Origin of the sequence: Methylobacterium carpenticola, assembly GCF_042748905.1 — a bacterium.
GTDB classification, from domain to species: Bacteria; Pseudomonadota; Alphaproteobacteria; order Rhizobiales; family Beijerinckiaceae; genus Methylobacterium; species Methylobacterium carpenticola.
On the sequence record NZ_JBHZEO010000001.1, the window covers coordinates 3,952,649 to 4,009,294 of the forward strand.

General features: G+C 72.7%; 49 protein-coding genes (1 of these 49 running past the window's edge). 18 read left to right on the forward strand and 31 right to left on the reverse strand.

What is annotated here, in order from left to right:
* Positions 1–45: 45 nt before the first annotated feature.
* Together ACE101_RS18510 and ACE101_RS18515 are read left to right on the forward strand one after the other, a co-directional pair.
* The gene (locus tag ACE101_RS18510) at positions 46–690 is read left to right on the forward strand and encodes a DUF1007 family protein (RefSeq protein WP_379132445.1); all 645 of its coding nucleotides are present in this window, start codon (positions 46–48) and stop codon (positions 688–690) included.
* The gene (locus ACE101_RS18515; protein ID WP_379132448.1) at positions 681–1,694 is read left to right on the forward strand and encodes a nickel/cobalt transporter; all 1,014 of its coding nucleotides are present in this window, start codon (positions 681–683) and stop codon (positions 1,692–1,694) included. The genes ACE101_RS18510 and ACE101_RS18515 overlap by 10 nt, the downstream gene beginning before the upstream one ends.
* A gap of 28 nt (positions 1,695–1,722) precedes the next feature.
* Here ACE101_RS18515 and ACE101_RS18520 read toward each other — a convergent pair whose 3' ends face one another.
* From ACE101_RS18520 to ACE101_RS18540, 5 genes are all read right to left on the reverse strand, one after another.
* On the reverse strand, positions 1,723–3,048 hold the full coding sequence (locus tag ACE101_RS18520) for a sulfatase-like hydrolase/transferase (protein WP_379132450.1): 1,326 nt from the start codon (positions 3,046–3,048) through the stop codon (positions 1,723–1,725).
* Positions 3,049–3,462: 414 nt separating this feature from the next.
* Positions 3,463–4,341 carry an MBL fold metallo-hydrolase gene (locus ACE101_RS18525; protein ID WP_379132453.1) on the reverse strand — a complete coding sequence of 293 codons (879 nt, stop codon included), beginning with the start codon at positions 4,339–4,341 and terminating at the stop codon, positions 3,463–3,465.
* A gap of 148 nt (positions 4,342–4,489) precedes the next feature.
* On the reverse strand, positions 4,490–7,213 hold the full coding sequence (locus ACE101_RS18530; protein WP_379132456.1) for an ABC transporter ATP-binding protein: 2,724 nt from the start codon (positions 7,211–7,213) through the stop codon (positions 4,490–4,492).
* A 154-nt stretch (positions 7,214–7,367) separates the two neighbouring features.
* Positions 7,368–8,309 carry a ferredoxin reductase domain-containing protein gene (locus ACE101_RS18535; RefSeq protein WP_379132458.1) on the reverse strand — a complete coding sequence of 314 codons (942 nt, stop codon included), beginning with the start codon at positions 8,307–8,309 and terminating at the stop codon, positions 7,368–7,370.
* Positions 8,310–8,336: 27 nt separating this feature from the next.
* Positions 8,337–8,681 carry a hypothetical protein gene (locus ACE101_RS18540; protein WP_379132461.1) on the reverse strand — a complete coding sequence of 115 codons (345 nt, stop codon included), beginning with the start codon at positions 8,679–8,681 and terminating at the stop codon, positions 8,337–8,339.
* A 266-nt stretch (positions 8,682–8,947) separates the two neighbouring features.
* Here ACE101_RS18540 and ACE101_RS18545 point away from each other — a divergent pair, with 266 nt between their 5' ends.
* Positions 8,948–9,331 (forward strand): response regulator, encoded by a 384-nt coding sequence (locus ACE101_RS18545; protein ID WP_379132463.1) that lies wholly within the window; start codon positions 8,948–8,950, stop codon positions 9,329–9,331.
* 20 nt (positions 9,332–9,351) lie between these two features.
* Here ACE101_RS18545 and ACE101_RS18550 read toward each other — a convergent pair whose 3' ends face one another.
* From ACE101_RS18550 to ACE101_RS18565, 4 genes are all read right to left on the reverse strand, one after another.
* Positions 9,352–12,231, reverse strand: coding sequence for an EAL domain-containing protein (locus ACE101_RS18550; protein WP_379138782.1), 2,880 nt, complete (start codon positions 12,229–12,231; stop codon positions 9,352–9,354).
* A 232-nt stretch (positions 12,232–12,463) separates the two neighbouring features.
* Positions 12,464–16,183, reverse strand: coding sequence for a glycosyltransferase (locus tag ACE101_RS18555; RefSeq protein ID WP_379132466.1), 3,720 nt, complete (start codon positions 16,181–16,183; stop codon positions 12,464–12,466).
* 126 nt (positions 16,184–16,309) lie between these two features.
* Positions 16,310–16,855: a sigma-70 family RNA polymerase sigma factor gene (locus ACE101_RS18560; RefSeq protein ID WP_379132468.1), complete on the reverse strand. Its 546-nt coding sequence runs from the start codon at positions 16,853–16,855 to the stop codon at positions 16,310–16,312.
* A complete protein-coding gene (locus ACE101_RS18565) occupies positions 16,852–17,127 on the reverse strand; it encodes a NepR family anti-sigma factor (protein WP_379132471.1) in 276 nt (91 codons plus the stop codon). Before ACE101_RS18565 ends, ACE101_RS18560 begins: the two co-directional genes overlap by 4 nt.
* 360 nt (positions 17,128–17,487) lie before the next feature.
* Between ACE101_RS18565 and ACE101_RS18570 the strand changes: the two genes are divergently transcribed.
* Positions 17,488–17,757 (forward strand): hypothetical protein, encoded by a 270-nt coding sequence (locus ACE101_RS18570; protein ID WP_379132473.1) that lies wholly within the window; start codon positions 17,488–17,490, stop codon positions 17,755–17,757.
* Positions 17,758–18,006: 249 nt separating this feature from the next.
* On the opposite strand, the gene ACE101_RS18575 is transcribed toward ACE101_RS18570, so the two are convergent.
* The 7 genes from ACE101_RS18575 to ACE101_RS18605 form a co-directional block, all read right to left on the reverse strand.
* On the reverse strand, positions 18,007–19,230 hold the full coding sequence (locus tag ACE101_RS18575; RefSeq protein ID WP_379132476.1) for a molybdopterin molybdotransferase MoeA: 1,224 nt from the start codon (positions 19,228–19,230) through the stop codon (positions 18,007–18,009).
* Positions 19,227–19,709, reverse strand: a complete 483-nt coding sequence (gene moaC / locus ACE101_RS18580) for a cyclic pyranopterin monophosphate synthase MoaC (RefSeq protein ID WP_379132479.1) — start codon at positions 19,707–19,709, stop codon at positions 19,227–19,229. The genes ACE101_RS18575 and moaC overlap by 4 nt, the downstream gene beginning before the upstream one ends.
* Before the next feature lie 198 nt (positions 19,710–19,907).
* On the reverse strand, positions 19,908–20,753 hold the full coding sequence (gene trpC, locus ACE101_RS18585; protein ID WP_379132482.1) for an indole-3-glycerol phosphate synthase TrpC: 846 nt from the start codon (positions 20,751–20,753) through the stop codon (positions 19,908–19,910).
* A gap of 23 nt (positions 20,754–20,776) precedes the next feature.
* Positions 20,777–21,790: an anthranilate phosphoribosyltransferase gene (gene trpD, locus ACE101_RS18590; RefSeq protein WP_379132485.1), complete on the reverse strand. Its 1,014-nt coding sequence runs from the start codon at positions 21,788–21,790 to the stop codon at positions 20,777–20,779.
* A 45-nt stretch (positions 21,791–21,835) separates the two neighbouring features.
* On the reverse strand, positions 21,836–22,456 hold the full coding sequence (locus ACE101_RS18595) for an anthranilate synthase component II (protein WP_379132487.1): 621 nt from the start codon (positions 22,454–22,456) through the stop codon (positions 21,836–21,838).
* A gap of 241 nt (positions 22,457–22,697) precedes the next feature.
* Positions 22,698–24,212 (reverse strand): anthranilate synthase component I, encoded by a 1,515-nt coding sequence (gene trpE, locus ACE101_RS18600; RefSeq protein ID WP_379132490.1) that lies wholly within the window; start codon positions 24,210–24,212, stop codon positions 22,698–22,700.
* A gap of 71 nt (positions 24,213–24,283) precedes the next feature.
* Complete coding sequence (locus tag ACE101_RS18605; protein WP_379132492.1) at positions 24,284–26,182, reverse strand: peptidylprolyl isomerase; 1,899 nt, start codon at positions 26,180–26,182, stop codon at positions 24,284–24,286.
* 215 nt (positions 26,183–26,397) lie between these two features.
* Here ACE101_RS18605 and tpiA point away from each other — a divergent pair, with 215 nt between their 5' ends.
* The gene (gene tpiA / locus ACE101_RS18610) at positions 26,398–27,159 is read left to right on the forward strand and encodes a triose-phosphate isomerase (RefSeq protein ID WP_379132495.1); all 762 of its coding nucleotides are present in this window, start codon (positions 26,398–26,400) and stop codon (positions 27,157–27,159) included.
* Positions 27,160–27,421: 262 nt separating this feature from the next.
* Here the strand turns inward: tpiA and ACE101_RS18615 are convergent, their stop codons facing one another.
* The 9 genes from ACE101_RS18615 to secG all read right to left on the reverse strand — a co-directional run bounded on the left by ACE101_RS18615 (position 27,422) and on the right by secG (position 37,408).
* The gene (locus ACE101_RS18615) at positions 27,422–28,573 is read right to left on the reverse strand and encodes a GNAT family N-acetyltransferase (RefSeq protein WP_379132498.1); all 1,152 of its coding nucleotides are present in this window, start codon (positions 28,571–28,573) and stop codon (positions 27,422–27,424) included.
* A complete protein-coding gene (locus tag ACE101_RS18620) occupies positions 28,570–29,898 on the reverse strand; it encodes a lipopolysaccharide biosynthesis protein (protein WP_379132500.1) in 1,329 nt (442 codons plus the stop codon). The genes ACE101_RS18615 and ACE101_RS18620 overlap by 4 nt, the downstream gene beginning before the upstream one ends.
* A 212-nt stretch (positions 29,899–30,110) precedes the next feature.
* On the reverse strand, positions 30,111–31,010 hold the full coding sequence (locus ACE101_RS18625; RefSeq protein WP_379132503.1) for an SGNH/GDSL hydrolase family protein: 900 nt from the start codon (positions 31,008–31,010) through the stop codon (positions 30,111–30,113).
* Positions 30,971–32,071, reverse strand: coding sequence for an OpgC family protein (locus tag ACE101_RS18630; RefSeq protein WP_379132505.1), 1,101 nt, complete (start codon positions 32,069–32,071; stop codon positions 30,971–30,973). The genes ACE101_RS18625 and ACE101_RS18630 overlap by 40 nt, the downstream gene beginning before the upstream one ends.
* A 123-nt stretch (positions 32,072–32,194) precedes the next feature.
* Complete coding sequence (locus tag ACE101_RS18635; protein WP_379132508.1) at positions 32,195–32,425, reverse strand: hypothetical protein; 231 nt, start codon at positions 32,423–32,425, stop codon at positions 32,195–32,197.
* Positions 32,426–32,549: 124 nt separating this feature from the next.
* Complete coding sequence (locus ACE101_RS18640) at positions 32,550–34,091, reverse strand: S10 family peptidase (RefSeq protein WP_379132511.1); 1,542 nt, start codon at positions 34,089–34,091, stop codon at positions 32,550–32,552.
* Positions 34,092–34,115: 24 nt separating this feature from the next.
* Positions 34,116–34,568: a DNA polymerase III subunit chi gene (locus tag ACE101_RS18645; protein WP_379132513.1), complete on the reverse strand. Its 453-nt coding sequence runs from the start codon at positions 34,566–34,568 to the stop codon at positions 34,116–34,118.
* A gap of 628 nt (positions 34,569–35,196) precedes the next feature.
* Entirely contained in the window at positions 35,197–36,825 is a 1,629-nt protein-coding gene (pyrG, locus tag ACE101_RS18650; RefSeq protein WP_379132515.1) for a CTP synthase, read from the reverse strand.
* Positions 36,826–36,982: 157 nt separating this feature from the next.
* Positions 36,983–37,408: a preprotein translocase subunit SecG gene (gene secG / locus ACE101_RS18655; RefSeq protein ID WP_379132518.1), complete on the reverse strand. Its 426-nt coding sequence runs from the start codon at positions 37,406–37,408 to the stop codon at positions 36,983–36,985.
* 256 nt (positions 37,409–37,664) lie between these two features.
* Between secG and ACE101_RS18660 the strand changes: the two genes are divergently transcribed.
* Positions 37,665–38,411 carry an FkbM family methyltransferase gene (locus ACE101_RS18660; protein WP_379132521.1) on the forward strand — a complete coding sequence of 249 codons (747 nt, stop codon included), beginning with the start codon at positions 37,665–37,667 and terminating at the stop codon, positions 38,409–38,411.
* A 23-nt stretch (positions 38,412–38,434) separates the two neighbouring features.
* Here ACE101_RS18660 and ACE101_RS18665 read toward each other — a convergent pair whose 3' ends face one another.
* From ACE101_RS18665 to ACE101_RS18680, 4 genes are all read right to left on the reverse strand, one after another.
* Positions 38,435–40,057, reverse strand: coding sequence for a methyl-accepting chemotaxis protein (locus ACE101_RS18665; protein ID WP_379132523.1), 1,623 nt, complete (start codon positions 40,055–40,057; stop codon positions 38,435–38,437).
* A gap of 399 nt (positions 40,058–40,456) precedes the next feature.
* Entirely contained in the window at positions 40,457–40,945 is a 489-nt protein-coding gene (tsaA, locus tag ACE101_RS18670; RefSeq protein ID WP_379132526.1) for a tRNA (N6-threonylcarbamoyladenosine(37)-N6)-methyltransferase TrmO, read from the reverse strand.
* Positions 40,942–43,236: an amylo-alpha-1,6-glucosidase gene (locus ACE101_RS18675; RefSeq protein WP_379132528.1), complete on the reverse strand. Its 2,295-nt coding sequence runs from the start codon at positions 43,234–43,236 to the stop codon at positions 40,942–40,944. The genes tsaA and ACE101_RS18675 overlap by 4 nt, the downstream gene beginning before the upstream one ends.
* Positions 43,237–43,424: 188 nt before the next feature.
* A complete protein-coding gene (locus ACE101_RS18680; RefSeq protein WP_379132530.1) occupies positions 43,425–44,564 on the reverse strand; it encodes a glycosyltransferase family 4 protein in 1,140 nt (379 codons plus the stop codon).
* Between the two features lie 347 nt (positions 44,565–44,911).
* Here ACE101_RS18680 and rpmI point away from each other — a divergent pair, with 347 nt between their 5' ends.
* The 8 genes from rpmI to ACE101_RS18720 all read left to right on the forward strand — a co-directional run bounded on the left by rpmI (position 44,912) and on the right by ACE101_RS18720 (position 51,765).
* Entirely contained in the window at positions 44,912–45,112 is a 201-nt protein-coding gene (rpmI, locus tag ACE101_RS18685) for a 50S ribosomal protein L35 (protein WP_379132532.1), read from the forward strand.
* Between the two features lie 50 nt (positions 45,113–45,162).
* The gene (gene rplT, locus ACE101_RS18690; RefSeq protein ID WP_379132534.1) at positions 45,163–45,540 is read left to right on the forward strand and encodes a 50S ribosomal protein L20; all 378 of its coding nucleotides are present in this window, start codon (positions 45,163–45,165) and stop codon (positions 45,538–45,540) included.
* A gap of 390 nt (positions 45,541–45,930) precedes the next feature.
* Positions 45,931–47,013, forward strand: coding sequence for a phenylalanine--tRNA ligase subunit alpha (gene pheS, locus ACE101_RS18695; protein WP_379132537.1), 1,083 nt, complete (start codon positions 45,931–45,933; stop codon positions 47,011–47,013).
* Between the two features lie 22 nt (positions 47,014–47,035).
* Complete coding sequence (locus ACE101_RS18700; RefSeq protein ID WP_379132539.1) at positions 47,036–47,359, forward strand: hypothetical protein; 324 nt, start codon at positions 47,036–47,038, stop codon at positions 47,357–47,359.
* Positions 47,356–47,751: a hypothetical protein gene (locus ACE101_RS18705; RefSeq protein ID WP_379132541.1), complete on the forward strand. Its 396-nt coding sequence runs from the start codon at positions 47,356–47,358 to the stop codon at positions 47,749–47,751. The genes ACE101_RS18700 and ACE101_RS18705 overlap by 4 nt, the downstream gene beginning before the upstream one ends.
* A 19-nt stretch (positions 47,752–47,770) precedes the next feature.
* Entirely contained in the window at positions 47,771–50,197 is a 2,427-nt protein-coding gene (gene pheT / locus ACE101_RS18710; protein WP_379132543.1) for a phenylalanine--tRNA ligase subunit beta, read from the forward strand.
* A gap of 39 nt (positions 50,198–50,236) precedes the next feature.
* Positions 50,237–51,127 (forward strand): DUF1186 domain-containing protein, encoded by an 891-nt coding sequence (locus ACE101_RS18715; protein WP_379132545.1) that lies wholly within the window; start codon positions 50,237–50,239, stop codon positions 51,125–51,127.
* Entirely contained in the window at positions 51,091–51,765 is a 675-nt protein-coding gene (locus tag ACE101_RS18720) for a VOC family protein (RefSeq protein WP_441005381.1), read from the forward strand. Before ACE101_RS18715 ends, ACE101_RS18720 begins: the two co-directional genes overlap by 37 nt.
* 64 nt (positions 51,766–51,829) lie before the next feature.
* Here ACE101_RS18720 and purN read toward each other — a convergent pair whose 3' ends face one another.
* Positions 51,830–52,492 carry a phosphoribosylglycinamide formyltransferase gene (gene purN / locus ACE101_RS18725; RefSeq protein ID WP_379132547.1) on the reverse strand — a complete coding sequence of 221 codons (663 nt, stop codon included), beginning with the start codon at positions 52,490–52,492 and terminating at the stop codon, positions 51,830–51,832.
* Entirely contained in the window at positions 52,489–53,556 is a 1,068-nt protein-coding gene (gene purM / locus ACE101_RS18730; RefSeq protein ID WP_379132550.1) for a phosphoribosylformylglycinamidine cyclo-ligase, read from the reverse strand. Before purM ends, purN begins: the two co-directional genes overlap by 4 nt.
* Before the next feature lie 159 nt (positions 53,557–53,715).
* Between purM and ACE101_RS18735 the strand changes: the two genes are divergently transcribed.
* The 4 genes from ACE101_RS18735 to ACE101_RS18750 form a co-directional block, all read left to right on the forward strand.
* Entirely contained in the window at positions 53,716–54,258 is a 543-nt protein-coding gene (locus ACE101_RS18735) for a CDP-alcohol phosphatidyltransferase family protein (protein ID WP_379132553.1), read from the forward strand.
* An 86-nt stretch (positions 54,259–54,344) separates the two neighbouring features.
* The gene (locus tag ACE101_RS18740; protein WP_379132555.1) at positions 54,345–55,469 is read left to right on the forward strand and encodes an AI-2E family transporter; all 1,125 of its coding nucleotides are present in this window, start codon (positions 54,345–54,347) and stop codon (positions 55,467–55,469) included.
* Positions 55,469–56,167 (forward strand): P-loop NTPase family protein, encoded by a 699-nt coding sequence (locus ACE101_RS18745; protein ID WP_379132558.1) that lies wholly within the window; start codon positions 55,469–55,471, stop codon positions 56,165–56,167. Before ACE101_RS18740 ends, ACE101_RS18745 begins: the two co-directional genes overlap by 1 nt.
* Positions 56,168–56,282: 115 nt before the next feature.
* On the forward strand, positions 56,283–56,646 hold the beginning of the coding sequence (locus ACE101_RS18750) for an RNA degradosome polyphosphate kinase (protein ID WP_379132560.1). The gene runs 1,895 nt beyond the window's last position; the window shows 364 of its 2,259 coding nt (coding positions 1–364); it begins with the start codon at positions 56,283–56,285; its stop codon lies off the right edge, out of view.

The window sequence follows — 56,646 nt, forward strand, 5'->3', positions numbered from 1 at the left end:
AGCACTGGCCCGCCCTTCACCGTCGCTTAACCATCGGGGGCGAGCGTGCCGGACGTGATCAAGCCGATTCGACTGCGCATCCCCGCCCTGGCCGGGATCCTCCTCGCCGCGACCACGCTCGCCGCCGAGGCCCATCCGCATGTCTGGGTCACGACCCGGGCGGAGTTCGTCTTCGCCGCCGACGGCCGGGTGACGGCGATCCGTCATGCCTGGACCTTCGACCCGTCCTACTCCGCCTTCACGGTCCAGGGGCTGGGCCAGGGCGGCCCGGGCGCCGAGGCGCTGGCCGCGCTCGCCCGCGACAACACCGACAACCTCGGCGAATCCGGCTACTTCACCAGCCTGAAGATCGACGGCCGCCGCCAGGATTTCGGCGGGCCGGAAGCCTCGGCCATGACCTACGCGGACGGCCAGCTCACCCTGCACTTCACGCTGCCGCTGAAGACGCCCGCCCGCGGCGCCCTCGCCCTCGAGGTCTACGACCCGACCTATTTCGTCGCCTTCAGCCTCGCGGAGGGCGACGGGGCGGCCGCGCTCACGGGGGCGCCCGCGACCTGCAAGGCCGCGGCGCATCGCCCCAAGGGCGGAGCGCCCAAGACCGGCATGTCGGAATCCTTCTTCGCCGCGCTCACCGATGCGGCGAATTACGGCGTGCAATTCGCCAACCGGATCACCGTCTCATGCTCGTGAGCAGCGCCGCGCTGCCGGATTCCCGGGGCCGCGCGGCCCTGCTGCGGCTGGGGCTCGCCCTGGCGGCTCTGGCCGCGGCGGCGCTCCTGCTCGCCGGGCTCGTCGCCCTGATCGCCCCCGGCTTCGCGCCGCCGCCGCGCTCGCCCTTCGGGATGGGCTTTCGCGAGGCGGCGCCGTCCGGGGCGGGGAGCCTCGGCGCGTGGCTGCTCGCGATGCAGGCCGGCTTCTCGCGCAGCCTCCAGGCCGCGGTCTCGGCGGTGCGGACGGGGCAGGAGGGCTACGGCCTACTCGCCGGCCTCGGCTTCGCCTACGGGGTCTTCCACGCGGCCGGGCCCGGTCACGGCAAGGCGGTGATCGCGGGCTACATCGTGGCGGGCGAGCGGGCGCTCGCCCGCGGGCTCGCCCTGAGCGCGGCGGCGGCCCTGCTCCAGGCCGGGGTCGCGCTCGCCCTGGTCGGCGGCGGCGCGGCGGTGCTGCGCCTCACGGCGGCCGGGCTGACGGAGGCCGGGCGCTGGGTCGAGACCGCGGGCTTCGCCTGCGTGGCGCTCCTCGGGCTCGCCGTGACCTGGCGCAAGGCCGGCGCGCTCGCCCGGCGCCTCCAGGGAGCGGATGCGGCCGCCTGCGGGCCGGATTGCGGCCACGCGGTGCTGGCGGATGGGGGGCGGATCGAGCGCCTCGACACCTGGCGGGAGCAGGCGGGCGTCGTCTTCGCGGCGGGCACGCGCCCCTGCGCCGGGGCGATCCTGGTCCTGGTCTTCGCCCTGTCCCAGGGGGTCTTCCTCGCCGGGGTGCTCGCCACGCTGGCGATGGCGTTGGGCACCGCCCTCACCACCGCGGCCCTCGCGACGCTCGCCGTCTTCGCCAAGGCTTTGGCCCTGCGCCTCGCGGGCGGGCGCGGGGAGGGGGGAGCCATCGCGATCGGCGCGCTCGAACTCCTCGCGGCGGCCTTCGTGCTCGTGCTCGGCGCCGCGCTGCTCGCCGGCTACGCGGCGGCGATCGTCTGAACCGCCCGGACCGGCGCGGCGGCCCGCCTCACGGACCCGCGGCGGTGGTGATCGGGCGGGGCGAGAGGCGGATCCATTGCACGCGGTCGGGCTCGAACAGCTCGCGCGACGACCGCCGCCACAGGGGCGGAGCGTGATCCCCCGCGAGCAGGATCTCCGCGTCCGGGTTGTCGCGGGCGATGCGCTTGATCGCGTCGAACAGGTCGAGCCAGATCTCCGCCATCGTGCAGACCTCGGCGTCGCCGAAGGGGCCGCCCGTCTCGCAGCCGAAGCGGCGGGTCGCCTGGCCGGGCTTGACCGGAACGTGCGAATTGAGGGTCAGCCAGTAGACGAAGAGGGGCTGCTCGGCCTCCGCCATCCGCGTCCGGATCGTCTCCGCGAGGTCGACGTCGCAGGGGCCCGCGAAGGTGCCGCCGCAGCGCCGGTAGGGCTTGCCGAGGTTCTCCTGGAACACGCTGCGCACGAAGCCGATGAGCGGATACCAGCGCTTGCGCTCGTAGAAGGTCTGGCTGAATCCGTGCACGGAGACCGTGCGGAAGCCGTGCGCCGCGAAGGCCTCCGGCAGGCAGCCGGGATGGCCGCCCGCCAGGACCGCGCGGTAGGGTTCCCGCGACTGGCAGAGTTCCCGCATCTCGCCATGGGCCGTGGCGCCGAAGAAGGTCGTGGTGCCGGTCCGCACCGTGAACTGGCGCGCGAGGGCGGGGTCGTCGAAGGGGGACAGCAGGAGCGCCTGCGCCTGCCGGTCGCGCAGGACCCCGAGGCTCTCCACGAGGACGAGGAGCACGTGCCGGCTGCGGCCGGGATTGCGCGCGACCGCGGCGAAGTCCGAGCGCTCCACCGCCGATTCGAAGGGCTGGGCGAGGCCGGCCCAGGGCGCCGCCGAGCCGGGTGAGCGATCGAGAAGGATGTCCGCTCCGAGGACTGCCAGCAGGGCGCCGATCAGGGCCGGGCGGCTGCCGGCGGCCATCGCCGCCGCGTGACGGCCCAGGAAGGCGAGATTCGCCGCCGCGAGGATCCCGATCGTCCCGATCATCACGCCGTAGAGCGGGGAGGCCAGAAGGTCGAGTTCCGGCACCATTCGCAGCCAGCCCGCGAGGGCGCCGATGTCGAGGAAGAACATCTGCGCGACGATCAGCCAGAGATCGGTCGCGAGCACCGCGAGGTAGAGCCCGGTGACCAGGGCCGGCGGCGTCCATCCGCAGAGCAGGGCGACGGCGGCGTAGAGGCAGAGGGCGCTCGCCCGTTCCGGAAGGGCCAGGACCGTGTCCAGCGCGAAGAAGAGCGCGTTCGGGAGCAGGACTCCGCCGATGACGAGCAGGAGCGTGGGCCGCGCCCACGGTCGTGCTCGGGTCATCAAGGATTCCGACATGCCGCATCGCCTCGCGTCTGACGCAAGGACGCGATAGCGAGGAAACCTTGCGGGACTGTTGAGGAGCGGTGGTTTCCGACCCGGATCGATCCGGCTCGACCATGGAGAAGCTATCGTATGCTTCTGGCCGGGCTTCTCGTTGAATGACCGATGTTGGAGCGGGTGGATTCTCGTCGGATAGGTATTGGCGAGGGCCGTTCCTTCATCCTGTCGACGATTGCCCTGTTCCGAGGTCGTGCTGACGCGCCCGGGCAAAGCGGCTGATCATTCGCGAGAAGGCCGGATAGTCTGCCGCCGTCGGACCGGGTCGGGCAGAACAGGCGCAAGCAGCACCGAGCCTTGCGGAACGCGCGGGCGAGAACGCCGCGCCGCACCGTGGCCGATGGGATCGGCGGCCGCTCAGACCAGCTCGGGAACCCGCGCCTCGGCCGGCAGCACGATCTTCTGCCGCTCGCGGGCGATGAAGGCGGTGGGCATGGCGGCCTGCATGGCGCGCTCCATGTCCCGCAGCATCGCGTCGCCGTGCTGGGGATAGAGGTGGATGATGCCGAGCTGGCCGACCTTGGCGGCTTGGCAGAGTTCCACGCCCTTCTCCCAGGTCGAGTGACCCCAGCCGCGGCAGGCCGGATATTCGCCCTCGGTGAACATGCCGTCGTAGACGACGAGATCCGCCCCCTCCACGAAGCGGAGCAGGTTCCGCTCGGGCCAGGGCTCGCTGTGCTCGATGTCGCTGATGTAGCAGACGGTGCGGCCCGCGTGCCGGAAGCGGTAGCCGGTCGACCCTTGGGGGTGCAGCAGCGGCAGCGTGTCGACCTCGATCCCGTCCGGGAAGGTCAGGGTTTCCCCCGCCCGGAAGCCGTGATGGACGAAGCGGGCCGGGAAGGCGTCGAGGCTGATGGGAAACAGAGGCGGCGAGAACAGGCGGTTCAGCGGCTCCTCGGCGCTCTGGCCGTCGAGATTGCCGCAATAGGTGTGGATCTCGCGCGTCTTGTCGAGGACGGCGGGCTTGAGGAAGGCGAGCCCGGTGACGTGGTCGAGATGCAGGTGGCTGAACAGAAGGTCGATGCGCTGGGGCAGGTCGGCCCCGTGATGGGCGCCGAGCGCGTTGAGGCCCGTCCCGGCATCGATCACGAACAGGCGTTCGCCGCAGCGTATCTCGACGCAGGGCGTATGCCCCCCGAACTCAACGAAGTTCGGGCCGGAGGCGCAGATCGACCCCCGCACGCCCCAGAAGCGGAGCGTGAGGCTATCCGGCGCGGTGAGACCCTTCTGTGTCATGGCCGCACGGTGATCCGCTTCGGCCCAAAAGAATGTGCGGCTTCGCACAGGACGTTCCTCGCCATCGGGTCGCGCGGTGCCGCTGCGTTAGGATGACGCAAATGGGCCACTCCGGACGACCGCCGATCGCATCGTTGCGGAACCTCGATCATCTCCACGCGCTCACTCCCTCACGAACGGCGGTCTCACGCGCGAGGTTCCCCGGATTGCCCCCATCCCGCAAGAGGGCTTCGGTTTCCGCCTGCGGTGGCGTCGGGGGGAGCGGCGTCACGAGCATCGCGGTGTTGCGCTCGGCGCGGATCACCGCGTCGAAGGGCGCGTCCGGCGGCAGGCTCGCCTCGTTCGGCAGGCAGACGACGAGGCCGCGGCCGGCTCGCGCCGCCCGCAGGCGGGCGAGACCCGCGCGGTTCTCCGCCGGGCTGCGCTCGTCGAGGGCGAGGCCCACGACCAGGATGTCGGGCTGGCGCACGAGGCAGCGGGCGAGGTCGATCGCGCTGCGCTCCGCCGCCGTGAGCGCCCCGGCCCCGCCGCGGGCGACGAGCCCGGTCTCGGCGGCGCGGGGATCGACCCGGGCCGACAGGCCGAAGCGGAACACGGTCCGCTCCAGACCGCGCTCGGCGAGCACCCGCTGCATCACCGCGCGCACCCGCGTGCCGGCTCCGGCCTCCGCTCCCGCGATGCGGCCGAACAGCAGGTTCTCCTCCAGGCTCGCGGCGATCGTCACCTTCCCCGGGTCGTAGAACTCCACCGCGGAGCGCAGGGCGGCGGGCAGCAGGGCTGCGAAGGTGCGGCGGGCGGCGACGAGCCGTTCCTCGAAGGCCGCGTCGATGAGGCCGAAGCGGTGCCGCGTCTCGCTGTAGCGCAGGGCGAGGCCGATGAGCCGGGCGCGGTCGCGCTGCCCGGCTGGCCCGCGCCGCCAGCCCGTCGCCTCCGGCTGGCGCGCCACCAGATCCTCGAAGAAGCCCCGCTCGGCGGCCGGGAACAGCGAGAAGGCGTCGAAGAGCGGGTGGTCGTCGGGCAGGTCGGCGAAGATCTCGACGGTGGAGCGGGCGATGGCGAGGCCCATCTCGATCATCGGGCGGGTGAGGCCCTCGGCCTCCAGCACCGCGCGGGTGAAGGGATGGCTGGCGAGCCGCTCCTCCGAGAAGGCGCTGCCGACCGGCTCGCCGAACAGGATGTTCTCGCCGACCGTCGCCTGGGCGTTGTAGCGGTCCGGGTCGAAGGGCTCGATCAGGTGGGCGGCGTTCTCGGCCACCAGGGCGGCGCGCAGCGCCTCGCGGGTCTCGACGATCGCCGCCGCGGTGGCCGGATCGATGCTGCGGGTCACGAGGCTCGCGAGGCCGCGCGCGGCCACGAAGGCGTCGAGCCCCGTCACCGACAGGGCCTCCACCAGCCGCTCCTCGAGATGCGGCGCGTGGGGCGGCGGGCGCTCGGGATCGGGCGCGGTGCCGTCCACGAAGGCGAGGTCGCCGTAGAGCAGGTTCTGCAGCAGGCTTCCGGCCATCAGGACCGGCTCGTCCCCCGCGAAGGCGATGCGGCGCGCCCGCTCGGCGGAATCGAGCGCGCGCAGATCGACCCCCGCGAAGGTGACGCGGCCGACCGTCGGTTCGAGCTGCCCGGCCACCAGGGCCGCGAGCACCCGCCCGCCGCTGCCGCGCCCGCCCAGGATGGCCACGTGGCCCGGCATCGTCAGGACGAGGTCGAGCCCGGTGAGACGTTCGCCCGAGGCGGGGTCGTAGGCCGCGACGTTGGCGAGCGCCACCGGGCCGGCGGCCGGGAAGTGCGCGGCCGGGCTGGGGCGGCGCACCGCCCGGGCCCGCGCCTCCAGCGAGGCCATGATGCGGCCGATCTCCGCGAAGGCGGGGAGCGCGGCGCGGCGGCGCTCGTTCTGGCGCAGGAACAGGGCGAGCAGGCTCGCCGCGAGCGCGAGCGCCGCGAAGGCGGCGGCGAGCGAGCCGGCGGTGACCGGCCGGGGCGGGCCCTCGCCGTGCCAGAGCGCGGTCGCCAGCACGATGGCCGGCAGCAGGACGAACAGCGCCAGGGCCGGGGCCCGCGCCCGGGCGAGGGCGGCCTCCGCCCGCGCGAGGCCGCGCCGGGCCGAGTGGGCGGCGTGGCCGAGGCGGGCGCGCTCGAAGGAGGCGGTGCCGTGCGCCCGCACGGCGGGCAGCCGCCGGACGAGATCGGCGAGCGCGCGCTCCAGGGCCACGGTCTCCTCCCGCCGCTGCTCGATCTGGCGGTTCGCCCGGGTGTTGAGGAGGGCGCGCACGAGGGCCGCCGCCACCACGCTCACCGCGACGGCGGGGACGAGCCGGGGGGCCGCGGCCGCGGCGACGAGGAGGGACAGGATCACCGCGCCGGCCGTCAGCGCCGGAACCAGGATGCCGACGGCGAGCAGGCCGTCCACGGCCCGCAGGCCCTCGCCCACCTGATGGCTCAGCGCCCGCGCCTCCTCGCGGCCGGCCGGGCCGGAGCGCAGGATCGCCTCGGCCGCGAGGTGCCGCAGCCGCTCGACCCCGGCGCTCTGCGCCGCGAAGCTGAACCGCGCCGTGAGCCAGCCGAGGGCGGCGAGGGCGACCGCGACCAGGGCGAGGCCGCCGACCGCCCAGACGGTGAGGCTCATGGCATCCACGGGCCAGCCCCGCAGCAGGGTGAGCGAGCGGCCGAGCTGCTCGGGCAGGGGCAGGGCGATGCGCAGGAAGATCTGCTTCGGCCCGGACGGGTCCGCGGTGGCGAGGAGGTCGTCGACGAGGTCGCGCACCAGGGCGAGGCCGACCACCACCACGGGCACGCCGAGCCCCGCCGCGAGGGCGATGGCCGCCGCGTGCTGGCGCGGGGCGCTGCGCCACGCGAACGCGATGGGATCCCGCTCCATCCTCGATCCTGTCCGTCCGCCTCGCGCCCGCCGCCCGGAGCGCTCCCTCTCGCCGGCCCGGTGACCCGTCCGGCGCATGCTGCTGAGAGTGGGTGTCGCGCGTCAGCGCGGCAATACTGCGGCCGGACGGCCCGCGATCCGCGGCGCGAGCCGCTCAGGTCGGGGTGACGAGGCTGCGTGCGCGGCTGAGTTGCGGCAGGAAGGGGATCGCCGCGCAAGAGGCGCCGGCCTCCGCCGCCAGGCGCTCGACCGCCCGCACCACGTCCGGCGCCCCCGCCGCGTGGACGCTGTCGCTGGTGAGGAGCGGCGGCAGATGCGCGGCGATCGGCCCCGGCCGCACGTCGGGCAGGCCGATCCGGTTGGCGGAGGCGACCAGGGTGATGCGGTCGACGCCGGTCCCCCGCAGCCAGGCGAGGGCCGGACGCATGTAGAGATCGGTGGCGTCGCGGGCGCCGGCGATCAGCACCATCTCGCGCTCCGGCTCGAGGTAGCGGGCCGCGCGCGCGATCGCCCAGATCGGCGCGAAGCCGGTCTCGGCGGAGACGAGCACCAGCCGTCCGGTCCCGGGCCGGTAGGAGGCGTTGCCCACGGGCCCCTTGAGCCGCACTGCGTGGCCGGGGCCGACCGCCTCCCCGAGGGCGCTGCCGAGGGCGCCCTCCCGGCGCAGGTGGAAGACGAGTTCGTTGAGTTCGGTCGCGGCGTCGAGGTGCTGGGTCGGGCAGAGCGGCCGGGCGGGAAAGCCCGCGAAGGCCACCTCCATCGCTTGGCCCGGCTTGATGTCGAGGGGACGCGAGACGGTGACGACGACCTCGCGAACCGAATCCGACAAGGCCGTGACGGACAGGACGGTGCCCGCGCGCTTGGCGGCGCGCAGGGCCGCGAGCGGGGAGGGGGCCGGACCCTGGCGCGTGGCACCATCCCCGAGCCGCGGGCGCGTGCGGGCGGTCTGGGGCAGCCGCGGGATCGCGTCCTGCACGATTCCGTCATGGCCGGCGGCGAGGCCGGCCGTCAGCGCCGCGTCGAGCGGCGTGTCGCCCGTCGCGACGCGGACGGTCTTGCCGTTGAGAACGAGCGAGCAGCGCGGGCGGGACGCCATGGGAGGAACCGGATCCGGGCCGGGCCGTCAGCGGCCGGCGAAGAGCAGCCGCTCGACGAGCGTCGCCCAGCGGTCGCGATCGACCCGCAGATCCTGCGGGGTCTCGGCATCGCCGAGTGCGTCGAGCCGGGCGCGCAGGTCCGCGACCTCCGCCTGCTCGGATTTCAGGGCCGCCTTGATGACGAGGTTCTCGGTTTCGAGCCGCGAGACCGCGTCCTCCAGATCCTCGTCCCCGGCGACCGCGAAGGCCTCATCCATGTCGGGTTCGAGGTCGCCCGCACGCGGGACCGGGCGCAGCAGCAGCCGTTGCAGGATGTTCGACGGGCTCGCCGCTCGCTCGTGCCACCCCTCGTCCCGTGCCGCTTCGCCCATCGCTCGTCCCTCATCCGGTGCCGCGGCGGCGGGAGTTGGGCACCGCGCCGCACGGGTTCGACCATCCGTCGTTAAGGTTAAGGACCGCTTAAATCCGATCGTTAAGATTTCGTTGATTGACCCCCGACCGGCCCCGACTCAGGGTGGCGGGCGGCGATTCGGCGCCTTCCGAATCGGCGCTTCCGGAGCCGGGGACGGCCCGTCCCCGGAGCCGGCCGAACCCACCACCAGCCGGTTCCCACGGGAGCCTGCGGAGACACGAAGCGATGCTGTCTGGCCGGCGCGTCCTGATCGTCGAGGACGAGATGCTGATCGCCCTGGAACTGTCCGATGTGGTCACGGACGCGGAGGGCCTGCCGGTCGGCCCGGCCCGGACGAACCGGGAGGCGCTGGCGATCCTCGACCGGGAAACCGTCGACGTCGCGATCCTCGATCTCAACCTCGCGGATGGCGAGGCGACGCCCACGGCCGAGCGGCTCATCCGCGCCGGGGTGCCGGTGCTGATCTGCACGGGCGGCGTCCTGCCCCGCGCCATGCGCCTGATGTGGCCGGACCTGCCCATCCACCGCAAGCCGCTGAGCCCCGACCGGCTGGTGCGGACCCTCGAAGCCCTCTGCGCGCCGCTCCTCGCCGGGGACGCGCACGCCTGACCCCGGGGGCGGAGACCGCCTCAGGCGGCGGCCGGCGCCGCTCCCACGAGCTGGCGGGCTTGGTGGATCGACATCGGCTCGCCGAAGGCGAAGCCCTGCGCGTAGTCGCAGCCCAGTTCGGCCAGCGCCTGCGCGTCGGCCTCGGTCTCCGCGCCCTCGGCCACGATCTCGAGCCCGAGCTCCTGCGCCATCCGCACGATGGAGCGCAGGATCACCGAGCGCCCGTTCGCCATCTGGCGCACGAAGGACTGGTCGATCTTGATCGTGTCGAACGGGAAGCGCTGGAGATAGGCCAGCGCCGAGTAGCCGGTGCCGAAATCGTCGAGCGAGAGGCCGGCGCCGAGTTCCGCGATGCGGGCGAGCATCTGCGCGGCATATTCCGGGTTCTCCATCACCAGGCTCTCGGTGAGTTCGAGCTTGAGCGAGCCCGGGGCGACCCCGGTGCGGGCGAGCACCGTCTTCACGTCGTGCAGGAGGTCGTGGCGGAGGAGCTGGCGCGAGGAGACGTTGACGGAGGCGAAGAGCGGCGGCTCCACCACCAGGGCCTGCTGCCAGGCGGCGAGTTCGGCCGCCGTGCGCTCCAGCGCGAAGACGCCGAGATCGACGATCAGGCCGGATTCCTCGGCGACCGGGATGAAGGTCTGGGGCGGGATGCGCCCGTGCTTGGGGTGGTCCCAGCGCAGCAGCGCCTCGAAGCCGGCCACCGTGCGGTCCTCCAGCCGGACGATCGGCTGGAACAGCACCTTGATCTCGTTGCGTTCGAGGGCCCGGCGCAGGTCGCCCTCCAGCAGCAGCCGGTCGCCGCGATCCGCGCGCATGGTGGGCCGGTAGACCTCGATGCGGTCGCCGCCCTGGCGCTTGGCCTGGATCATCGCGATCTCGGCATTCTTGAACACCTGATCGCGCTTCAGGCTGCTGCCGGTCTCGTGCAGCACCACGCCGATCGAGGGCGTGAGGAAGATCTCGCGGTCCGCGTAGGTGATCGGCGTGGTGATGGCGCGCCGGATCATGTCCGCGAAGGCGATGATGCGGTCGGGGTCGCGCTCCGAGACCAGGATCACCGCGAACTCGTCGCCGGCGATGCGCGCCAGGGTGTCCTGCGGGCGCAGGAGCCGGCCGAGGCGGCGGGACAGGGTGAGCAGGATCGAATCGCCCGCCGAGAGCCCGATCGCGTCGTTGACCTGCTTGAAGCGGTCGATGTCGAGGACGAAGACCGTGGGCTTGAGGCGTGGATCCTGGGCGGCGAGCGTCAGGGCGGCGTCGAGCCGGTCGTTGAACAGCTCGCGGTTCGGCAGGCCGGTGAGGTTGTCGTGCACCGCGTCGTGGAGCAGGCGCTCCTCGGCGATCTTGACCTCGGTCACGTCCGCGATGGTGCCGACGATGCGGATCACCTCGCCGTCCGCCCCGATCACCGGGCGGGCCTTGAGGCGGAACCAGTAATAGGGGCCGGCCGCCGCGCGCAGGCGGAAATCCTGGCAGATGCGCCCGCGGCGCTCCTCGATCACCGTGTCGAGGGCCGCCGAATAGCGGTCGACGTCGAAGGGGTGGAGCAGGGCGAGCCAGTTCGCCGCCGGGCCTTCGAGGGCGCCGCGCTTGAGGCCGAGCTGGCTCTCGATCTCCGGCCCCGCGAACACCCGGTCGCCCGGCACGTCCCAGTCGAACACCACGTCGCCCGCGCCGGTGAGCGCCAGCGCCCGCCGCTCGGTGTCGGACACCACGGCCGTGCCGATGCCCCCGCCCGCGAAGGCGTGCTGGAGCACCGTGAAGCCGATCAGCATCACGATCAGCACGAGGCCGCCGATCAGGGCCGGCTGCACGAGGTCGTTGCGCAATTGCCCGGTGATGGCGAAGCCGGCCGCCACCACCCAGGCGGTGAGGAGGAGCCAGGTCGGAATCAGCAGGATCGCCCGGTCGTAGCCGTTGTGAGCCGCGAGGTAGACGACGAGGAGGAGGCCGACGCCCGCCACCGTCGCGATCGAGATGCGCGCCACGCCCGCGGCCACCGGCGGATCGACCACGGCGAGCGCCACGAGGCCCGCGAGGAAGATCAGCCACAGGAGCGCCACGTGGCTGTAGCGCACGTGCCAGCGGGCGAGGTTGAGATAGGCGAACAGGAAGACGAGGAGCGTCGCGCCGAGCACCGCCTCGGCGGAGGCGCGGTAGATCCGCTCGGCCGCCTCGGTGACAGGGAAGATCCGCTGGAAGAAACCGAAATCGATGCAGGTATAGGCCAGGACCGACCAGGCGAGAGCGGCCGCCGCGGGAAAGATGATCGCGCCCTTCACCACGAAAACGACGGTGAGGAAGAGGGCGAGCAGGCCCGCGATGCCGATGATGATGCCCTTGTAGAGGGTCAGCCCGGTCGCCTTCTTGCGGTAGGCGTCCTGATCCCAGAGGTAGAGCTGCGGGACGTTGGGGGTGCGCAGCTCCGCCACGAAGGTGACCGTGGTGCCCGGATCGAGCGTGACGGTGAACTGGTCCGCGTCCGGGCTCTCGTCGCGCTCCGGGCGGATGCCCTGGCTCGCGGTGATCGCCGCGATGCGCGAGCCGCCGAGATCCGGCCAGACGATGCCGGAGCCGACGAGGCGGAAATGCGGGGCGACGAGGAGCCGGTCGATCTGCTCGTCGGTGTCGTTGGTGAGCGCGAAGACGATCCAGTCCGGCCGGGCCCCGGTCTCGCGCGCCTTCACGGCGATGCGCCGGACGATGCCGTCCTTGCCGGGCGCGGTCGAGATCTGGATCAGGTCGCCGTCCGAGCGGTAGCGCTCGATGGCGGGCGTGAGGTCGATCGCCTGAGCGTCGAGCCCGACCCGCACCGCTTCCAGCGCGCGCGCCGCCGACGGCAGGAGCGCCCCCGCGAGGGCAAGGAGGAGGGCGAGGGCGAGGGAGGCGTGGCGCAACGCTGTGAACGTCTTCAAGGCCGGGGATGAAGAAGGAGGCGGGCCGCCGAGCAGCCCCCGAACCGTACCGGTGCCCAAGCTTGGGAGCAAGCTGCGAGGACCCGGTCTCCCCTGCGGCCTGCCTGTCGTCCCCCGGTCCGGCGAGGACGTGGTTGGTCCCGCTTTGCGGCCAAATCAAGTTGGGTGGGCCCGGAGGGGGCCGAAGACCGCACCAGGGCTGTGGGGCGGGGGTTCAGCGCGCGGCGGCATCCCGTTCCGCCAGGATCGCCCGGTAGAGCGCCAGCAGGTCGTCGCCCTGGTCGGCGGCGGTGCGGACCGGCCCCGTGCGCGGCGGCGGCGCCTGGAAGCGGGCCACGTCCCCGTCGATCTCCGCGAGGGCGGCCCGCAAGGGGCCGGGCGTGCCGACATCGACGACGAAGCCGTCGACGCCCGGGGTGATGTCCTCGCCGACCGCGCCCCGGTCGCTCGCCACCACCCACAGGCCGAACAGCCGCGCCTCCCGCGACACGAGGCCGAAGCTCTCCGGCCACAGGGAGGGCACCAGCAGCACGTCGAGCTCCCGGTAGAGCGCGCCGACCTCCCCCTGCGGGACCGGGCCGATGATCCGCACCGGCGTCGTGCCCCAGACCTCCTCGCGGGCGTAGCCCCGCTCCCGGGCGAGATCGACCAGCGTGAGGCTGAGGTTGCGGAACGGGGTGGTGCGCAGCACGGCCTCGATCAGCGGGGCGCCCTTGTGCGGCTCGCGCCCGCCGACATGGCCGAGCCGGACCCGCGGCCCGCTGCCGGGCCGCCGCTCGGGAGCGTCGAGGCGCGGGAGGCCGTTCGGGATGGCGGTCGTCTGCGGGAAACCCGCCTCCCGGTAGACCCGCGCGAAGGCCTCCGAGACCGCGAGCAGCCGGTCGGCCCCGTTCAGCACGTGCCCCAGGCGCCGGCGCCGCAGCACCTGCGCCACCGCGCCGTGCGGCGCGTCGGGGGCGGGCTCCAGCGTGTCGGCATCCGGCCGGACCACCCGCCCGGCCCGGTCGAGCAGGAACTGGTGATCGGAGATCCACCAGCCGTCATGCACCGTGACGAGGTGCGGAATGCCGCGGGCCTGCACGGCCTCCACCACGGAGGCGGTCAGCCGCTGCACGCAGTGAGCATGCACGAGGTCGGGCGCCACGCGGTCGATGAACGCCGCGACGGCCGTGCCGATCTCCGGGTTGAACGGCCGCCAGTCCATGTTGAGTTCGCGCGGCGTCGCGACCCGCAGCACCGGGACGCCCCGGTAGGAATCGATCCGCGTCCGGCCCGCCGGCTCGGCGCCCTCGTCGCTCGCCGCGACGGCGAAGTCGAACGCCTCCCCGGCATGGTCGAGGAAATGGTCGAGGTTGTCGCGCACCACCCGGGTCGCCCCGCCGATCGTCTGGGGCGGGAAGAACACGTTGATGAGGAGGATGCGCGGCTTCGGGCGCGCGGGACTGCGCGGCGTCGGGCGCGGCTGCGGCGGCGGCAGGAAGCCGGCGAGCGTGTCCACCGCCGCATCGAGGGTGTAGCGGCTCTGCGCCTTGCGCCGCGCCGCCAGGCCGATCCGGCGGCGCAGGTCGGGATCGCCCACGAGCCGGTCGAGGGCCCTCTCCCAGGCCTGCGGCGTGTCGGCGAGGAGGGCATCCTCGCCGTCGCTGAGGATCTCCCAGAAGGTGCGGGTGGCGCTCACCACGGAGGGGATGCCGCACATGGCGGCTTCGAGCCACTTGATCTCGCTCTTGGCGTCCGCCGCCCGGCTCGGGTGGAGCACCGCGAGGTTGATGTCGACGCCCGAGAGGATCTCCCAGTAATCGGCGACCTTCGCGGTGAAGCCGAGATGGCGGATGCGGTCCGCGAAGGGCGCGAAGGCCGGGTCGAGCTTGAGGTGGCCGGCGATCAGCAGGCGCACCTGCGGATGGCGCGCCAGGATGGCCGCGAGGGCGGGTCCGGCGAGGTCGTTGAAGTCGCTGTTATGCGCCTTGGTGCCGGAGCCGTAGAAGATCGTGACCGAACGCCCCGGGCCCGGGGGGGCCGGGTCCGGCCGGTGCAGGAAGGGGTCGTTGCGCTCGTCGAGGGCGTTGCGCAGCAGATGGACTTGCCCGCTGCGCACGACCGGCGCCATTGCCTCCGCGAGGGCCGGCGTCGAGGCGATGCCCGCGTCGCATTGGGCCATGGCGAAGCGGAACAGGGGCACGCCGAATTCGAGGCCGACATACTCGTCCCGGGTGATCTGCCCCTCGAAGCTCTCGAAGGGATCCGGGTAGCTCGTGCCGTCGAAGATCAGGTCGTCGATGTCGTAGAAGGTCGGCAGGCCGAGCGCCCGGGCATAGAGGATGCTGTAGAGCGTGTCCGGGAAGGCCGGCACCCGGTAGAACAGGGCGGCGCTCGCCCCGTGCAGCGCCTCGCGGAAGGCCTGGGCCCCGCCCGGATCGAAGATCCTTACGGTCCAGCCGCCGTGCTCCAACTGCCGCCGCCGCTGCTCGACCCGGTAATGCACGCATTGCGGCAGGTCGAGATTGGCCAGCATGACGATCGTTCCGCCCGCGGCCGGCGGCAGCGGGGCGGGCAGCGGGGCGGCGAGCGGCCAATCCTCCGCGAGCCGGCGCAGGGCGGCCTCCATGATGCCGTCGCCGCGCGCGCGCGCGCCGGCCCGGTAGGCGGCCCGGGCGGCCTCGCATTCCGCGTCGAAGGCTTGGCGGAGGATGCCGGCCGCGACCGCGCGCCAGGGCGCATGACGGACCCAGAGCGGCGCGGCGGTGCGCACTTGGGCGAGTGCGCCGGGCAGGTCGCCGGTCGCCGCCCGCTCCTCGGCGGCGCGGAGATGCGACCACACGCCCGCGCCGGGCAGCTCCGTCGCCGCGGCGTAATCCGCCGCCGCCTCCGCCCGCCGCCCGAGTCCCGCGGCGGCCTCCGCGCGGCCGTGCAGCCGGTCCGGGCTCGGGCCCCCCCGCGCGATCGCCTCGTCGTAGGCTCGGTGGCTCAGCGCGAAATCCTGCCGCAGCAGCGCCCGGCCGGCGGCCAGGGTGAAGAGGGCGGCGGCGTCCGGCCCGGACACCACCGCGGTGCGGCCCTCCGCGAAGCCGTGCTCCAGCCAGTGCGCCAGAACCTGCGTGCGGTGGCGCGCCGCCTGCCGCGCCTGCGCCGGCATGATGCGCCGATAGGCCTCGACGTCGAAGCTCTCGGGGAAGGCCGCCTGTCCGATCAGCGCCGCGATCCGCGCCGCCTCGTTCGGCGCCCAGTTCCGTTGCAGGCCGGCGACGAGCCAGTGGCGGTAGAGCGCGGCATCGTCGTGTCCGCCATCGACCGGATAGGCCGCCCGGTAGAAGGCCGGGTCGAAGATCGCGTCGCCATGGATCGGGGCGAGGCGGTCGATCCCGGCCTCGACGAAGAGCCGGAGGCCGGCCGCCCGCGTGGCGGGGGGCGCCGCGATCCAGTCGGCATTGAGCTGGGAGAACTGCGCGAGATCGAAGACGAGGAGCCAGCGCCCGACCGCGAGGCCGTGCGCGGCCAGGAAGGCGCCGAAATCGCCGCCCCGATCCTCCGTTTTCAGGATCTCCAGCAGATCCGCCAGCGCATCGTCCCGATGGGACCGCCCCTCCGGCCGTCCATGCTTCAGGAAATGCGCGGTGAGCTGCCAATCCTCGGAGAATTGCGCGGCCAGGTCCGGGTTGAGTTCGCGGTAGAGCCCCGGCTCGAAATCCTCGGGCGGCGCGCCGTGCCGGGCGAACAGATCCGCCAGATAGGTCTCGGCGGTGGCGAACCGGCCCTCCCTGAGGCCGTGCTTGAGGTAGTGTCCGAGAGCTTCCCTCTTGCCCGTCAGATGACGCAGGTCGGGATAGAGGCGGATGTAGAATTCATGATCGAAGCCGGCAAATCTTCTCTCGGCGAGCGCCAGATACAACCTGTCCTGCCAATTGCTCAGGAGCTTGATCCGGCGTCTCGGCACGTGGTCGTCCTCGCAGGGATTGGTCGATCCGGCGGCCAAGCGGCGTCGACGACTGCGCGGATCCGACCGGCCGGAGCGCGGGCGTCGCTATCACGGGAGGGAGGCAGGGGCAACGGCGCCCCTCTCTCAGGGCTGGCCGAGGGCGGCGCGGGTGGCGGCGTCGCTGCCGATGTCGTCGGGCCCGCCCATCCCGAGATCCGCCACGAGCCGCATGCGCGCGCGGCTGACCCGGCTCTTCATGGTGCCGACCGCGACCCCGCAGATGGCGGCCGCCTCCTCGTAGGTGAAGTTCTGTGCGCCGACGAGGATCAGGGCTTCGCGCTGGTTGGACGGCAGGCCGCTCAGGGCGGTGCGGAACGCGTCGAATTCGAGATGCGCCTCCTGCGCGGGCAGGACGGAGAGGCGGGCGGCCTGCGCGCCATCCGCATCCTCGACCTCGCGGCGGCGCTTGCGCAGCTCGGAATAGAACAGGTTGCGCAGGATCGTGAACAGCCACGCGGTCAGGTTGGTGCCGCGCTGGAAGCTGTCCGCCTTGGTCCAGGCGCGCACCAGCGTCTCCTGAACGAGGTCGTCGCTGCGGTCGACGTCGCGGGTCAGCGAGAAGGCGAAGGCCCGCAGGGCCGGGATCGCGCCGAGCAGCAGCGCGCGCATCTCGGGTTCGACGGCGCTCATCGGGAGGCCTCCTCTGTGCCGTCGCGGGCGGGGGCCGCCGCGGCGCCGAGCGGAGCGGTGCCGTGCGGCGGGATGCCGCCGTCGAGCGCCGCCAGGATCGCGGTGAAGCGCTCCGGGACCGGGGCCGCCAGCAGTTCCGCGTAGACGCGGCGCAGGGCCCGCCCGAGTTCGTCCCGGCCCGCCGCGTCGACCGCGGCCGTGCCGCCGGGGCGCGGTCGGACGGGACCGCTCCCCCGCCGCGTTCCTCTCGGCTGTGCCTGCTCGCTCGTCATCGACGCTCCCGGCCGCCATCGCGACCGCTCATGCTTCGTCATGGATGCGTCGAGAGGCGCACCCCGTCAGAGCGCCGCACTAAAGACATCGATTTTAATGGGGTCTGAAAGCGATATTCAGCTCGCTTTAATCAAGCAATCTTGGCCGTGAGCTTTGCTTCTCTGCGGAGAAGCCTTCGAGCATTCGGGACTGTGTCGCATTAGGGCGGAGATGGATTGCTTCAAGCCGGTGCGACTCGAAAGCCACGGCGGTTCGGCCTGCAACCTCGCGACAATCGCCGGGCTGTGGCGCCGCCGCGCTTGCCCCCGGCCGCCGCATTCCTAACCTTACGGCCCGGACCTCCATTCGGGGATAGTGTCTTGGTGTCGTCGCTTCGTGCCCCCGCCGCCCTCGCGGCCCTCCTCACCGTCATGACCACGCCGGTCCTTGCGCAGCGGGACGATCCGGGCCTGCAGATGCACTGCGCCAGCGACTATTTCCGGCTCTGCGCGGGGGCGGACCCGGACAGTCCCGAGGTCGACCGCTGCTTCGCGCGCAACCGCGCCCGGCTCTCGCCGCAGTGCAGGGCTGCGATCGGCGCCTATGACCGCGGCGAATCGACCTCCGAAGCCGGCCGGCGGGCGCAGTAGGGGCCGCCTCATACGGTTTCCGGATGATCGCTTCGCGATGCGGAAACCGGCCTCGCTCAGGCGCCGCGCGGGCTCGTGATACGGTTTCCGAAAGTGATCGTCCGGAAACCGTATCAGCAGACTTGCGTTGGCAAGCCACCGCTTCGTCCGCCGAGGTTCCTCATCTGTCGCAGGTTCTTGCCGCCAAACCGGCGACCACCTTCGGGAAACCTGCTTGGCGACGGTGCGACCCGCCCCGTCGCCGGCCCTTCAGCCGGCCCGGTCGAGCCGCAGGATGCGGCAGGGATCGCCCGCCTTGGCGGCCGGCGCGTGGGCCGGCCGGATCAGCAGGGCCTCCGCGGTGGCGAGCACGGAGAGCATCGAGGAATCCTGGCGCGGATCCGGATGCACCACGGGCGGCCCGTCCCCGTCATGGGTCAGCCGCGCACGCAGGTAATCCTGCCGCATGTCGTTGGCCGGCAGGTCGCGGCCGAGCCGGGCCGGCTCGCTGCGGTCGGCCCCGGCCTGCGGATCGCCCAGGAGCGCGCGGATCAGCGGCCGCACGAAGACGAGGCCGCAGACCACCGACGAGACCGGGTTGCCCGGCAGCCCGAGCACCGCCATGCGGCCGAGGCGCCCGTGCATCAGCGGCTTGCCGGGCCGGATGGCGACGCGCCAGAAGCCGAGATCGAGACCCTGGTGCACCAGCGCCGATTGCACGAGGTCGTGGTCGCCCACCGAGGCGCCGCCGAGGGTGAGAAGCAGGTCGGCGCCCGCATCCCGGGCGCGGCCGATAGCCGCTTCGAGATCCGCGAACCGGTCCCCGGCGATGCCGAGGTCGATCGCCTCCGCACCCGCCTCCTCGGCCATGGCCGCGAGGGCGAGGCCGTTCGAGGCGACGATCTGGTCCCAGGCGGCGGGTTCACCCGGCTGCACCAGCTCGTCGCCGGTGGCGAGGATCGCGACCCGGGGCCGGCGGCGCAGCGGCAGCACCGGATGGCCGCCCGCCGCGGCGAGCGCCACCCGCTGGCCGTCGAGGCGGGTCCCGGCGGCGAGCAGGAGGTCGTCCTCACGGAAGTCGAGCCCGCTGCCGCGCACGTGGCGTCCCGGTGGGTTGCCCTGGCGCAGCCGGACCCGATCGCCCGCGGCCTCCGCATCCTCCTGGATGACGATGGTGTCGGCGCCCTCCGGCATCGGCGCGCCGGTGAAGATGCGCACCGCCTCGCCCGGCCCGACCGGGCCGGCGAAGCCGTGGCCGGCGGCACTGGTCCCGATCACCCGCAGGGTCGTCGGCGGCTCCGCCACGTCGGCGCTGCGCACGGCGTAGCCGTCCATGGCGGAGGCCGCGAAGGGCGGCTGAGTGCGCCGCGCCCGGACATCCGCCGCGAGCGTGCGGCCGGATGCCCGGCCGATCGGCACGGCCTCGGCCTCGACGGGTGCAGCGTCGGCGAGGATGCGGGCGAGCGCCTCGGCGACCGGGAGGAGCGCGCTCATGCGGGCTCGGCCTCGTAGGTCCCGGAGCGGCCTCCGCTCTTCTGGAGCAGATGGATGCCCTCGATCCGCATGGCGCGGTCGGCGGCCTTGACCATGTCGTAGACCGTGAGGCAGGCGATCGAGACCGCGGTGAGCGCCTCCATCTCGACGCCGGTCGGCCCCTGCACCTTCACCTCCGCGGTGACGCGGATGCCCGGCAGGTCCGGATCGGGCTCGCAATCGACCCGCACCTTCGAGAGCAGCAGCGGATGGCAGAGCGGGATCAATTCGTGGGTGCGCTTGGCCGCCATGATGCCCGCGAGCCGGGCGGTGCCGAGCACGTCGCCCTTCTTGGCGTCTCCCTCGCGGATCAGCCGCAGGGTCTCGGGCAGCATCACGATCGCACCCTCGGCCCGGGCTGTGCGGGCGGTCGGGGCCTTGTCGGAGACGTCGACCATGTTGGCGGCGCCGGTCGCGTCGAGATGGGTCAGGCTCGGCATCCAGGCTCCGTGGTGGGGCTCAGGGGGTCGGTCCGGCGGTCCGGAGTCCCTGGCATGACAGCTCACCCACGGGACCCCCTCTCCCGTGCGGCTTCGATGCTTCTCCACTCGGATCGACGTTCCGGGGGATCGCCGAATCCTTGAACTGACGCAGGCGGAGACGGTCGGATCCGAAGGCCCGATCGTTCCCTTCGCCCCTCACGCCTGCCCGCCGAAGAGGAGCCGGCGGGTGGCCGCCGTGACGTCGGCCTCGCGCATCAGGCTCTCGCCGACGAGGAGCGTGCGGATGCCGGCTTCGGCGAGGCGCTCGGCATCGGCGTGGTTCGCGATTCCGCTCTCGCCCACCACGATCCGGTCCTTCGGCACCCGGGGCGCGAGCCGCAGCGCCGTGTCGAGGGAGACCCGGAAGCTGCGCAGATCGCGGTTGTTGATGCCGATCATCCGGGTGCCGAGCGGGATCGCGCGCTCCAGCTCCGCCTCGTCGTGCACCTCGACCAGCACGTCCATGCCGAGATCGTGCGCCGTCTCGACGATCGCCGCGGCCTCGTCGTCGTCGAGGCTCGCCATGATCACGAGGATGCAATCGGCTCCCCAGGCCCGGGCCTCCACCACTTGGTAGGGCTCGAACAGGAAGTCCTTGCGCAGGGCCGGCAGCGGGCAGGCCGCGCGCGCCGCCGTCAGGTATTCGGGCCTGCCCTTGAAGGAGGGCTCGTCGGTGAGGACGGACAGGCAGGTGGCGCCGCCCTCCGCATAGGCCCTGGCGAGCGCCGGCGGATCGAAATCCTCGCGGATCAGGCCCTTCGAGGGCGAGGCCTTCTTGATCTCGGCGATGAGGGCGAGGCGCCCGGCGTCGAGATGGGCCTGGATGGCCGCCGCGAAGCCGCGCGGCGGCTCGGCCTCGGCCACCCGCTTCTCCAGCTCGGCGAGGGGCACGCGGAGCTTCGCCTCGGCGATCTCCCGGCGCTTGTAGGCCTCGATATGGGCCAGCACGTCCGGCACTTGCGGACGGGTGGGCTCGGCGGGCGGGTTGTCGAGCGCGATCACGGGTATCTCCCCCTGGCGACCGGTCAGGCGTTGGAGACCGCCACGAGGCGGTCGAGAGTGGCGCGCGCCGCCCCGGATTCGACGGCCTGCACGGCCCGCGCCACGCCCTCGGTCAAGGTCGCGGCGGCCTCCGCGACCACCAGGGCCGCGGCCGCGTTCAGGACCGCGATGTCGCGGTAGGGCGTGCGGGTGCCGTCGAGCACGGCGCGAAGCGCCGCCGCGTTGTGCTCGGGGTCGCCGCCGCGCAGATCCTCGGGCGCCGCCAGGGCGAGGCCGACCTCGCGCGGATCGATGGTGAAGTGGCGGATGGCGCCGTTCTCCAGGGCGACGACGGCGGTGGGACCGGTCGTGGTGATCTCGTCGAGGCCGTCCGAGCCGTGCACGGTCCAGACCCGCCGGCTGCCGAGATCGCCGAGCACGCGGGTGAGGGGTTCGGCGAGGGAGGCGGCGTAGACGCCGAAGAGCTGCCCCGCCACGCCGGCCGGATTGCAGAGCGGGCCCAGCACGTTGAACAGCGTGCGGGTGCCGAGTTCGACCCGCACCGGCGCCACGTGCCGCATGGAGGCGTGGTGCGCCTGGGCGAACATGAAGCAGAGGCCGGCCTCCGCCAGGCAGCGGGCGAGCGCCTCGGGATCGAGCCCGAGCCGCACGCCGAGCGCCGCCAGCACGTCGGCCGCGCCGGAACGGGAGGAGGCGGCCCGGTTGCCGTGCTTGGCCACCGGCACGCCGCAGGCGGCGGTGATGATGGAGGCGAGCGTCGAGACGTTGTAGCTGCCGGAATGGTCGCCGCCGGTGCCGACGATGTCGACGGCGCCGGCCGGGGCCGCCACCCGCACCATCCGCTCGCGCAAAGCCGCGGCCGCGCCCACGATCTCGTCGGCCGCCTCACCCCGCACCCGCAGCGCCATCAGGAAGGCGCCGGCCTGGGCGTGGGTGACCTCGCCGGAGAGCAGGTGGTCGAAGGCCGAGCGGGCCTCCTCGCGCGTGAGCGCCGCACCCGTGGCGACCTTCGCCAGGTAGGGCTTGAACGAATCCATGGCGGCCTTTGAGTCGGTCAGCGCGGCGAGGTCGAATCCGCGACGTCAATGCACGGCGGGGGACGCGTTGTCACCCCGGCGCTCGTCATTCCAGGCGCGCGCGAGGTCGAGAAAGTTGCGCACCATGCGCTCGCCGTGCTCCGAGAGGATGCTCTCGGGGTGGAACTGCACCCCATGCACCGGGCGGCTCGCATGTTCCAGGGCCATGATCAGCCCGTCGGCTTCCGCGGTGACCACCAGATCCTGCGGGCAACTGGCACGGTCGACGATGAGCGAGTGGTAGCGGGTGGCCGCGAAGGGGCCGTTGATGCCGCGGAACAGGCCGGTGGCGCGGTGCTGCACGGTCGAGACCTTGCCGTGCATGGGGGCGGGCGCCCGCACCACGTCCCCGCCGAAGGCCTGCCCGATGGCCTGGAGGCCGAGGCAGACGCCGAAGATCGGGATCTCGCCGCTCAGGTCCGTCACCACGTCGAGGCAGATGCCCGCCTCGCTCGGCGTGCAGGGGCCCGGCGAGAGCACGAGCCCGTCCGGGGCGCGGGCGCGGATCTCCGCCACGGTGATCTCGTCGTTGCGCACGACCGTGATGCCGGAGACCAGCGGCCCGATCAGGTGCACGAGGTTCCAGGTGAAGGAGTCGTAATTGTCGATGACGAGGATGTCGGCCATGGCGCGCTCGGAATGCCGGGCCGGTGTGGGCGCCGGACCGGGCGCGGTCAAGGGGCGGCGGTGAAGCAGGTCTGCCGCCGGACCCCGCATCAGCCGGGATCCGCGCGTCCGGACGGTGTTGTCGGATCGATGCCGAGATCCGTCCCCGCGAAATCGCCGCCCACGGAAAGCAGCCGGCAGCCATCTAGACCGCGCTCCGGGTCCGCAACGATCCGGCCTCGGGCCGGCAGGGCTCCGCCGCCTACTGCCCCCGCCGGGCCTGCGCGGCGAAGCGCACGGCCTCCTCGGCGGCGCGGAACTGGGCCTTGGCCTTGTTCACGCATTCCTGCTGCTCGGAGGCCGGATCGGAATCGTGCACGATGCCGGCGCCGGCCTGGACGTGCATGCGGCCGTCCTTCACCACGGCGGTGCGCAGCACGATGCAGGTGTCCATCTGCCCGTCCGCGCCGAAATAGCCGATGCAGCCCGCATAGGGCCCGCGCTTCTCGCGCTCCAGCTCGTCGATGATCTGCATCGCCCGCACCTTCGGGGCGCCCGAGACGGTGCCGGCGGGGAAGCCCGCGACCAGCGCCCCCAGGGCATCGTGGCGGGGATCGAGCCGGCCCTCCACGTTCGAGACGATGTGCATCACCTGGCTGTAATATTCCAGGAAGAACGAATCCGTGACCCGGACGCTGCCGATCTCGGCGACGCGGCCGACATCGTTGCGGCCGAGATCGAGCAGCATCAGGTGCTCGGAGCGCTCCTTCGGATCGGCCAGCAGCTCGGCGGCCAGCGCCTTGTCCTCCTCGGGCGTGGCGCCGCGGCGGCGGGTGCCGGCGATGGGGCGGATCGTGACCTGGCCATCGCGCACCCGCACCAGGATCTCGGGCGAGGAGCAGACGATCTGGAAGCCGCCGAAATCGAGGTAGCAGAGGAAGGGCGCCGGGTTCACGCGGCGCAGGGAGCGGTAGAGGGCGAAGGCCGGCAGGGCGAAGGGCGCCTCGAAGCGCTGCGAGAGCACGACCTGGAAGATGTCGCCGGCCGCGATGTAGTCCTTGGCCCGCGCCACCATGGCGTGGAACGCCTCCGGCGCGGTGTTCGAGACCGGCTCCGGCGCCGGAATCTCGGCGAGGTTCGCGCGCGCCTCGACGGGGAGGGGGCCCTCGAGCGTCTCGGCCACCCGCTCCAGGCGGGTCAGCGCCGCCTCGAGCGCGGCGCGCGCCGGCACGTCCGCGGCGGGTCGGACCGGCGTGACGACGGCGATCTCGTCGCGCACGGCGTCGAACACCACCATGACCGTCGGGCGCACCAGGATGGCGTCGGGCACGCCGATCGGGTCGGGCTTGGGCGCGTCGAGCCGCTCCATCTCCCGGACCATGTCGTAGCCGAGATAGCCGAACAGGCCGGCGGCCATCGGCGGCAGGGCCGGGTCCGCCGGGATCGCGCTCTCGGCGATGAGGGCGCGCAGGCTCTCCAGAGGCGGCCGGTCGTCGCGCACGAAGCGGTCGAGGCCGGGGGCGTCCGCCCGCTCGGCATGGCCGCCCTCGCAGCGCCAGACCAGATCGGGATCGAGGCCGATCATCGAGTAGCGCCCGCGCACGGCGCCGCCCTCGACGGATTCGAGCAGGAAGGTCGCGCCCTCGCGGCCCGCCCTCAGCTTCAGGAAGGCCGCGACCGGCGTCTCCAGATCGGCGACCAGCGTGGCGCGCAGGAGCACGGGTCGGCCCGCCGCGTAGGCGGCCTCGGCGGCATCGAGCGAGGGCGTGACCAGCATCGGCAAACTCGAGGGGTGTGCAGAGGGCGTCACGCCCTCTGCCGGGGGAGCGGGGGGCGGCGCCCCCGCCATCAATACTCGCCGCCGATGGCGCGCCGGAAGGCGCTCTCGTTGACGGAGACGCCGGCCTGCTTCTGCGCGTCGGCGATGTACTCGGCGAGGATGTCGTCGGCGAGGGCGGAGCGGTATTGCTGCTCGACCGTCGCGTCCGATCCCGGCACGAGGGGCGTCACGGTGGCGGCGGTGACCTTGAAGGCCACCCGCGCCTTGTCGCCGGCGCTGGCCGAGCCGGTCTTGCCCACCGGCGTCGCGAAGATCCGCCCGATGCTCTCGGCCGTGAGGCCGTCCTTGGCCCGGCCTCGGGCGAGGTCGGTGGCGGTCCTGGCCTCCTGGCCGAGGGAGGCGGCGACGGCCTCGATGGTCTCGCCCTTGTCCAGGCGCTCGGCGGCCTCGCGGGCCTTGGCGGAGAGGAGGCGGTCGGTCTCCTCGGCCTTCCACTGATCGACGGCCTGATCGCGCACCTCGTCGAGGGGCCGGTCGTGGGCCGGATCGACCTTGGTGATGTCGTACCAGACGTAGCCGCCGGAGCGGGTGCGCAGGGCCTCGCTGTCGGCGCCCATCTCGGCGCGGAACAGGGCGGGGAGCACCGCGTCCTTGTCGGGCAGGCCCTCGACGGCCTGTCCCTTCGGGTCGCGGCCCTGCGCGTCGACCGAGGCGATGGTCACCAGGGACAGATCCCGCTCGCGGGCGATGTCGGCGAGGGGCTTGGCGCTCGCCCGCTGGTCCTCGATGGCGTCGTGCACCTTCTCGAGGTTGTCGCGGGCCCGCTCGCGGGCGATCTCGGTGCGGATCTGCCCGGCCACCTCGTCGTAGGGTTTCACGCTGCCGGGCTCCACCGCGGTGACGCGCAGGAGCACCGTGCCGAAGCGCCCCTTCACGGGCTCGCTCACCGCCCCCTGCTGGAGGGTGAAGGCCGCGTCCGCCACCGCCGGGTCGAACAGGTCGGCGCGGGTGAAGGTGCCGAGGTCGAGGCTCTTCGGGTCGAGGCCGCGCTCGCCGGCGATCGACTCGAAGGGCGCCTCGCCGGAGCGGATGCGGGCGAGGGCCGCCGCGGCGTCGGCCTCGTTGGGGAAGACGATCTGCTGGATGGTGCGCCGCTCGGGCGTGCCGTAGCGGCCCTTGTCGGCGTCGTAGCGGGCGCGGGCCTCCTCGTCGGTGACCGCGTCGGGCTTGGCGAGGGTGGTCGGGTCGAGGACGAGCAGGTTCACGCCGCGGTACTCGGGGGCCCGGAAGGCGCTGCGATGGTCGTCGTAATAGGTCTTCACCTGCTCGTCGGTGGGCGCGGGGATCTCCCCGGCGGCGCCCTCGGGCAGGAGGATGAAGGCGGCGGCGCGGCGCTCGGCGGTGTAGCGGTGGATCGCCTCGCGCGCGGCGAGGGGCACCGGCAGGTCCGCGGTGATCGATTCGGCGAGCTGGAGCCGGGCCGCGACGGCGCGCTGCTCCTGCACGAAGGCGGCCTCGGTGAGGCCCGCCTGCCGCAGGGTGTCGTTGAACAGCCCGATGTCGAAGCTGCCGTTCGGCCCCTTGAAGGCCGGCTCCTCCTTGATCAGGCGGATCACGGTGTCGTCGGAGACGCGCAGGCCGAGGTCGTGGGTCTTCTGGTCGAGGGTCGCCTCGGTGACGAGGGCGCTCAGCACCTCGCGGTCGAGGCCGAAGGCGCGGGCCTGGTCGGGGGTGATGGGGCGGCGGACCTGCCGGGCGAGGCGCTGGATCTGGTTCTGGTAGGCGCTGCGCACCGCCTCGGCGGAGATCTTGGTGCTGCCGACTGTCGCGACGGCGGTGCTGCCGCCGCCGCGGAAGATGTCGCCGATGCCGAAGATCGCGAGGCCCGCGATCAGCAGGCCGAACACGACCGTGATGACGATCTTGCCGAGCCAGCTCTGGCTGGCGGCGCGGAACCCCTGGAGCATCGCGTTCCTCGACGACCCGGCCGCCCGCTCGCGCGGCGACCGCCCTTCCCGAAGACAGCCGCGATAGCCGATCCGTGCCGCGGCGGGAAGGCCGGGCGCCGCCGCAGCCTGCGGTCCCGGGCGCCGCCCGTGGCGCAAGCCTCGCGGTTTGCACCTTCGGGGGGGCTCTGTTACCGGCTACGCAAAGACTTGGCAGTCGAGTGCAGGGGAGAGGCATGGCTGGGCAGCGACCGCGTCCGCTGGTGGCGGGCAACTGGAAGATGAACGGCACGCGGGCCTCGCGGTCCGTGCTGGAGGCCGTGATCGCCGGACTGCCGCCGGAGCTGGCATCCCGCATCGACGTGCTGGTCTGCCCGCCCGCGACGCTGGTCGGCGCCTTCGCGGAGGCGGCGGCGGGCTCGCCCGTGCGGATCGGCGGCCAGGACGTGCACGCGGCGGCGAGCGGCGCCCATACGGGCTGCATCGCTCCGGAGATGCTGGCCGATCTCGGCGCCACCCACACGATCGTCGGCCATTCCGAGCGGCGGGCCGATCAGCACGAGACCGACGCCGAGGTGCGGGCGAAGGCCCTCGGAGCCCGGCGGGCCGGGCTCGTCGCCATCATCTGCGTGGGCGAGACGCGGGCGGAGCGCGAGGCCGGGCGCACCCTCGACGTGGTGCGCGGCCAGCTTTCGGGCTCGCTGCCGGACGGCGCGACCGCCGCCGACACGGTGATCGCCTACGAGCCCGTCTGGGCGATCGGGACGGGCCTGACGCCCACCGCCGCCGACGTGGCGGAGGTGCATGGGCTGATCCGCCGGGAACTGGAGGAGCGGCTCGGCGCCGAGGGACAGGCTGTGCGGATCCTCTACGGCGGTTCGGTGAAGCCGTCGAACGCCGCCGAGCTGATGGCGGTCCCGAACGTCGACGGGGCGCTCGTGGGCGGGGCGAGCCTCAAGGCGGAGGATTTCCTCGGCATCGCGGCGGCCTACGCGTAAGCCGCCTCGACTTCCGCCCGCGCGGGTGTTCGGCGGGCTCTGGACGTCCGGATGCCCCCCGACCCTCGATCGACAGCCTCTCCAACTCCCTGATCCAGTTCAACACCAAGAGGCGATGGCCAATTCGTGCGGCGCCGGCCGACAGGACGATGTCCCGTCATACGGTTTCCGGATGATCGCTTCGCGATGCGGAAACCGGCCTCGCTCAGGCGCCGCGCGGGCTCGTGATACGGTTTCCGAAAGTGATCTTCCGGAAACCGTATCATTCCCGCCCGAGCAGCCGCCGCAGCCGCGCCCGCAGGAGAACCGCCCGCTGCCGCAGCGCGTGGTTCCGCCGCAGCGTCGCGGCCAGGCGCTCCGCGGGCGGGCCGCCCGGCGCCGTCGCGGCGATCTCCGCGATGACGGTCCGGCCCGGATAGAGGTCGCCGAGGACGCGGCTCTCCCGGGTCACCGAATCGAGCCGGTCGGCCTCCCCGTCCTCATGCAGGGCGCGCACGATCTCGGCCTCGAGCAGGGCGCCCGGCGCGAAGGCGGCCTGCCCCTCGTCATAGGCCGTCTTGAGCAGGAAGACCGTGCGGCCGCAGACCAGCGACAGGCTCGCGGCGATGGGCGCGCCGTCGAGGCGGAGGAGGTCGGCGCGGGCGGTCACGGGCCCGTCGCCCGCACGGAACAGCGCCGTCGCGAAGGCCGCGGTCGCCGGGCGGCTCGCCAGGGCGGTGCCGGCCCGGCCCTTCCAGCCGCCGCGCTCCAGGGCGAGGAAGGCCGCGACCGCCGCGGCGAGATTCCCGGAGGGGCCGACGCGCTCGACCCTGACGGCGCCCGCCTCGGCGAGGCGCCGCTGCCGGCGCCGCAGATCCTTCAGGCGGCCCTTGTTCGGATGCGCCGCCAGATAGGCCGCGTGGCTCGGATGCCGGTCGAGGACCGGCCGCGCGAAGGACGAGACCGGGGCAACGTCCCAGCCCGCCCGCGCCAGGGCATCGTGCAGGCCGCGCCCCGCCGGCATCTCCTCGGGCAGGAGCGGCCACCACCATGCGGCAGAGACCCGCCCGAGGCCCGCCGCCAGCGCGGCGAGGGCCGGGCCGTGAGCCGGACCATCCACCACCAGCGGGGCCGTCGCGGTGATGTAGGGCGAGGTGAAGGGCGTGGCGACGCGGCCCCGCAGGGCGACGCGTGCGAAGCGGAACGGCAGCAGCGCGAGGAGCGCCGGTCCGTCGCGCACCGCGAGGCAGGCGAGACCGGCGGGCGCCAGCCCGTGGGCGCGATGCGCCTCGATCATCCGGCGGCTGTAATCCGGCGAGGGCGCCGCCGCGCGGGCGACGAGGCCGTCCCACGCCGCCGGATCGAGCGCGGCGACCGGCAGGATCTCGGCACGCAAAGCCGTGGCGGCGGTGGGACGGGAAACCGGGGCGGTCATCGACGGCTCCGCGCGAAGGCCGGGGTGGCAATGCCGAGGCGGCGCCACGCGGCGAGGGCGAGAAGGAGGCCGCGCAGGACCACGACGAGGGCGGCGGCGAGCGCCGCGCCGACCACGCCGAGGCCGGGCACGAGGGCGAGCATCAGCCCGACCGAGAGCAGCAGCAGCCCCGCGGTGATCGCGGCGCAGAGACGCTCGGCGCCGAGCATGGTGAGCAGATCCTCCGCCGGCCCGAAGGCGCCCGCCACGACGTGGCCGGCGACCAGCACCGCGAGGAGCGGCAGGCCGGAGTGGAACCCGGTCCCGAACAGCCCGAGCAGGAGCGGGCTCCCCGCCAGCACGAGCAGGCCCGTGCCCAGCGTCGCCAGGAGGGTGAGCCGCGACCAGTGCCGTACCAGCGCGACGAGCCCGGCCCTGTCGCCCCGCGCCTCGGCCTCCGCGAAGCGCTGCGCCGTCACCGACGAGGCGGCGTAATGGACGAAGACGACGCATTGCAGGAGCCGCGTCGCCGCGAAGTAGAGCCCGACCTCCGCCGGCTCCAGCAGGAAGCCGAGCACCAGCACGTCGGCGAAGTTGAACCCGGATCCGGCGAGATCGACGAGGGCGATCGGCAGCGCCGTGCGCATCCAGCCCCGCCACGGATAGGCGCGCCGCCCCGCCGGCAGCACGCGGGCGAGGCGCCGCCGGATCACCCCCGCCTGGACGGCGAGCGACAGGGCCGTGGCCGCCAGCATGCAGGCGACCGCGACCGTGGCGACGGGCGGTGCTCCCGCCGTCACCGCGGCCAGCATCGCCAGCATCACCCCGGCTTGGCGCAGCAGATAGGGCGGGGCGATGGCGAGCAGGGTCCAGTCCTGCGCGCGGGCGACGCCCTCGCAGAAATCCTGGAGGGCGAAGAGCGGCAGGACCAGGGCGGCGACGAGAAGCGGGGCCCGCAAGCCCGGTTCGACGATCGGCGGATGGACGACGAGGAGCAGGGCGCCCGCCCCGGCCAGGAGGGTGGCGCCCGCGAGGGACACGGCGGCCCCGAAGGCGAGGAAGCCGCGGGCCGGCTCGGTGCTCGCCCGGGCGCGGTACGCGGGCAGGAAGCGGCAGGCCGCCTGCGACAGGCCCCAGGTCGAGGCGTGGCCGGCCAGCACCGCCCAGACCCAGACGGAGGCGAAGAGGCCGTACTCGGCCGGGCCCATCAGGCGCGCCATCAGCACCTGGGCGGCCAGCGCGCAGCCCGCCGCGGCGATCCGCACGCCGAACACCGCCCCCGCGCGGCGCGCGAGACCCGCCACGCGGAGAGGCGGCGCATCGCTGAGAGAAGCCCCGGCCGCCATGGGGTGCCACCTGTCCGGCTCGCGCGGCGCGCGATCCGCACCGCTCCGACAGGGTTACGGCGTCCGGGCTTGCGCCCCGGTTAAGCCGACGCGCCGGATTCGCCGTCTCATACGGTTTCCGGATGATCGCTTCGCGATGCGGAAACCGGCCTCGCTCAGGCGCCGCGCGGGCTCGTGATACGGTTTCCGAAAGTGATCTTCCGGAAACCGTATCAGGGGTTCGGATTGCCGGCTGCGGGCCTCGGCGCGTCCGATCTGGGCGTGCCGGATCTGGCCGGCTCGGGGGTCGGCGGCCCGGCTGTGCCGGTCACGTCGGGCTGGAGCAGCGACACGGTGATGGCCCGGGTGACGTGCTCGGCCATGCAGCGATGGCCGAGATCCGCGAGGCGGAAGCCGCTGCCCGGCAGGGCGGCGCCCTTGCTCAGCCCCGCGAGGTAGCGCATCGCCTCGAAGCGCAGGACGAGCGGCACCTGCTTCTCGGCGGCGACGCGCTGGATCGTGCGCACGAAGGAATTGTAGTAGCCGTCCTCGGCGAGGCTCGCGGTGTATTGCGGATCGACCAGCACCACGTCGATGCCGTGCGACTTGATCCAGTCCACCGTCTCGGCGAGGGAGGTCGCGAAGGCCTCGACCTCGACCCGGGCGAGGGCGTCGTTCGAGCCCACCTGCCAGACCACGAGGTCGGGCTCGATCTCCGCCACGATGTTGCGCACCCGCTCGGAGGCGCCGAAGGTGATCTCCCCGGGCAGGCTGCGGCTGTCGACATCCACCGCCACGTCCGGGAAGGACTGCTCCAGGGTCGATTCGAGCTTGCCCGGATAGGTCATCCCGCCGAGGCCGCCGGAGGCGGAGCCCAGCGCGAGGACGTGGACGGCGCGGTGCTCCAGCAGCGCCTTCTTCACGGCGCGGAGCTTGGCCAGGGTGTAGAGCTTGGAGCCGGGCACCCGGCACTCGGGCGAGAGGCTCGAATCGGGCACGTCGGGGCCCGGGGCCACCACCCGCGCGGCCGGCACCGGCAGGGTCGAGGTCTGCGCCCCCGCAGGTCCGACGGCGCAGGCCCCCAGAAGACAGCTCAGGCCGACGCGGAGGACCGAGGAGAACGGGAGCGCCATTCGACGAACCATGCGGTGAACGCCAATAATACCACCCCTGATCCTACGACAAGGACATCGATCGCGAAACCGCCTCCTGTCCAGAACCTGATCAGTTGCGCGACGAGGCTGGCGATCGACCCGACGGAGAAGACGGCGAGCGAGTTGCGGCCGAGCGCCGCGAGCTGGCGGCCGAGCCAGGGCGCCCGGGGATAGATCCAGCCGAACACCGCCTGGAAGGCGAGGAGCACGCCGATGAAGTGGATCAGGCGGGCCGGCGGCAGGTGCGACTTGTCGAAGGTGAAGAGCAGGCGCGGCTCGGGGACGAGGAGCGGGTCGGGCCGGATGTGGAACCACGCGAGCACCGCGCCGAGGGTGACGAGGGCGATGCCCAGCGGCAGGAGCCGGCGGCGCCAGATCAGGAAGCTCGGCGATTCGCGCCGCCATTCGTGGGCGAGGAAGCCGAGCAGCAGCAGGAGCTGCCAGCACAGCGGGTTGAAGAACCAGTGCCCCTCGTTCGGCCAGGACGGGACGTTGAGCTCGAAGATCAGGGCCGCGAAGTAGAGCGCCAGCGAGGCGCCGAGCGCGAGGAGCCGGCTCACCCGCGCCATCAGCACGAAGATGGGCGCGAGACCGAGCAGCCCGACATAGAGCGGCAGGATGTTGAAGTAGCCGAGCTGGTGCAGGAGGGTCACCCAGCCGACCGTGGCCTGGACCGGATCGGTGAAGACCGGCCCGGCATTGTGCCATTCGAGCAGGAGCGGGTTGTCGAGGAGGAGGGCGGCCCCGGCGAGCGTCGCGAGCGCGATCGCCGTGATGACGAGCTGCGCCCGGTAGACCTCGACCATGCGCGAGAGCAGGCGCAGGATCGTCCGGCTCGCCGGCTCCAGTTCGCCGGAGCGGCCCCGCACCGCGATGCCGATCGACCAGCCCGCCAGGAACACGAACAGCTCGGCCGCATCCGAGGTGCCGTATTGCGAGTAGGTGAAGTGCTCGAAGGTGTTGCCGGGGATGTGGTTGATGAAGATCGTGATCAGGGCGAAGCCGCGCCAGAAGTCGATCGCGTTCGGTTCGCGCGCCATGCTGATCGTATCCTCAAGGCCTGTCGGGTCGGCGGCCGGCTCGCGGCCGGACCGGCGGTAGCGCCCGAGGCCGGGACCGCGGGCGACCGGAGCCCGCTCCGGCCGCCGGTGCGGTGCGCTGTGTCACTTCACGACGCGGTCGAGGCGGTTGTTGACGAAGAAATAGAGCTCCTTGCCGCCCGGTTCAGCGTAGAGGACCTGCACCTCGCGCTGTCCGCGCCCGCTCTCGCCCACGAGCACGTCGGTCGGGCCCTTGCCCTTCAGGCGCACCAGCTCGCACTCGCCGATGCCCGGCGCGATCTCGGCCGCCGCGGTGGGTGCGGGCCCGGTGCAGGTGCCGTCCGGGGCGAGCACCGCCCCGCATAGGGCGGGGGCTTGGGGGCCGGAATCGCCACGGCCGGGGCGGCGCGGTCCGGATTGCCGCCGCAACCGCCCAGCAGCAGCGCCCCCGCCAGACCGGCCATCCGGATGCTCGCCCTCATCGTCCCTCGCCGATTCCCTGCCGCGCCGTCAGCGCCGCCTCGTAGAGGCGCAAAGCCTCGCCCCGGAGCGCCGCCCGCGAGGCCTGGCGGGAATAGAACATGTGGCCGCCCGGGAAAACCGCCAAGCTGAGGCGCCGCTCCGTCCCGTAGGCCGGCAGCTGATCGAGGATCAGCTTCGAGGCGAAGTAGGGGGTCACGAGGTCGGTGTAGCCGTGCGCCACCAGCACCCGCAGGGAGCCGTCGAGAGCGAGGGCTTGGCGCAGGTCGCTCACTACCTCGGGCGGAGAGCGGCCCGAGCCCCAGTTCCAGGCGCGGTTCACGCTCGTGCTGAGGAGTTCGTAGCGCAGGTTCGTCACCCGCCAGTTCAGGGTGCGGGTGGTCAGGTCCACCATCGCGCTCGACAGGGGGGCCTGCATCGCCGAGAGGAGCGGGTCCTCGAAGCCCGCATGGGCGGCGTTCGGCTCCGGATCCCAGCCGGTGACGCCGGTGTCGTAGGCGCTGGCGACGCGCCCGTCCGGGCGCCCGCTCTCGCGCTGGAAGCTGCCCGCCGAGATCCGGCCGGCCTGCCGCCGCACCAATTCCGGATCGAGCCCGGTGAGGGCGGCGACGCGCCGGCCGAGGCGGTCGCGGGCCTCGCCGTTCTGCGGGCCGCGCAGCAGGTCGGAGAGGTACTCGCCGGTGGCGTAGGCCTCGGCCTCGGCCATCGTTCCCGGGTCCGGGGTGAGGCCGCGGCGCTCCAGGCCCGCCGCCGCCAGCGAGGGCAGGCGGGTGACGTCCCCGAGCGGGTTGTGGCGCGGCGGCTGGAGCCAGCCGAAATCGAGGACGGGCGAGAGCAGCACGAGGCCCGAGAGCCCGATGCCGACATCGTCCTGCAGCTTGCGGGCGATGAGCGGGCCGCGGAAGCCGCCGTAGCTCTCCCCGAGGAGGAATTTCGGCGAGGTCAGGCGGTCGTTGGTGCGCAGCCAGCGGGCGATGGCGGCCGAGAGGACCGAGGCGTCGGCATCGACCGCATAGTAGCGCTTGGCGTCGTCGCCCGCCGCGCGGCTGTAGCCGGTCCCGACCGGATCGAGGAAGACGAGGTCCGTGAAGTCGAGCCAGGTCTCGCCGTTGGGCACCGGCACCGGCGTCGCCGAGGGGCTGATGCTGGCGCCGTCGAGGGGCAGGCGCCAGGGGCCGACCGCGCCGAGGTTGAGATAGGCCGAGGCCGCCCCCGGCCCGCCGTTGAGCGCGAAGGTGACCGGCCGGGCGACCGGGTCGCGGCCCGGCAGGGTGTAGGCCGTGAAGGCGATCTCCGCCTGGAGCTTGCCGGCCTCGTCCACCAGGGCGAGGCTGCCGGCCACCGCCTGGAAGGCGAGGCTGCGCCCGTCCGGCAGGGTCAGGGTGTGCTGCGTCACCGCGTCGGGCGGCAGCTTGCGCCCCTCGGGCTGGCGGGCCTCCGCCTGCCGCGCCTCGGCGGACCGCGGCTGCGGCTGCGGCTGCGCGAGGACGGGGGGCGCCGCCGCGGCGAGCGCCCCGAGCAGCATCAGGATGCGGATCATGCCTCGTCTCCTCCCGGGCCGGCCTCAGGCCTTCTTCTGCCAGCGGCCGCTCTCGTCCTGCTGCCAATAGGCGACGCTGTGGCCCGCCCCCTTGGCGGCGCGCCACTGCTCGCGGGCGAAGAGCAGCGCGTCCTGATCGGTCCCGTCGAACAGGACGCAGATGCGCGCGTAGTCGCCCGCATCCTCCGGCAGGGCCGCACCGTCGACGAGGAAGCGGATCGACGCCCCGTTGGGGTTGGTCTCGCGCAATGTGAGCACCACGGGCTGGGTCGCGGCATCGGGCTCGCGGTCGGTCCCATGGGGCAGGAAACTCTCGTCGGAGAAGGTCCAGAGATGATCGTCGAGCGCCTGCAGGCGCTCCTCGCCCGTCGCCTGGATCGCGACGCGCCAGCCCCGCTCCAGGGATTTCTCCAGGAGGCTCGGCAGCACCGATTCCAGGGGTTGGCGCTGCATGTGGTAGAAGAGGATCTCGGTCACGCCGGCAAGATAGGGTGCGCGCGCGACGGGGTCACGGCACGATCGCGTGCGGCACGGCGCGCCGATGGCGGCCGCACCGGAAACCCGTGATGCCTCCGCCACAGCGGGGCCGATGCCGCTGGCGCCACGGAACGGGCTGTCGCGGCGTCACGTCGACACGGGCGGCGGCTGGAACCTGACCGCCACCATGCTCCACGGCGTCGTCACCGAGGGGCGGGCGCCGACCGGGGCGCGCTATCCCGACCGTCTCAACCTCGACCGACCTGCCGACGCGAATCGCGGGCTGCCGGCCGCAGCGGCCGGTCGCGGTGGGCGGTCTCGCCGGCTGCGATCTCGGCCCGGTGACCGTGCCGCCTTCGTCACGCGCGACCCGATCGAGCGGACCTCCAGAGGCGCCGAGACCTGCGGATGGGTGTGGCTGATCGTGCCGATCGTGCAGGACGCGACCGAGGCGGAGCCGGACCGCCCGCTCGCCACCCACCGGCGGGCGGAGCAGCGCCCGGCCAGACCTGGGGCCGGCGTGTCATACGGTTTCCGGATGATCGCTTCGCGATGCGGAAACCGGCCTCGCTCAGGCGCCGCGCGGGCTCGTGATACGGTTTCCGGAAGTGATCTTCCGGAAACCGTATCAGACCAGCCGGCTCTGCACCACCGCCGCCTCGACGAAGGACTTGAACAGCGGGTGCGGCTCGAAGGGGCGCGACTTCAGCTCCGGGTGGAACTGCACGCCGATGAACCAGGGATGGCCCTCGACCTCGATGGTCTCCGGCAGGAGCCCGTCCGGCGAGGTGCCGGAGAAGCGCATCCCGGCCGCCTCCAGCCGCTCGCGATAGGCCATGTTGACCTCGTAGCGGTGGCGGTGGCGCTCGGCGATGGCGGTGCCGCCGTAGATCTGCGCGATGCGCGTATCCGGCGCGAGCTTCGCCGTGTAGGAGCCGAGCCGCATGGTGCCGCCGAGGTCGCCCTCCGCCACCCGGCGCTCCAGCTCGTTGCCGCGCATCCACTCGGTGAGAAGGCCCACCACCGGCTCCGGCGTGGGGCCGAACTCGGTGGAGTTCGCCTCCGCGATGCCGGCGAGGGAGCGCGCCGCCTCGACCACGGCCATCTGCATGCCGAAGCAGATGCCGAGATACGGGATCTTCCGCTCGCGGGCGTAGCGGGCCGCGCGGATCTTGCCCTCGGCGCCGCGCTGGCCGAAGCCGCCGGGCACCAGGATGCCGTTCAGCCCCTCCAGGAACGGCGCCGGATCCTCCCGCTCGAAGATCTCGGACTCGATCCATTCGAGGTTGACCTTCACCCGGTTGGCGATGCCGCCGTGGGTGAGCGCCTCGATCAGCGACTTGTAGGCGTCCTTGAGGCCCGTGTACTTGCCCACGATGGCGATGGAGACCTCGCCCTCCGGGCTCTTCACGCGCTCGGAGATGGTGCGCCAGCGGGTGAGATCGGGAGCGCTCGTCGCCTCGATGCCGAACAGCGCCAGCACCTCGCGGTCGAGGCCCTCCTCGCCGTAGGAGAGCGGCACGTCGTAGATCGAGGCGACGTCCCGCGCCTCGATCACCGCCGATTCGCGCACGTTGCAGAACTGCGCGAGCTTGCGGCGCTCCTCGCGGGGGATCGGCCGATCGCAGCGGCAGAGCAGGATGTCGGGCTGGATGCCGATCGAGCGCAGCTCGGCCACCGAGTGCTGGGTCGGCTTGGTCTTCAGCTCGCCCGCCGAGGGGATGTAGGGCAGGAGCGTCAGGTGGATGTAGGCGCACTGGCCCCGGGGCAGTTCCTGGCCGAGCTGGCGGATCGCCTCGAAGAAGGGCAGGCCCTCGATGTCGCCCACCGTGCCGCCGATCTCGACCAGCACGAAGTCGTAGCCCTCGTTCCCGTCGAGGACGAACTCCTTGATGGCGTTGGTGACGTGCGGGATCACCTGGATCGTGGCGCCCAGGTAATCGCCGCGCCGCTCCTTGGTGATGATGTCGAGGTAGATGCGCCCCGTGGTGATGTTGTCGGCCCGGGTCGCCGGGACGCCGGTGAAGCGCTCGTAATGGCCGAGGTCGAGGTCGGTCTCGGCGCCGTCGTCGGTGACGAAGACCTCGCCGTGCTGGGTCGGGCTCATCGTGCCCGGATCGACGTTGAGATAGGGGTCGAGCTTGCGCAGGCGGACCTTGTAGCCGCGCGCCTGCAACAGCGCCGCGAGGGCCGCCGAGGCCAGCCCCTTGCCGAGGGAGGAAACCACGCCGCCGGTGATGAAGACGTACCGCGTCATGGGACCTGCTCCATACAACGGCGGGGCCGCATCGCCAAACGCCGGGGCTCAAACGGGACCGGACCCGGGCGGCGGCGCCGGCCGGATCCACAGGAAAACTGTCCGGCGGGCCGGAAGGCCCGCCGCCGGTATCGCGATTCGGACGGGGCTGTCCGCGTCAGCGCGACTGCGGCGCGGCCGGAGCCGCGGGGGCCGCCGGCGCCGGAGCGGGGGCCGGCGTCGCGGGTGCGGCCGGCGCATCGCCCTGCTGCTGGCGCAGCTGGTCGAGCAGGTTGCCGCCCGGCGCCGGAGCAGGCTGGCCTGCGGCCGGCGCACGGGTCTGGCCCGCGCCCTCGAAGATCGAGCGCGGTGCGGCCGTGCGGTGCGACAGGATCGCCAGCACCATGCTGGTGGTGAAGAACAGGGCGGCCAGGATCGCGGTGGCGCGGGTGAGCGCGTTCGCCTGGCCGCGGCCGGTGAGGAACCCTTGCGTGCTGCTTCCGCCGCCGCCGAGGCCGAGCCCGCCCTCGGAGCGCTGCAGCAGCACGACGGCGATCAGCGCGAGGACGATGATGAGGTGGACGACGATCAGGACGGTCTGCATCGGGCTTCCAGTGGCGACGCCCTGGCGGGCCGCCAACGTGCGAACGGCCGGCGCGCCGTCAGACGCCCGGTCCGCGAATAGGGCGCGCTCGTACACGAGAACCGCGCCGAGGCCAAGCGCGGCACACCGTCCCCGTGTTGCACGCGGGCCGGGTGCCCGATGCGCCCGGGACATGGCAGAAGGGCGGCACCCGGCCGCGCGAGGCTCTCCACTCGGGAGGCCGAAGCCGTGAAACCGAAGCGATGAGAGCGAGGTCATGAGACCGAACGGCACCGCGGCCGCCACCGGGCGGTCGCTGCGCATCTATCACGGGCCGCAGGCGCCGCGGGCGGCGATGGACGCTCTCTATCGCCGCTTCGTGCGCCCGGGCGACCTCGTCTTCGATGTCGGCGCCCATGTGGGCGACCGCGTCAGCGCCTTCCGGCGCCTCGGCGCCTGCGTGGTGGCGCTGGAGCCGCAGGCCGGCCCGGCCCGGGCGCTGCGACTCATCCACGGCCGCGATCCCGGGGTGACGCTGCTCCCCGTCGCGGCGGGGGATGTGGAGGGCGAACTCGTGCTGCACCTCAACCCGGCCAACCCGACCGTCTCCACCGCCTCACCGGCCTTCGTCGCGGCCGCGCGGGAGGCCGCCGGCTGGGAAGGGCAGGTCTGGGATGCGCGCGCGGCCTGCCCGGTCACCACCCTCGACCGGCTGATCGCCCTCTACGGCCGGCCCGCCTTCGTGAAGATCGACGTGGAGGGATTCGAGGACCGGGTGCTCGCCGGGCTGAGCACGCCGCTTCCCGCCCTGTCCTTCGAGGTCACCACCATCGCGCGGGAGGTGGGCCTGCGCTGCCTCGACCGCCTCGCCGCCCTCGGCTCCTACGGCTTCGATCTCGCCCTCGGCGAGAGCCAGGTGCTGTCGCTCGGCCGGTTCGTGGAGGCGCGGGAGATGCGGGCGGTGCTGGCCGCGCTCCCGCACGCGGCGAATTCGGGCGACGTCTACGCGGTGCTGCGGGGATGAGCGGCGCGGGGGATCCGATCGCCTCACGCCGCCTCGATGCCGGCCAGGAACCCGCTCACCTCGCGCGCGAGGCTCTCGGAGCGGCCGGACAAGGCCTGGGCCGCCTCCAGCACGCGGGCGGCCGCGTCGCCGGTGGTGTCCGCGCCGCGGCGCAGGTCGGTGACCGTGCCGCTCACCTGGGCGGTGCCGTGGGCCGCCTCCTGGGCGCTGCGGGCGATCTCGCGGGTGGCGCAGCCCTGCTGCTCCACCGCCACGGCGATGCCGGTCGCCGCTTGCGACATCGCGCCGATGACCTCGCCGATGCGCTGAAGATCCGCCACCGCGGCCTTGGCGGCGCTCTGGATCGCGCCGACATGGCCGGTGATCTCGGTCGTCGCCTGGGCGGTCTGGGTGGCGAGATCCTTGACCTCGGCGGCGACCACCGCGAACCCCCGGCCCGCCGCGCCCGCCCGCGCCGCCTCGATCGTGGCGTTGAGCGCGAGCAGGTTCGTCTGCGCCGCGATCTCTGAGATCACCGCGACGACGCGGCTGATGCGCCCGGCGCTCTCGGCAAGCTGCTGCACCGTCGCGTCCGTGCGGGCCGCATCCGCCTGCGCCTGGCCCGCGATCCGCGTCGAGGCGCCGACCTGCTCGACGATCTCCTGGATCGAGGCGGACATCTCCTCGGTCGCCGCCGCCACGGTGGCGACGTGGGACGAGGTCTGTTCCGCCGCGCCCGCCACCGTCGCGGTGTGCCGGGCCGAGAGATCGGCGCTGCCCACCATGGTCCGGGCCGAATCCTCCATCGCGTGCGCGGCCGTCGCGAGGTGCCGCACGAGGCCGCCCACGCTCCGTTCGAGGGCGCGGCCGAGTTCCGTCATCTGGGCGCGCCGCGCCGCGGCGGCGTCCCGCTCGGCGGCGGCCCGGGCGTCGCGCAGGCGCTCGGCCTCCGCCATCGCCTGCGCGAAGACCGCCATGCTGGCCCAGATCTCGCCGATCTCGTCCCGGCGGCGCGCAACCGCGGGCAGCCGGTAATCCCCCGCCGCGAGCGCCCGGATGGCGCCGGTGACGCCCTGGAGCGGGCGCCCGATCTGGCGCTGGGCGACGAGGGCGCCGAGGGCCACGGAGAGCAGGGTGCCGCCGAGGGCGAGCCCGGCGAGCAGGCGGAGCCGCGCGGCGAAGAGCTGCTGCGTCTCGGCTTCGATCGCCGCCGCCGCCTCCTGGCTGCGGGTCGTCAGCGCGTCGATGGCCGCCTGGAAGGCCCGGCGGTTGGCGCGGTTCGCCTCGTTGTTGCCCTGGCGATTCGCCGCCTGCGGCGAGACCTCGCGGGCGAGCCGCACGGTTTCGAGCCGGAAGCTCCGGAAGGCCGCGGCGCCCTTGAGCACCGCGTCGAGGAGCGGCCGCTCCTCGGCGGGCACGACCGGGACCCAGCGGGCGAGGAGCGCGTCGATCTCGTCGAGGGAGATCACCAGGGCGTCGGTGAACTTGCGCGCCTCCGCCACGTCCGCCGCCCCGTAGATTCCGCGGGATTCCATGACCGCCGCGGTGACCAGGCGGTTGAGCCGTTCGCTGTAGAGCGCCCGCGTCGAGACCGCCTTGACCGCCTCCAGATCCGTGTTGACGGCCGAGAGCGACTGGATGCCCAACGCCGCGACGAGCAGCGTCACGCTCCCGAGACATCCCAGGAGAGCGAGGAGTTTGGTCGTGATGCGCATGAGCCGGGCCGGGACTGAGGATGCATTGATGCATCTACCCGCGGGGTCTTGCGAAATCGTAACGCGCCGGGTTCCGATGGAGAACAGGTGAGCACTGATCAAAAGATGGGAGCGCGATATTCGGCAATGTCCGGCGCCGAATATTGTCAGGACCGGACTGATCGGCTCCGCCGGTGGCAAGACGCTGCCGAAGCTGGGGAGAGTGGATCGCGCGCGCGGCGAACCGGACACGATCCTGCGCATCCGGTGCACTTCATCGATCCTCTTGGCCGATCCCTTGGCAGATCCCCTGGCCGATCCTCGGTCCCTCGTCCGGGCGGCCATGATCCCTGCGGCAGGCGGCGGGGCGGATCACGCCTCGCGCCAGCCGACCCGGGCCTCCGGCTTCGAATCCGTGGTGGCGAAATAGGGCTTGAGGTCGAGGAGCGGGGTTCCGTCGAGACAGTCGAGGCCGCGCACGGTGAGGCGGTTCTCCTCGATTCCGACGAGATCGGCCACCGAGAGGGCGATCGGGTTCGGGCGCGCCGGCGAGCGCAACGCGAAGGTGCCCCGCGGAGCCCCCGCGTGGCGGGGCCGCTGCACCAGGAGGCCGCGGGGCGCCCGATCCATCCAGTAGAGCACGATCACGTGGCTCGTGCCCGCGAGCGACAGGAGGCCGGGGGCGAAAAGCGGATCGACCTCGATCGTGCAGAGCGCGTCCGTCTGGGTGCCGTTCTTGGGGCATTCCGCCCGTCGGGTCCACGGCGTGCGGATGCGCCCGATGAAGTGGAGGCCGGCATCGTAGTCCGGGGAGAGGGCGATCGCCTCCTCCCCGGGACGCAGGCCGAACTCGTCGCTCACTTCAACAGCACCACCTGTGCGTCGCCCTTGCGGCGCAGGACGCTGACCGTGACGTCGGACCCGTGGCGGTGCAGCAGCAGGTCGACGCGGGAGGGCCCGAGCTTCAGGTTGCGGATCAGCACCTCGTCGAGGAAGCCGGGCAGGATCGGGTCTCGGAAGCGGATCCGGTTGCGGTCGTGGCGCAGTTCCAGCCCCAGGCAGGCGGCCAGGAAGGCGAAGGGCGCCGCCGCCGCCCAGGCCTGCGGGCTGCAGGCGACGGGATAGTTCGTCGGCCCGCGCTGCTTGCGCTGGCTGAAGCCGCAGAACAGCTCCGGCAGGCGCCGTCCGTCCTGGTAGAGCGCGGCGCCGTGCTGGCCCTCGAACACCCGGGCCGCCGCGGCCTTGTGGCCGTAGCGGGCGAGCCCGAGGGCCACGATGGCGTTGTCGTGCGGCCAGATCGAGCCGTTGTGGTAGGACATCGGGTTGTAGCGCGCCTCGCCCTGCGCGATGGTGCGCACGCCCCAGCCGTTGAACCCGTCCTTGCCCATCAGCACCTCGGCCACGGAGGCCCCCCGCTCCGGCAGGGCGATGCCGGTGAAGAGGGCGTGGCCCGCATTCGAGGCGCGCACCGCGCAGGGGCGCTTCTCGCCATCGAGGGCGAGCGCGTAAGTGCCGATCTCCGGCACGAAGAAGGCCTTGTCGAAGGCGATGCGCAGGCGGTCGGCGGCGTCCTTCATGCGCTCGGCGAGGGCGGGATTGCCGAGGACCGTCGCGAGCTTCGCGGCCGCCCGCTTGGCGGCGTAGACGTAGCCTTGCACCTCGCAGAGCGCGATCGGCCCCTGCGCCATGCGGCCATCCGCGTGGAAGATCGAATCGTGGCTGTCCTTCCAGCCCTGGTTGGCCAAGCCCTTGTCGGTCTCGCGGGCGTATTCGACGAAGCCGTCGCCGTCCCGGTCGCCGTAGAGGTCGATCCATTCGAGGGCGGCCAGGATGTTCGGCCAGATCGCCTGGATGGTCTCCTTGTCGCCGGTCTGCTCGAAATACTGGCCCGCCAGCATCACGAAGAGCGGCGTCGCGTCGATGGTGCCGTAATAGAGGGAGAACGGCACCTCGCCGAGATTGGCCATCTCGCCGTGGCGGGTCTCGTGCAGGATCTTGCCGGGCTGGGCGTCCGCCGCCGGATTGTGGGTCTTGGCCTGCGTCGCCGCGAGGTAGCGCAGCACGCCCTTGGCGATGTTGGGGTCGATCCACAGGGTCATCATCGCGGTGATGATGCCGTCGCGCCCGAAGACCGTGCTGTACCAGGGGATGCCGGCGTAGGGGTAGATTCCGTGCGTCGTGCGCGTCGCCAGCATGTAGAGGTCGGCGGTCGCCCGGCAGGCCGCCTCGTTGAACTGGTCGTTCGAGCTCTCGATGGTGGTGATGTCGGCGGTGGCCGCCCGCAGGTCGCGCCGCGCGTCCCGGTAGGCCAGCGCGAAGGCCATGCCCTCGCCCTTGGCGTGGCCCTCCTCGCGGCGCGGGTTCGGGTAGACCGGCGAGGTGATCGGGAGCGCGCTCCCCGTCACCGCGACGAGGCTGTCGGCCTTGACGTCGCTCGCATCGAAGATCGCGCGCACGAAGACCGAGGCGCGGCCACCGGGGGCGAGGCGGATCTCGAACTCGGCCCGGTGCGGCTCGATGAGCGCGGGCTTGGGCCCGAAACGCAGGCGCGTGGTGCGCAGGCGGTTGTCGAGGCCCTCGTAGCGGAAGGTCACCTCGTCGGGCCGCGTGACCGCGACGCTGCGCTGGCCGCGCCGCTCGCGGGTGCCGCCGCGCACCTCGAACAGGTCGCGGAAATCCGCATCGAAGGTCAGGGCGAGGCGCAGGTGGCGGGGCTTGGTGTCGTAGTTGCGCAACCCGATGCGGTCGTAGCAGGTGCCCCGGAACATGAACTTGGTGCGATCCAGCGCGATGATCTCGCGCGGGATCGAGGTCTCGTCGCCGGCATCGATGCGGATGTCCGGCGTGGTCATGTCGACCGAGAGCGCGCCGTTGTCGTCCTGGATCACCGAGCCGAGGAGGAGCGGGCGCTGGCCCTCCACCGTGAGCTGGAGACGCGAGAGGAAGCGCGTGTCCTGGAAATAGAGACCCTCGGGGCCCGGAAAGACGCCGATATCGCCGTAGCTGTCGAGCACCGCGAACGCGTCGCCGTGCTTGAGCGAGCGCAGGGGGCGTTCCACGAGCGAGGTCTGGGCCTCGATGTGGTACTGCGGCAGGGGCTCGTCGTCGGGGGAACCGGAGAGGCGGGCGGGGTCCTTCGCGGTCACGACCATCCGGGGAATTCTCCAGGTTTCGAGGCGGATCGGGGAGCGGGACGCGAATCACCGGGCGCGTCCCGCCTCATACGCCCGCCAATGTGGGCCATCCTGCGGCCCGTACCAGGGGCCCGTGCCGGGTCCGGAACGATGAAGGCCCGGCCTCCGCGAGGAGGCCGGGCCTTCGGATCACGCCGGATGGATGATCAGAGCGGCCAGAGGCCGGCCGGCTTCACCCCGTGGACGCCGTTCGCCGCGCCGTTGATCTCGCCGGCCTGTCCGAGGGAGAGCCCCGGCAGCTTGATCGCGTTCGCCTCGGCCGCCAGCAGCGACTCGTAGGCGTTGAGGTAGGAATTCGCCATCACGGTCGCGGTGAAGCGGGTGTCGAAGTAGCGGCGCACCTCGCGGCGGCTCATCGCCTTCACGGTCTCGACCGCGGCGACGGCCTCGTCCATCGAATCGACCACCACGCCCGACACGCCGTCCTTGATCACCTCCGGCACCGAGCCGTTGCGCCACGCGATCACCGGCGTGCCCGCCGACATCGCCTCGATCATCACCAGGCCGAAGGGCTCCGGCCAGTCGATCGGGAAGGCGAGCGCCAGGGCGTTGCCGAGGAATTCGTGCTTCTGGTCCTCGTTGATCTCGCCGATATACTCGATGAGCGGGTGATGGGTCATCGGCTCGATGACCTCGTCCCAGTATTCCTGGTCGGCCTTGTCGACCTTGGCGGCGATCTTGAGCTTCACGCCGGCGCGCTTGGCGATCTCGATGGCGCGGTCGGGGCGCTTCTCCGGCGAGATGCGGCCGAGGAAGGCGAGGTAGCCGCCGTCCTTGGGCTCGGGCGAGAAGCGGCAATTCTCCGCCGGCAGGCCGTGATGGATCGTCGCCAGCCAGTTGGCGTTCGACGGCATCGGGCCGCGCTGGTGGTCGGAGATCGACACGAGCGGCATGCCCGTGAAGGTCCGGTAGACCGGCATGAAGTCCGGCACGTCGAGCCGCCCGTGCAGGGTGGTGACGCATTTGTGGTTCAGATCCTCGAACAGCGGGTACTGCAGGAGGTCGATGTGGAAGTGGATGATGTCGAACTCGTCCGCCCGCCGGCGCAGGTGGTAGAGCATGGCGAGGTGGCTCGCCACGTGGTCGCGGATGCCGGCGAGCCGCAGGCCCTCGGGCGCGCAGGCCACCAGCTTGGCGCTCGTCTCCGAATCGCCGCTCGCGAACAGCGTCACGTCGTGACCCTGCCGGACCAGCTCCTCCGTCAGCCATGAGACCACGCGCTCGGTCCCGCCGTAGAACTTGGGCGGCACCGCCTCCGCGAGGGGGGCGATCTGGGCAATGCGCACGACGAAATCTCCTCAAGACGCCAATTCTGTGTTGGCGGGATCAAGCACGATCGGGCCTGAGCGGGACATGAACGAAACCGCGGCAGTGCGGTTATGGTTCCGGTGCGACGCACAAGACGAGATGGTGCCCGCGCGGGACCCCCGCTGCGCACAGGCTTGCCCGCGTCGCCGGTGCGGGCCGATTGCCGCGATTGCGGGCGGCGGAGGGCTGTGCTAAGGCCCGCGCCTCGACCGAACCGCCCGGCCGTGAGGGCTGCCGTGGCGGTTCGTTTCGCTCCATGCAACCGATGGCGCGGACCCGTCGGGCCTGACGAAGGCCCGGAGGCGCTCGCGTTCAGGAGAGCAAAATGCCCAAGCTCAAGACCAAGTCGGGCGCCAAGAAGCGCTTCAAGATCACCGGGACCGGCAAGGTCCTCTACGCCCAGGCCGGCAAGCGCCACGGGATGATCAAGCGGACCACGAAGCAGATCCGCAACCTGCGCGGCACGACCACCCTGTTCGAGGGCGATGCCGCCAACGTGAAGAAGTACTTCCTGCCGAACGGCTGAAGACTTCGACATACGCGACAATCTGTTTCTGACATTTCCAGGAGATCATCATGGCACGCGTCAAGCGCGGCGTGACGAGTCACGCGAAGCACAAGAAGGTGCTGAAGGCCGCCAAGGGCTATTACGGCCGGCGCAAGAACACGATCCGCATCGCCAAGCAGGCGGTGGAGAAGGGCCTCCAGTACGCCTACCGCGACCGGAAGAACCGGAAGCGCACCTTCCGCGCCCTGTGGATCCAGCGCCTGAACGCGGCGGTGCGCGAGCACGGCCTGACCTATTCGCGCTTCATCGACGGTCTCGCCAAGGCGGGCATCGTGGTGGACCGCAAGGCGCTCTCGGAGCTCGCCATCCACGAGCCGGCGGCCTTCGCGGCCGTGGTCGAGAAGGCCAAGGCGGCGCTGCCCGCCGAGACCGCGCAGGCGGCGTAACCGCGTCAGGCGGCGTAACGGCGTCCACCTTGTCCGCGGGAGGCTGCAAGCTTCCCAGGCAGGGTCCACGCGCTTCGACGGCCCGCCCTCGCGCGGGCCGTTCTCGTTCCGGAGCGGCGCCCGATCAGGTTGCAATCGGGCGCCGCTCCAGGCCTTTGATGTCAGCGCATCGTCTGCGACGAACCGGGATCGCCTTCGTCGGACGATGCGCGAGGCGGGCTTCGCAGGACCGGTCACCGGTTCTGCGACGAAAACCTGCCGTACCTCAAAAACTTAAGCGGACGAAGCGGGGGCACGCCACCGCAAGTCTGCCGAGGCGGTCGCGCCGGCACGGCTTGACCGCATGCGCCCCGCGGGGCAGGGCATCCCGCGCGATCCGGCAGGGACACGATGACCGATCTCCAGAGCCTCGAATCCGACCTCCTCGCGCAGGTTGAGGGCGCCGCCGACGAGGCCGCCCTCGAAGGCGTGCGGGTGGCCGCGCTCGGCAAGAAGGGCGCCGTCTCCGAACTCCTGAAGACGCTCGGCGCCATGTCGCCCGAGGAGCGCAAGGAGCGCGGACCCCTCATCAACGGCCTGCGCGACCGGGTGCAGGGCGCGATCCTGGGCCGCCGCGAGACGCTGGCGGAGGCCGCTCTCGAAGCGCGGCTTTCCGCCGAGCGCATCGACGTCACGCTCCCCGTGCGCGAAGGCCCGGAGACGCGCGGGCGCGTCCACCCGATCACCCAGGTGATCGACGAGATCACGGCGATCTTCGGCGACATGGGCTTCTCCGTCGCCGAGGGGCCGGACATCGAGACGGACGAGCTGAACTTCACCGCGCTGAACTTCCCCGAGGGTCATCCGGCCCGGGAGATGCACGACACCTTCTTCCTGCCGCCCGGCCGCGACGGGAAGCGCAAGCTCCTGCGCACCCATACCTCGCCGGTCCAGGTGCGCACCATGCGCAGCCAGGAGCCGCCGATCCGCGTGATCTGCCCGGGACGCACCTACCGGCACGATTCCGACCAGACCCACACGCCGATGTTCCATCAGGTCGAGGGGCTGGTGATCGACCGCTCGGCGACCATGGCGCATCTCAAGTGGATCCTGGAGGAGTTCTGCAAGGCCTTCTTCGAGGTCGACAGCGTGAAGATGCGCTTCCGGCCCTCGTTCTTCCCCTTCACCGAGCCCTCGGCGGAGGTCGACATCCAGTGCTCGCGCAAGGGCGGCGAGATCCGCTTCGGCGAGGGCGACGACTGGCTGGAGATCCTGGGCTGCGGGATGGTGCATCCGAACGTGCTGCGCCAGTGCGGCCTCGATCCGGATCAGGTGCAGGGCTTCGCCTGGGGCATGGGCATCGACCGCATCGCGATGCTCAAATACGGCATGACGGACCTGCGTCCGTTCTTCGAGGCGGATGTGCGCTGGCTCGACCATTACGGGTTCCGGCCCCTCGACATCCCGAGCCTCGTCGGCGGATTGACGAGCTGAGGCCACCTCCCCGGGGAGCCGCATGACCCTGCCCGAGATCGAAACCCTCGTGAACGCCGTGCTCAAGGACATCCTGGGGCCGACGGGCTTCGAGCACGCCGAGGTCGAGCCCTGCGTGGATCATGCGGGCGACAAGGCCCTGCGTGTCACGGCGCATTGCGCCCCCGGGAACATCCTGGTTCCCGGACGCCCGAGCGTGCGGGCCATGGGCGCCCTGCGCGGCGCTCTGCTCGACCGTGACGAGGAACGGTGTCCCCATCTCTTCTCCGCCTCCCCGGATGACGAGATCCTGGACGGCGACGAAGAGGCCGCCGATGACGACACGAGGGAGGACGGGCGCGCATGACGCGGCTCGGCAATCCTCTCGTCTACAGTCTTCCGGCCGTTGCGGAGACGCTGTCCCAAGCGCCGAGCGCGGGCAGCGACGGGCACGCCGCCCTGCGACGTGCCGTGAGCACGGCCTACGACGCGGTCCTTCATGCTCTCTGCTGCGTCTGCGCGGATGCCTTGGTCGGCTGGTCTCGTCGCGACACGATGGGGGCGATCGATCGCTCCCGCGATCACGGCCCGTCGAAGAGCCGCCTCGCGAGCGCGGAAGCCAAGGCCTTGCTCGGGCCGCAGGCCTTCGATGTGGGCGCCAATCAGGCCCGACAGACCATCACCATCATCGAGGCGCTCGACAGGACGCAGAGGATGAAACTCGCCGTTCCCCTCATCGCGAAGCCGCGGTCCCGTTGAGCCGACGAGGCAGATCCCCATGAAATTCACCCTCTCCTGGCTCAAGGACCACCTCGACACCGACGCGTCCCTCGACGCGATCGTGGAGACGCTCACCCGCATCGGGCTCGAGGTGGAGCGCGTCGACAACAAGGCCGCGGACCTCGCCGCCTACCGGATCGCCGCCGTGCTCACCGCCGAGCAGCACCCGAATGCCGACCGGCTGCGGGTCTGCACCGTCGATACGGGCGACGGCGCGGCGCCCGTGCAGGTGGTCTGCGGCGCGCCGAACGCGCGGGCGGGCATGCGCAGCGTGTTCGCGCCCCCGGGCACCTACGTGCCGGGCAAGAACATCACCCTCTCGGTCGGCACGATCCGGGGCGTCGAGAGCCGCGGCATGCTCTGCTCGGGTGCCGAACTCGGCCTCTCGGAGGATCACGACGGCATCCTCGACCTTCCCGCCGACGCCCCCGTGGGGCAGGCCTACGCGGCCTATGCGGGCCTCGACGATCCGGTGATCGAGATCAACCTGACGCCGAACCGGCCCGATTGCACCGGCGTCTCCGGCATCGCCCGCGACCTCGCGGCGGCGGGCCTCGGCACGCTCCGGCGCGAACCGCTGCCGCCCCTGCGCGGGGAGGGCGCCTGCCCGGTCGCCGTCACCCGCGACTTCGCGCCCGAGGACGGGCATCTCTGCCCGCTCTTCGGCCTGCGCCTCGTGCGCGGCGTCAGGAACGGCCCCTCGCCGGACTGGATGCAGCGCCGCCTCAAGGCGATCGGCCTGCGGCCCATCAACGCCCTCGTCGACATCACCAACTACGTCACCTTCGACCGGGGGCGGCCGCTCCACGTCTTCGACGCGGCCAAGGTGACGGGCAATCTCACGGTGCGCCGGGCCCGCGAGGGCGAGGAGCTGCTCGCCCTCGACGGGCGCAGCTACCGGCTCGACGACGGCATGGTCGTCATCGCGGACGAGGCCGGGCCGGAATCCCTCGCCGGCATCATGGGCGGCGAGCATTCGGGCTGCGACGAGACCACCACCGACGTGCTGATCGAATCGGCGCTCTGGGACCCGCGCAACATCGCCCAGACCGGCCGGCGGCTCGGCATCATCACGGATGCCCGCTACCGCTTCGAGCGCGGCGTCGATCCGGCCTTCACCCTGCCGGGCCTCGATCTGGCGACCCGGCTGGTGATGGATCTCTGCGGCGGCGTGCCGACCGAGGCCGCGGTCGCGGGCGACTTGCCCGAGTTCGACCGCGTCATCGACTTCCCCTGGACCGAGGTGCGCCGCCTCTCCGGGCTCGACCTGCCGCGGCCGGAGATGAAGGTCACGCTCGAAGCCCTCGGCTTCCACGTCTCCGGCAGCGGCGACCGGGTGAAGGTGCTGCCGCCCTCCTGGCGGCCCGACGTCGAGGGCAAGGCCGACCTCGTCGAGGAGGTCGTGCGCATCGCCGGCCTCGATCGCATCGAGGCCAAGCCCCTGCCGCGCATCGAGGCGGCGGTGATCCGCCCGGTCCTCACCGTGCTGCAGAAGCGCACCCGGCTCGCCAAGCGCGAACTCGCCGCCCGCGGTCTCGTGGAGGCGGTGACGTGGTCGTTCATCGCCAAGGCCGAGGCCAAGGCCTTCGGCGGCGGCAGGCCCGAGCTGGCGCTCGCCAACCCGATCGCCGCGGACCTCTCCGACATGCGCCCGAGCCTGCTGCCGGGCCTGCTGCGGGCGGGCCAGCGCAACGCCGACCGTGGCACCGGCGACGTCGCCCTGTTCGAGGTCGGCCAGTGCTTCGCCTCCGACGAGCCGGAGGGGCAGACCATCCGGGCCGCGGCGCTTCGCCGGGGCACGGCGCGCTTCGCCGGAGCGGGGCGGCACTGGGACGGCGCCGCGCGGGCCGTCGACGCCTTCGAGGCCAAGGCGGATGCGCTGGCGCTGCTGGCGGCGCTCGGGGTTCCGGCCGGCGGCCTTCAGGTCGTCGCGGGCGGGCCGGACTGGTTCCATCCGGGCCGCTCCGGCACCCTGCAATTCGGGCCGCGCAACCCGGTCGGGCATTTCGGCGAATTGCACCCGCGGGTGCTCAAGGCCCTCGACGTGAAGGGGCCGGTGGTGGCCTTCGAGATCGTGCTCGATGCCCTGCCGCTGCCCAAGCACAAGCCCACCAAGGTGAAGCCGGCGGTCAGGCTCTCCGACTTCCAGCCCCTCAGCCGCGACTTCGCCTTCGTGGTTTCGCGCAGCGTCTCCGCGGGTGATATCCTCAAGGCGGCGCAGGGTGCGGAGCGCAACCTCATCGCGGGTGTCGAGGTGTTCGACATCTACGAGGGGCCGGGCATCGGCGAGGACCAGAAGTCCGTCGCCGTGGCGGTGCGCCTCCAGCCCGTCGACCGCACGCTCACCGATGCCGAGATCGAGGCGGTGAGCGCGAAGATCGTGGCCGAGGTGGCGAAGAAGACCGGCGCGACCCTGCGCGCCTGAGAGGCGGCCCCGTCCGGGGCCCTCCGGAGGGAGATGGTGATGACGGATGCGTCGCTCGTCGAGGAGCTCTCGAACGCGGCCCACTTGCCGGAGCGCGCCCTGGCCCGGGCCGTGATGGCGCCCGAGAGCATCGCCGAGCCGGTCCTCGCCCTCCTCGAGCGGGCGGCGGCCGGCGAGAACCTGTCGGTCCCGGACGCGACCCTGCTGTTCTGGGGCCTGCACGTGCTCGCCGCGGTTCGGGACGAGCGGGTCTCCGCCCCGCTGCTGCGCCTGCTGCGGCATCCGGAGGATTTCGTGCTGGAGGTGCTCGGCGACGACTTCGCCGAGACGGCGTCCCGCGTCGTGGCGAGCGTGTTCGACGGGGATGCGGACGGCCTCCTCGCGGCGGCCGAGGCGCCGGGGACGGACGGCCTGCTGCGGATGTCGCTGCTCGGGGCGATCGCCTTCCTCGCCGCCGAGGGCCGGATCGACGCGGGCCGCACCCACGACTTCCTCGTCCGCTTCGACGCGGAGGGCTCGGCGCCGGCGGGCGATCCGGCATGGCAGGGCTGGGAGGATGCGGTCGGCGTCCTCGGCCTCACCGACCTCGCCGACCGGGTGCGGAACTCGCGCCGCACCGGGCGCACGCCCCCCGACATCGCCGCCGCGGCCGATTTCGAGCGCGCCCTGCGCGAGGCCCGGGACAAGCCCGCGAGCCGCAAGCGGTTCGAGCGGCTGCGGCTCGGCTATGTCGGTGACCTCGCCGAAGAACTCGCCTGGACGGCCGAGCCCGATCCGGAGTCGGAAACGGCGGAGCTGCCCGACCTGTCGCCGATGATCCCGCACCACAATCCCTACCGCGATGTCGGCCGCAACGATCCCTGTCCCTGCGGAAGCGGCAAGAAGTTCAAGAAGTGCTGCTACGGCAAGGCCGCGGCGCAGCCGTCCTGACGATGCTGCGGCTCGACCATCTGGTGATCGTCGCGCCGTCCCTCGCGGAGGGCGAGGCGCATGTGCGTGCCTGCCTGGGCCTGCCGATGCAGGCGGGCGGCCGGCATCCGGAGATGGGCACGCACAACCTCGTGCTGCGGCTCGGCGATGACGTCTATCTGGAGGTGATCGCCGTCGATCCCGCGGCGCCCGCACCGTCCGGCCCGCGCTGGTTCGGCCTCGACGAGGCCGTTGCGGTCCGCACGGCCTGGGACAACGGGCGCCGGCTGCGCGCCTGGGTGGCGCGGACCGACGCGATCGGGGCGGTGGTCGCGCGGACCGACAGTCTCGGCGGGCCCGTGCGCGTGTCGCGCGGGACGCGCTCCTGGCTGTTCTCCCTGCGCCCGGACGGCGCGCTCCCGGTGGGCGGCATCGCGCCCTCGGTGATCGATTGGGAGGGGCAGCCGGGGCCGGCCAGCGGGATGACCGATGTCGGCGCGCGGCTCCTGTCCTTCACGGTCGCGCATCCCGAGCCGGAGCGGGTGACGGCGCTCTACGCCCGGCTCGGCATCGCCGACCCGCCCGCGATCACGGCGGGCCCGGAACTGACCTACGGCGCCCTCGTGCGCACCCCCGCAGGGGAGCGAAGCCTGTTCTGAAGCCCGGCCGGGAGGGGCCGCCACGACGAGCGCGAGACGGGCTCATCCCGGAGGCCGGGGGACATCACGCCGGCAGCGACAGCAGCGCCCCCTCGGCCCCACCCGCCTCGGCGGCGAACACCACCCGGCCGCCCTCCAGCCGCGCCCGGCCCGAGGCGACGAGGGCCAGGGCCGCCGGATAGAGCCGGTGCTCCTGCACCAGCACGCGGGCGGCCAGCCGGTCCTCGTCGTCGTCCGGCCGCACCGGCACCGCTCCTTGCGCGATGATCGGGCCGGCATCGAGTTCCGGCACCACGAAATGCACCGTGCAGCCGTGCAGCCGCACGCCCGCCGCCAGCGCCTGGGCATGGGTATGCGTGCCGCGGAACAGGGGCAGCAGGGAGGGGTGGATGTTCACCATCCGCCCGGCCCAGGCCTCGACGAAGCCGGGGGTGAGCACGCGCATGAAACCTGCCAGCACCACGAGGTCGATGCCGTGGGCGCGCAAGCCCGCATCGAGCGCCGCCTCGAAGGCGGCCCGGTCCGGATAGGCCTTGTGGTCGAGGGCGAGGGTGGCGAGGCCGCAGGAGGCGGCATGCGCGAGGCCCGGCGCCTCCGGCCGGTTCGAGGCCGCGAGCACGAATTCCGCCGGATAGGCCGGATCCTCCGCGGCCTTGAGCAGCGAGACCATGTTCGAGCCGCGACCCGAGATCAGGACCGCGGTGCGCGGGCGGGCGGGCCGGGTCACAGGGCGAGCGTGCCCGAGAAGGTGACGGGCGCCTCGCCCCGGGGCGTGATCCGCCCGAGCCGCACCGGGGCCTCGCCGGCCGCGCGCAAGGCCTCCTCCACCGCCGCGACCCGGTCGGCGGCGACGACCACCACCATGCCGATGCCGCAGTTGAAGGTGCGCAGCATCTCGGCCTCGGCGACGTTGCCCGTGCGGGCGAGCCAGCCGAAGACCGGCGGCGCCGCGACCGCGCCGAGGTCGAGGGCGATGCCGACGCCGTCCGGCAGCACGCGGGGCAGGTTGTCCGGGAAGCCGCCGCCGGTGATGTGGGCGAGCGCCTTGATGGCGCCGGGCTCCGTCGCCTTGAGCGCCGCGAGCAGCGGGCGGACGTAGATCCGCGTCGGCGCCAGCAGCGCCTCGCCGAGGCTCTGCCCCGCGGCGAAGGGGGCGGGAGCGTCCCAGCCGAGGCCCGCGGCGGCCACGATCCGCCGCACCAGCGAGAAGCCGTTCGAGTGCACGCCCGAGGAGGGCAGGCCGAGCACGAGGTCGCCCGGCGCGATGCCCGGCACCGGCAGGAGCGCGCCGCGCTCCGCCGCCCCCACCGAGAAGCCCGCGAGGTCGTAGTCGGAGCCGTCGTAGAGGCCGGGCATCTCGGCGGTCTCGCCGCCGATCAGCGCGCAGCCCGCCTGCCGGCAGCCCTCGGCGATGCCCCGCACGATGTCCGCGCCGATCCCCGGGACCAGCTTGCCGGTGGCGTAGTAGTCGAGGAAGAACAGGGGCTCGGCGCCCTGCACGATGATGTCGTTGACGCACATCGCCACGAGGTCGATGCCGATCGTGTCGTGGCGCCCGGTCTCGATGGCGATCTTGACCTTGGTGCCGACGCCGTCGTTGGCGGCCACCAGGATCGGATCCTTGAAGCCCGCCGCCTTGAGGTCGAACAGGCCGCCGAAGCCGCCGATCTCCGCATCCGCCCCGGGCCGGCGCGTCGACCGCACCAGCGGCTTGATCGCCTCGACCATGGCGTTGCCCGCGTCGATGTCGACGCCCGCTGCCGCGTAGGTCAGCCCGTTCTCGCCCGTCATCACCCTCGATCCCCGGATCATCCTTCCGCCCCGTGTAGCGGCTTCTGCGCCGGGCGGCGAGTCGGCCAGGAGCGAAGGTCCCCGCGCAGGTTGCCGCGATGGTGGAGGCGCCGCGCCGCTTCTGCCACGATGCCGGCCCCTCCGGCGCGCCCCCGGCTCATGACGCTGCCCAACCTGATCACCCTCGGCCGCCTCCTCCTCGTCCCCGTCGTGATCGCGATGATCGGGCAGGGGGCCTGGGGCCTCGCCTTCGCGGGCTTCGCCCTGGCGGGCCTGTCGGATGCGCTGGACGGCTTTCTCGCCCGCCGCCTCGGGGCGCAGAGCGAGATCGGCGCCATCCTCGATCCCCTCGCCGACAAGGCGCTGCTGGTCTCGGTGCTGGTGATGCTCGCGGCCGAGGGGGCGGTGCCGGCCTGGCTCGCGGTCGTGGTGGTGGCCCGCGACCTCGTCATGGTGGGCGCGATCCTGGCGATGCGGCTCCTCGGCCGGCGCGTCGCGATCCGGCCGCTCCTGATCGGCAAGCTCAACACCGCGGCGCAGATCGCCTTCGCGGGCGGCGTCCTCGGCCTGCGCGCCCTCGGCCTCGCGCCTCAACCGGCCGAGGGCTGGGCGGCGGTGGCGGTGGCGGTGCTCGCCGTGTCCTCTGCGGCAGCCTACGGTGTGCACGGGCTGCGCGGCACGCGGGACGAAGACCCGGGCTGAGGCGCCCGAAGCATCGGCTTGACCCTCGGGAGCCCTGCTCCCTATCTGCGCCTCGGGGCGCATGGGCTCCGTCGGAGAGGTGAGAGATGCTCCAGCGCAGAGCCGCGATCACCCTGGCCGTCCTCGCGGTCGTGATCGTCCTGCTCTACCAGCTCCGCGACGTGCTGGTGCCCTTCGTGGCGGGCGCGGCGCTCGCCTACGTGCTCGATCCGATCGCCGACCGGCTGGAGCGCCTCGGCATCGGCCGGCTCGCCGCCACCTTCGTGATCCTGGCCGTCTTCGTGCTCTTGCTGGTGCTGGCGCTGATCATCGCGGTGCCGCTCGCGGCGCGCCAGATCGGCGCGCTCGCCGCCACTCTGCCGGCGACCATCTCGCGCATCCAGGCCATCATCGCCGACCATGCCGGGCCGCTCCTCGAACGGGTGGGCGGGGCGGGCACGCTGCAGGACCTGCAATCCTCGGTCGGGCGTCTCGTCGGCGCGGCCGGGAGCTGGTTCGTCAACCTGCTCGGCTCGCTCTGGTCCGGGAGCCAGGCGATCGTCGGCATCCTGTCGCTCCTCGTGGTCACGCCGGTCGTCGCCTTCTACCTGCTCGTCGACTGGGACCGCATGATCGCGACCCTCGACGGGTGGGTGCCGCTGCGCCACCGCGACACGGTGCGGGCCCTCGCCCGCGACATCGACGCGGCGATGGTCAGCTTCATCCGGGGCCAGAGCCTCGTCTGCGTGCTGCTCGGCACCTTCTACGCCGCCGGCCTCTGGCTGATCGGCCTGAATTTCGGGGTGCTGATCGGATTGATCGCCGGCTTCCTGACGTTCATCCCGTATGTCGGCTCGCTCACCGGGTTCCTGCTCTCCATGGGCGTCGCGCTGGTCCAGTTCTGGCCCGACTGGACCTGGATCCTCGCCACCCTCGGGGTGTTCCTCGTCGGGCAGTTCCTGGAGGGCAACGTGCTCCAGCCCAAGCTGGTGGGCGATGCGGTGCGGCTGCACCCGGTCTGGCTGATGTTCGCGCTCCTCGCCTTCGGCTCCCTGTTCGGCTTCCTCGGCCTGCTGCTGGCGGTGCCGCTCGCCGCGGCGCTCGGCGTCATCGCGCGCTTCGCCGTGCGCCGCTACCTGGAGAGCGCGCTCTACCGCGCCGAGGCGCCGCCCCTGCCCGCCGCCCCGCTGCCGCTGGCGGTGACCGACCGCGATGCACGGAGCCGGATCTGATGCCGGACACGCCGCGCCAGCTCACCCTCGACCTGCCGGTCGATCCCCGCTTCGGCCCGGAGGATTTCCTCGTCGGGCCGAGCAACGAGGAGGCCTATGCCCGCATCGAGGCCTGGCCGGACTGGCCGGACCGGGTGCTCGTCCTCACCGGCCCCGCCGGCAGCGGCAAGAGCCATCTCGCGGCGATCTGGGCGGCGCAGGCGGGCGCTCCGACGGTCGCCGCCGCGGAGGTCGCGGCGGCCGCGGTGCCCCGGCTCGCCGAGGCCGCCGCCCTGGTGATCGAGGATGCCGACCGGCCGGCGGGCCGCGACGAGGCGGCCCTGTTCCACCTCCTCAACCTCGCCCGCGAGCGGGGCACGAGCCTCGTGATCACCGGGGCCGGCCCGGTCGAGGGCTGGGGCATCGCCACGCCCGACCTGCGCTCGCGGCTGCGCCTCGCGCCCACCGTCGGGATCGATCCTCCGGACGAGGCGCTGCTGCGGGCGGTGCTCGTGAAGCTCTTCGTCGACCGCCAGCTCGTGGTCGATACCAGCGTGGTCGACGCTCTCGCCCTGCGCATCGACCGCTCCCTCGGCCGCGCCCGCGACGTGGTGGCCGCCCTGGACCGGGAGGGGCTCGCCCGCAGCCGGCGCATCACCCGGCCCCTCGCCCTCGCGACGCTGGCGGCCCTCGACGAGCCTCGGGGAGAGGAGCCGTGACGGGCGCCCGTCCCGGCCCCTCCGGGCCCGGGGCGGCGCGTTCATGCGAATGTCAAACTCACCTGTCACGCCCTCGGACTTTCCCGCGAGACAGGCTTCATCAGGAGGCTTCCCCGTGACCGAACCCGCCGTCGCCGATGCCAAGCCCATCGAGGCTCCCGACGAGATCGGGCCGCTGCCCGAGGCGCCGGCCCCGGCTCGGGCGGCCGCTCCGGTCGAGGAGGCCGTCGCCGCCGGCCGCGCCCTGCGCAAGGAGCCGGCCCGCTTCGTCAACCGCGAATTGTCTTGGCTGCAGTTCAACCGGCGCGTGCTGGAGGAGGCCTCGAATACCGGGCATCCGCTCCTGGAGCAGCTGCGCTTCCTGTCGATCTCGGCCAACAACCTCGACGAGTTCTTCATGGTCCGGGTGGCGGGCCTGCACGATCAGGTGCGCGCCGGCATCGCCACGCCCTCGCAGGACGGGCTGAGCCCCTCCGAGC

Excerpts from the sequence above, each read along its gene's own strand:
- ACE101_RS18745 (WP_379132558.1), top strand. The coding sequence starts at position 55,469 with ATGCCGGACACGCCGCGCCAGCTCACCCTCGACCTGCCGGTCGATCCC.
- trpD (WP_379132485.1), bottom strand. The coding sequence starts at position 21,790 with ATGGATTCGTTCAAGCCCTACCTGGCGAAGGTCGCCACGGGTGCGGCG.
- trpE (WP_379132490.1), bottom strand. The coding sequence starts at position 24,212 with ATGCTGGTCACGCCCTCGCTCGATGCCGCCGAGGCCGCCTACGCGGCG.
- ACE101_RS18575 (WP_379132476.1), bottom strand. The coding sequence starts at position 19,230 with ATGAGCGCGCTCCTCCCGGTCGCCGAGGCGCTCGCCCGCATCCTCGCC.
- ACE101_RS18530 (WP_379132456.1), bottom strand. The coding sequence starts at position 7,213 with ATGGAGCGGGATCCCATCGCGTTCGCGTGGCGCAGCGCCCCGCGCCAG.
- pheS (WP_379132537.1), top strand. The coding sequence starts at position 45,931 with ATGACCGATCTCCAGAGCCTCGAATCCGACCTCCTCGCGCAGGTTGAG.
- ACE101_RS18640 (WP_379132511.1), bottom strand. The coding sequence starts at position 34,091 with ATGATCCGCATCCTGATGCTGCTCGGGGCGCTCGCCGCGGCGGCGCCC.
- moaC (WP_379132479.1), bottom strand. The coding sequence starts at position 19,709 with ATGCCGAGCCTGACCCATCTCGACGCGACCGGCGCCGCCAACATGGTC.
- ACE101_RS18515 (WP_379132448.1), top strand. The coding sequence starts at position 681 with ATGCTCGTGAGCAGCGCCGCGCTGCCGGATTCCCGGGGCCGCGCGGCC.
- ACE101_RS18625 (WP_379132503.1), bottom strand. The coding sequence starts at position 31,010 with ATGGCGCTCCCGTTCTCCTCGGTCCTCCGCGTCGGCCTGAGCTGTCTT.
- rpmI (WP_379132532.1), top strand. The coding sequence starts at position 44,912 with ATGCCCAAGCTCAAGACCAAGTCGGGCGCCAAGAAGCGCTTCAAGATC.
- ACE101_RS18705 (WP_379132541.1), top strand. The coding sequence starts at position 47,356 with ATGACGCGGCTCGGCAATCCTCTCGTCTACAGTCTTCCGGCCGTTGCG.
- purM (WP_379132550.1), bottom strand. The coding sequence starts at position 53,556 with ATGACGGGCGAGAACGGGCTGACCTACGCGGCAGCGGGCGTCGACATC.
- ACE101_RS18545 (WP_379132463.1), top strand. The coding sequence starts at position 8,948 with ATGCTGTCTGGCCGGCGCGTCCTGATCGTCGAGGACGAGATGCTGATC.
- ACE101_RS18615 (WP_379132498.1), bottom strand. The coding sequence starts at position 28,573 with ATGACCGCCCCGGTTTCCCGTCCCACCGCCGCCACGGCTTTGCGTGCC.
- ACE101_RS18700 (WP_379132539.1), top strand. The coding sequence starts at position 47,036 with ATGACCCTGCCCGAGATCGAAACCCTCGTGAACGCCGTGCTCAAGGAC.
- secG (WP_379132518.1), bottom strand. The coding sequence starts at position 37,408 with ATGCAGACCGTCCTGATCGTCGTCCACCTCATCATCGTCCTCGCGCTG.
- rplT (WP_379132534.1), top strand. The coding sequence starts at position 45,163 with ATGGCACGCGTCAAGCGCGGCGTGACGAGTCACGCGAAGCACAAGAAG.
- ACE101_RS18605 (WP_379132492.1), bottom strand. The coding sequence starts at position 26,182 with ATGCTCCAGGGGTTCCGCGCCGCCAGCCAGAGCTGGCTCGGCAAGATC.
- ACE101_RS18535 (WP_379132458.1), bottom strand. The coding sequence starts at position 8,309 with ATGGCGTCCCGCCCGCGCTGCTCGCTCGTTCTCAACGGCAAGACCGTC.
- ACE101_RS18520 (WP_379132450.1), bottom strand. The coding sequence starts at position 3,048 with ATGACCCGAGCACGACCGTGGGCGCGGCCCACGCTCCTGCTCGTCATC.
- ACE101_RS18560 (WP_379132468.1), bottom strand. The coding sequence starts at position 16,855 with ATGAGCGCCGTCGAACCCGAGATGCGCGCGCTGCTGCTCGGCGCGATC.
- ACE101_RS18630 (WP_379132505.1), bottom strand. The coding sequence starts at position 32,071 with ATGGCGCGCGAACCGAACGCGATCGACTTCTGGCGCGGCTTCGCCCTG.
- ACE101_RS18565 (WP_379132471.1), bottom strand. The coding sequence starts at position 17,127 with ATGACGAGCGAGCAGGCACAGCCGAGAGGAACGCGGCGGGGGAGCGGT.
- pyrG (WP_379132515.1), bottom strand. The coding sequence starts at position 36,825 with ATGACGCGGTACGTCTTCATCACCGGCGGCGTGGTTTCCTCCCTCGGC.
- ACE101_RS18660 (WP_379132521.1), top strand. The coding sequence starts at position 37,665 with ATGAGACCGAACGGCACCGCGGCCGCCACCGGGCGGTCGCTGCGCATC.
- pheT (WP_379132543.1), top strand. The coding sequence starts at position 47,771 with ATGAAATTCACCCTCTCCTGGCTCAAGGACCACCTCGACACCGACGCG.
- ACE101_RS18675 (WP_379132528.1), bottom strand. The coding sequence starts at position 43,236 with ATGGTCGTGACCGCGAAGGACCCCGCCCGCCTCTCCGGTTCCCCCGAC.
- ACE101_RS18735 (WP_379132553.1), top strand. The coding sequence starts at position 53,716 with ATGACGCTGCCCAACCTGATCACCCTCGGCCGCCTCCTCCTCGTCCCC.
- ACE101_RS18715 (WP_379132545.1), top strand. The coding sequence starts at position 50,237 with ATGACGGATGCGTCGCTCGTCGAGGAGCTCTCGAACGCGGCCCACTTG.
- tpiA (WP_379132495.1), top strand. The coding sequence starts at position 26,398 with ATGGCTGGGCAGCGACCGCGTCCGCTGGTGGCGGGCAACTGGAAGATG.
- ACE101_RS18740 (WP_379132555.1), top strand. The coding sequence starts at position 54,345 with ATGCTCCAGCGCAGAGCCGCGATCACCCTGGCCGTCCTCGCGGTCGTG.
- ACE101_RS18540 (WP_379132461.1), bottom strand. The coding sequence starts at position 8,681 with ATGGGCGAAGCGGCACGGGACGAGGGGTGGCACGAGCGAGCGGCGAGC.
- ACE101_RS18525 (WP_379132453.1), bottom strand. The coding sequence starts at position 4,341 with ATGACACAGAAGGGTCTCACCGCGCCGGATAGCCTCACGCTCCGCTTC.
- ACE101_RS18595 (WP_379132487.1), bottom strand. The coding sequence starts at position 22,456 with ATGGCCGACATCCTCGTCATCGACAATTACGACTCCTTCACCTGGAAC.
- ACE101_RS18620 (WP_379132500.1), bottom strand. The coding sequence starts at position 29,898 with ATGGCGGCCGGGGCTTCTCTCAGCGATGCGCCGCCTCTCCGCGTGGCG.